A 57,540-nucleotide genomic window follows, 5' to 3' on the forward strand; every position below is an offset into this window, starting at 1 on the left:
CGTCCTGTACGCGGGGGTTTGACGTTTTCGGTTTTTGGGTATATCATAAAAGATAAACCAACTGACGGAGGCTGATTCACCCATGAAAAGACTGCTCGCGGCGCTGATCGCCGCCTCGTTGCTCATCTTGGCGTTCCAGCTGGCCGCGGCGCAGCCCGAGGCCGGGCCGGTACGCGTGGCCTCGCTCAAGGGCCCGACCACGATGGGTCTGGTCAAGCTGATCGAAGACCAGGCAAACGCAAGCAATTACACGTTCACCGTGTCGGGTACCGCCGACGAGGTCGTGCCGCTCCTGGTCCGGGGCGAGCTGGACATCGCGCTCGTGCCCGCGAACCTGGCGAGCGTGCTCTACAACAAGACCCAAGGCGGCGTGCAGGTGGCGGCCATCAACACGCTGGGCGTGCTGTATGTGCTCGAGGTGGGCGACACCGTGCATCAAATCGCCGACCTCAAGGGGCAAACGCTCTATTCCACCGGCAAGGGCACCACGCCCGAGTATGCGCTGAACACCGTGCTGGAACGCGCCGGCCTCGACCCGACGCGCGACCTGACGATCGAATTCAAGTCGGAAGCGACCGAAGTCGCCTCGGCGCTGAGCGCCGGCCAGGTCAAGCTCGCCATGCTGCCCCAGCCCTACGTCACCGCCGTACAGGCTCAAAATCCCGCGCTGCGCATCGCGCTCAGCCTGACCGACGAATGGGCCAAGCTGCTGCCCGACAGCGCGCTGGTCACCGGCGTGGTGCTGATGCGCAAGGACTTCGCGCAAAACAGGCCCGAGTCGGTTGCTAAGTTTATGGCGGATTACCGCGCTTCCACCGCCTTCACCAACGAGCATCCGGCCGAGGCCGCGCGGCTGATCGAGGCGCAGGGCATCGCCAAGGCGGCGGTGGCCGAAAAGGCCATTGCGCTGTCCAACATCGTGTGCATCGAGGGCGAGGCCATGAAGGCGCAGCTTAAGGGCTACCTGGACGCGCTCGGCGCGCAGGACGCCGCGGCGATCGGCGGCGCGCTGCCGGGCGACGACTTTTACCTCGTTCCGTAAGCAATATGCGCAATAGAAGCGGCACGGGCGCCACAGCGCCCTTTGGGCGCCCCTCCACAAAGGGAAATGGGCATCGGCCCTTACGACAGGATAGACTCGGCACGCGTCTGCTGGCCATCCTATTTTGGCTCGGCATATGGCAGGCGCTGAGCGCGGCGGTGAACCAAGAGATCCTGCTGGTCTCCCCGATCGCCGCGCTGCGCGCGCTGGCCCGGCTGATGGGCACGCCCGCGTTCTACGCGGCGGTGGCGCTGTCGTTCGGCGCGATGCTGCTGGGATTTGTGCTGGCGGCACTGCTCGGCGCGCTGCTCGCGGTGGCGGCTTACCGCTTCCCCTTCGTGGATGGGCTGCTGTCGCCGCTGTTGTCGGCGGTCAAGGCCACGCCGGTGGCCTCGTTTATCATCCTCGCGCTGGTGTGGATCGGCACGCGGTATCTGTCCGTCTTCGCCGCGTTCTTGATGGTGCTGCCGCTGATCTACACGAGCGTACTGTCGGGGCTCAGATCCACCGACGCGCAACTGCTTGAGATGGCGCAGGTGTTTGAGATTTCGTTGAATCGCCGTGCGCGCGCGCTGTACCTCCCCGCCGCCTTTCCCTACTTTCTCACCGCCTGTCAGGTGGCGCTCGGGATGTGCTGGAAGGCCGGCATCGCGGCCGAGGTGATCGGCCAGAGCGCAGGCACGATCGGCGATAAGCTGTACCGCGCCAAGCTGTTCCTGGCGACCGACGAGCTGTTCGCCTGGACGATCGCCATCATCGTGCTGAGCGTGCTGTTCGAGAAGCTGGCGCTGACCGGCATGAGGCGACTCCGGTCTGTATACGAAGGGGGCACGGCCCATGAAGCTTGAGCGCGTGTCGGTTGCCTTTGACGGCAGGCCGGTGCTGACCGACTTCTCGCTGTCCCTCGTCCTGGGCTCTGTCAACTGCCTGATGGGGCGCTCGGGCCATGGCAAGACCACGGCGCTTCGGTTGATGCTGGGCTTGCTCAGGCCCGACTCCGGTCTCGTTTCAGGGTTTGAGGGCGTGCGCACCGGCGTGGTGTTTCAGGAGGACCGGTTGGTCGAGCACTTGGGCGCGCGGGAGAACGTACGGCTGGTGACCGGCGGCGCAATACCCGCCCAGGAGATCGACCGCACGCTCGAAGAGCTGGACCTGGCCGAGCCCACAAAGCCGGTCGCCCAACTGAGCGGCGGGCAGCGGCGGCGGGTGGCCATCGCGCGCGCATTGCTGTTCAAGCCTGAGCTTTTGCTGCTCGACGAGCCGTTCAAGGCGCTCGACGCCGCGACGCGGCGAATCGCCGCCGACCTGGTGCGCGAGCGCACGAACGGCGCGACGGTATTGCTGATTACCCATGAGCGCGAGGAGGGGCTGATGCTGAACGCGCAGCACTTTTTCGCCGTTCCGTAAAGTTTTTACAAGACGCCTCACCCGGGGAACCGCGCGGGCGTTTGTTGCGTCTCATCGATGGAGAAATCTACCCGGAGGCGTTGACCATGAAGAGCAAGCTGCTGCCCATTCTGTTGATCCTCTTGGCCGTAGCCTCGCCCGCGTTGGCGAAGCCGGCGAAGCTCGACACCGCGCTGATCGACGACGCCAAGCAGGCGCTCACGCTGATGGCGGACGGCGAGTACAAGCAGGCGCTCAAGGTGCTGGCCTTCGTAAAGAACGAACCCTCGGCGGCGCAACTGAGCGAATTCGCGCAGGCCTCGCTCAGCGACCTGCCGAACGTCGCGGTGCAGACCGAGGTGGCGGTCGCCTACCGGCTCAAGGGGGTCTGGCGCGTGGCGGTACCCATCGAAGCGCCCAGCTTTGACAGCGTGCAGACGCTGGTGCTGCGCTCCAAGAACGGCAAGGCGTTCGACGCCTACAAGGCCATGAGCTGGTACGAAGTGGAAAGCGACCTGGCGTCGGCCGATCCGGTCATCTGGCAGGAAGCCTACGAGCCGAGCGAGATGTTCCTGGCGGCGGACGACTGACCGTAAGGATATTTTCCGACCACAGGCGGCGCGGGCGACCGCAGGTCGCCCCTACGGTGACGATGCGTCATTTGATGTAGGGGCGGCCTGCGGTCGCCCGTACGCTTCATTTTTTTGACACATTGCTTTGCGCAATGACGCTTGATTTTACCACATACAGCCGGTATAATCTTAAAGATGCGACTTAGGAGGACATGGTCGATGCAGGATAAGAAATGGCACGAGGCGGGCGAGGGCAGCGAGCGGCTGCCGCTGCTGCCGCTTCGGGGGCTGCTCGCCTATCCCAATATGATGCTCAAGATCGATGTGGGGCGCGTAAAGTCGCTCACGGCGATCGAACGAGCGCTGAACGCCGATCAGCGCGTGCTGGTGGTGGCGCAGCGCGACGCCAACGTGGACGATCCGCACGCGGAAGACGTGTACGGCGTGGGCACCGTGGTTAAGATCAAGCAGGTGATCCGCCTGCCCGACGACACCGTGCGGCTGCTGGTCGAAGGCGAGAGCCGGGCGTTGCTGCTGGGCGTAGTGGAGCAGGACGACGTGCAGCTGGGCGAGCTCAAGCGGATCGAGCCGCGCTCGCCGGGCAAGACGGTGGAACTGGAGGCGCAGGTGCGCGCGCTCAAAGCGCTGTTCGTCGAGTACGCGGGCGAGCGCGGCGGGCTGTCGGGCGAGCTGATGGCCGCGATCGACGGCGAGGAGGACCCGGGCAGGCTGAGCGATATCGTCGCGGCGCACGCGCTCAGCGGCATTCGCGATAAGCAGCAGATGCTCGAGACCCGCTCGGTGCTCTCGCGCCTGAACGCTCTGACGATCATTTTGGCGCGCGAGCTGGAGCTGACCAAGGTAGAGAAGCGCATCCATGAAAAGGTGCACGATAAGCTCGATCAGCACCACAGGGAATACTACCTGAACGAGCAGCTGCGCGTCATCCGCGAGGAGTTGGGCGAGGACGAGGAATCCGACAGGGATCAGTTTGACAAGCGGCTGGCGGCGTCCAAGATCGACGGCGAGGCTCGCGCGCAGGTTACGCGCGAGCTCAAGCGCTACCGCCAGATGTCGTCGAGCTCGCCCGAAGCACAGGTCAGCCGCAGCTACATCGAGTGGATGCTCGATCTGCCCTGGGGCTCGCGCACGCGCGACCGCTACGACGTGCCGGGCGCGCGCAAGGTGCTGGATAAGGATCACTGGGGCCTCAAGCGCGTCAAGGATCGCATCCTGGAGTTCCTGGCGGTCGGTGCGATCAAGGGCGATTTGAAGGGGCCGATTTTGTGTTTGGTTGGACCGCCGGGCGTGGGCAAGACCTCGATCGCGCGCTCGGTCGCGCGCGCGCTGAAGCGCAAATTCGTCCGGCTGTCGCTCGGCGGTCTGCGCGACGAGGCCGAAATCCGCGGCCACCGGCGCACCTACATCGGCGCGATTCCGGGGCGCATCATCTCCTCTATCCGTACGGCGGGCAGTGTCAACCCGGTGTTCTTGCTCGACGAGATCGATAAGCTGGCTTCCGATTTCCGCGGCGATCCGGCGTCGGCGCTCTTGGAGGCGCTTGACCCCGAGCTGAACGCCTCGTTCTCGGACCACTACCTCGAAGCGCCGTTCGATCTGTCGGAGGTGCTGTTCATCACCACGGCCAACTCGCTCGACACCATCCCCGCGCCGCTGCTCGACCGGATGGAAGTGATCGAGATCGAGGGCTACACCCGCGCCGAGAAGGCTGAGATTGCCCTCCGGCATCTGTGGCCCAAGCAGCTTAAAGCGCACGGCCTCAAAAAGAGCGACGTGCGGCTGAACCGCGCGGCGGTCTATGCGCTGATCGACGGCTATACCCGCGAATCGGGCGTGCGCTCGCTCGATCGCCAGTTGGCGTCGCTGTGCCGCAAGGCGGCCATGCGCATGAGCGAGGGCGGCGAGACGCCCGTTGCGATCAACGAAGGAGCGCTCAAGGAGTTCCTGGGCACGCGCAAGTACGACAGAGAGCCGCCGCTCAAGATGCCCGAGCGCGGCGTGGTCAACGGCCTGGCCTGGACGCCGTTCGGCGGCGAGACGCTGTCGATCGAGGTGGCGGTCATGCCCGGAAGCGGCGCGGTCGACCTGACCGGCCAGCTGGGGGACGTGATGAAGGAGTCGGCGCGCGCCGCCTACGCATACATCCGCTCGCGCGCCGAAGCACTGGGCATCCCGGACGACTTTCACAAGTCGCACGACCTGCACATCCACGTGCCCGAGGGCGCGACGCCCAAGGACGGCCCCAGCGCGGGCGTGGCGATGACCTGCGCGATGGTGTCGGCGATCACCGGCCGCCTCGCGCGCCAAGACGTGGCCATGACCGGTGAGATTACGCTGCTGGGCACGGTGCTGCCGATCGGCGGCGTCAAGGAAAAGCTGCTGGCCGCCCACCGGATGGGCATCTTCACCGTGCTGCTGCCGGGCGGCAACGAAAAAGACCTCGAGGACGTGCCCGGCGACGTGCGCAAGCAATTGAAGGTCGATCTGATCCACAAGGTGGATCAGGCGCTGAATACGGTGCTGACCAATTAACGGATATCAAGGAGGGCGGTCCATGCAGATCAAGCGAGCCTCGTTCGTGTGTTCCCTCGACCGATTGGCCCCCTTCCCCGGCCAGGGCGCGCCCGAAATCGCGATGGCGGGCAGGTCCAACGTGGGCAAGTCCTCGCTGATAAACCGCGTCACCCGCCACGGCAAGCTGGCGCGGGTATCGGGCGAGCCGGGCAAGACGAGGCTGGTCAACATCTACAGCCTGAACGACGACCAGCTGATGCTGGTCGATCTGCCCGGCTACGGCTTCGCGCGCGCGCCGCAATCGGAGAAGCAGCGCTGGGCCGGAATGATTGAGGGCTATCTCGCGGGCAGCAAGCACCTGAAGCACGTGCTGCAACTGGTGGACATCCGCCACGCGCCCACGCAGGAGGACCAGCTGATGGTGGGCTACCTGCGCCACTATGGCCTGCCGTTCACCGTGGTCGCCAACAAGAGCGACAAGCTGTCGCGCGCGGAGCGCAATCGCTCGATCCCGGTCATCTGCCGCACGCTCGCGGTGCAGCCGTGGGAGGTGCTGCCGTTCTCGGCCGAGGACGGCACCGGCGTGGACAAGCTGCTCGAACTGATGGGCACGCTGATCGACGCGCCGACGCAAGCATAGATGAAGCACGTTCTGATCGCCGGGGCGGGCAGCTATATCGGCGCTCAATTCGAGCGCCATCTGGCGGGGTTTCCGGGCGCGTACCGCGTGAGCACGCTCGACGTGAAGGGCGATGCCTGGCGCGAAGCCGATTTCTCCGGCGTCGACGCTGTGGTGCTGGTCGCCGGCATCGCGCACCAAAAAGAAACGGCGGCAAACGCGCCGCTCTACTACAGCGTCAACCGTGATCTGGCCGTTGACGTGGCCCGCAAGGCTCAAGCCGAGGGCGTGAAACAGCTGGTCTTCCTGAGCACGATCGCCGTGTACGGCCTGACGCGCGGCGCGATTGGGCCGGATGCGAAACCTCAGCCGCGCAGCCACTACGGCAAGAGCAAGCTGGCGGCCGAGGCGCTGCTGACCTCGCTTGCGGGCGACGGCTTTCGGGTGGCCGTGCTGCGCCCGCCCATGGTGTACGGGCCGCACTGCCGGGGCAATTATCCGCGGCTGGCCGCTCTGGCTCAGCGGCTGCCCCTCTTCCCCGCGTGCGGCAACCGCCGGAGCGCGCTGTATGTCGGCCACCTGGCCGAGGCCATTCGGCTGATCGTCGATTCGGGCGAGGGCGGGCTGTTCCTGCCCCAGGACGGCGAATACGTCGATACCGGGGAGATGATGCGGCTGGTCGCGCGCGCACACGGGCGGGGCCTCAAGCTGATACCCGGCCTTCGCGCTCTGACGCGGCTGCTGGGCAGGCTTCCGGGCGCGTTCGGCAAGGTGTTCGGCGACCTTACGATCGACCGCGCGCTGTCCGAGCGGCCCGAGGGCTACCGGCGCCTGACGCTTAAACAGGCGATCGAAGAAACCGAACGGGGGGCCATACCGTGAAGGGATTGCGCGCAAGGATCGACTACGCGCTCAAGCACAGCCGCGTCCTGCGGCGGCTGTACGTGCCACTCGGCAGCGCCGCGTTCCGCATGCTCGGGTGGTTTGTCAAGACCGATCCGCGCCTCGTTCTGTTCAGCGGGCACGGGCGCAGGTACAACGACAGCCCGCGCGTGCTGTTTGAGGCAATGCGGCGCGACCCGCGCTATCAAGGCATGCGCTTTGTATGGGCGCTTGAGGCGAGCGACGCAGCGCCGATCGAGGGCGCGGAAATCGTCGTCGCCGACACGCCGAAGTACTTCCTGACCGCGCTCAAGGCCGGCTACTGGGTGAGCTGCGTCAACATCGAGCGCGGGCTGAATTTCAAAAAGCGCACAACGCGCTACCTGAACACCTGGCACGGCACGCCGCTCAAGACGATCGGCAACGCCGCCGGCGGCCGCAGCGACTACGATTTCTCGAACATCGACCTGTTCTTAAGCGCGGGCGACTACGAGCGCGAGATCTATCTGCGCGATTTTGGCGTGCGACCCGAGGCGATTTTGATGTCGGGCCTGCCGCGCAACGACGCGCTCTACCGCGCGGACGAGGCCGCGGTGCGCGCGGCGCGCGCGCGTATCGGCATCCCCGAGGGCAAGAAGGTGATCCTGTACGCGCCCACCTGGCGCGACAGCGCGGACGGCGGCGCGATGTACGCGCTGAAACCGCCGGTCGACATGGCGAAATGGGCTGCGCGGCTGGGCGATGAATACCTGGTGCTGGTGCGCGCGCACGCCTACACCAACGCGCTGATGGGCATCGACTTCGATGATTTTGTCCGCGATATGAGCCGCTACCCCGAGGTCAACGATCTGATGCTGGCGGCGGACGTACTGGTGTCGGACTATTCGGCCATCCTGTTCGATTACTCGATCCTCGAACGAGCGATGATCTGCTTCGGCTACGACTACGAAGCGTACAAGGCCGCGCGCGGGCTGTATCTGGATCTGAACGAGGTGCTGCCCGGCGGGGTGCTGCATGACGAAGACGCGGTGCTTGAGCGCATCGCATCGCTCGACGAAGAAGCCGAGCGCGCCCAGACGCGCGCGTTCAAGCGGCGCTACCTGACCGCGGGCGGAGACGCTGCGCGCCTCTGCCTTGACGCGCTGCTGGAGGGACGCCGATGAAAATCGCCTTCCTGCTGAGCCTGAACCTGACCGTGCCCGGCCCGTCGGTGCACATCCTCACGTCGCTGCTGTCGGCGCTTGCGGACGCCGGCCACGCCGTACACGTCATCGAACCCCAGCCCGCGGGCGCGGGTGTGCTCCCGCCGGCGCTCGAGGGCAAGGCAGACGCGACCGCGCTGCCGGTTAAGGCGCAGGACAAGCGCAATTTCGCGGCGCGCTATCTCGCGCAGGCGCGTTACGCGCTGTCCACGCGCCGGGCGCTGCGCGATGCCGACCTGATCTACGTCCACTCGAGCAATACCCCGGCCATCTTTGCGTATCTTGTACGGCATGTTTGCCCGCGCGCGCGGTTGGTGGTCAACGTCCAGGACATCTTCCCCGAGAACGCCGCGATGATTGGCGCGCTGAACCCGAAGGGCCTGATGTACCGAGCGTTTCGGCGCATGGCGCGCTACGCCTATCGACGCGCCGACGCGGTGACCACGCTGTCGGAGGACATGCGCCGCACGCTGATTGCGGCGGGCGCGCCCGAGGAGCGCACACATGTGCTGCCGCTGTGGAGCTACGGCGACCGGATCGGCTGCGTGGACGGAGCGGACAACCGCTTCCTGGCCGCGCACCCCGAGGAGAGGGGCTTCTTCCGCGTGCTCTACGCCGGCAACGTGGGCGCGATGCAGAACGTGGAGCTGATCCTGGACGCCGCCGAGCGCCTGCTGCCCGAGGCGCGCGTGCGCTTTCTGATCGTGGGCGACGGCGCGCGCAAGGCGGAGCACGAGCGGCGCGCGCGGGAGCGTCGGCTGACCAACGTGCGCTTCTATCCGATGCAGGACAGTTCGCTGGCCGTCGACCTGTACTCGATGGCCGACGTCAACCTGATTACGCTGGCCCCCGGCGTCATCGGCACCGCCTTCCCCAGCAAGACCACCACCTGCTTCGCCGTGGGCAAACCGGTGATCGCGGCGATCGACCTGGGCAGCGACTACGCGAAAATGGTGGCCGGCTGCGACAAGTGCTTCGCGGTCGATCCGGCGGACGGCGCGGCGCTGGCCGAGCGGATCCGGAAAAACCTTGAGGAAAACGTAGGCGGGTGCTCCGAGCGCGCGCGGGCGCTGTACCGGAGCATGCTCTCGCAGGAGGCTGGCATCGCGCGGCATGTCGCATTATTCGAGCAACTCACGGGGAAGGAGAATGACTTATGAAAATCGTGCACCTGTGCCTGGCCAACTTCTTCGTGGACGACTATTCCTACCAGGAGAACATGCTGCCCAAGTACCACAAACTGCTGGGGCACGACGTTAAGGTAATCGCGTCGCTGGTCACCTTCGACGCGCACGGCCAGGTCAGCTACCTGCCCTCGGGCGGACGGTACATCAACGAATATGACATCCCGGTCACCCGGCTCGAATACCGGGGCAATTTGCGCCTGGCGCGCCGCTTCCGGCGATACGTCGGCGCCTATGAGGCGCTCGAACAGGAAGCGCCCGACGTGCTGTTTATCCACGGATGCCAGTTCGTCGACATCCGCCACGTCGTGCGTTATTTGAAGGCGCATCCCGGGGTGCGCGTCTACGTGGACAACCACGCCGATTTTTCCAACAGCGCGCGCAACCTTTTATCGAAGTACGTGCTGCACCGCATCGTGTGGCGGCGCTGCGCGCGCCTGATCGAGCCGTACGCGCGCAAGTTCTACGGCGTGCTGCCCGCGCGGGTGGACTTTTTAAAGCATGTGTACGGCGTCAATCCCGACAAGGTGGAACTGCTGGTCATGGGCGCGGACGACGAGGCGGTGGAGGCGAGCCGGCAAAGCGACGCCCGATCGCGCATCCGGCAGCGGTACGGCATCGGCGCGGACGACTTTTTGATTATGACAGGCGGCAAGATCGACGCGTTCAAGACGCAGACACTGAAGCTGATGGAGGCGGTGCTCGGCATCGCGCGCGCCAACGTCAAGCTGATCGTGTTCGGCTCCGTGATCCCCGAGATGCAGCAAAAGGTGGACGCGCTGACCGACCACATCGCCACGAAATTCATCGGCTGGGTGCCCTCGCAGCTGAGCTACGACCACTTCGCCGCCGCGGACCTCGTGGTCTTCCCTGGCCGGCACTCGGTGTTCTGGGAGCAGGTGTGCGGCCAGGGCATCCCGCTGATGGTTAAAAAATGGGCGGGCACCACCCATGTGGACGTGGGCGGCAATGTGATCTTCCTGACCGAGGACAGCGAGAAAGAGATGCGCGAAAAGATCCTCGAGCTGCTCGACCGGCCCGAGGCGCTTGCGCGCATGCGGCAGGTCGCCGAGCGCGAGGGCATGAAACGCTTCTCCTATCGCGGCATCGCGCTGCGGAGCATCGAGGAACACGACGAGAGCACGGGCGCGCGGCGACCGTAGGCGCCCTTCCCTATCCCCCTTTCTGGAGGAGTGCCCGCAGGCGGGGTGGTGGCCTGTTGGCAGAGCGGTGTTCCGCGCGCAGGAACCACCCCGCCCCTGCGGGGGCGCCCCTCCGGGGAGGGGAATGGAGGAGGTCTCGCAATGGACAAATCGCTCAAAACCCTGACCGTGGTCTGCGAGCGCTACCCCACCGAGCGCGAGCCGGTGTTCACCTTTGTGGACGGCCTGGCCTGCGCGCTTTCGCGGCTGGGCGTTAAGGTCACCGTGGTGTCGCCGCAGAGCCTGACCCGCGTCGCGCTGCGCGGCGGCCACCTGTCGCCCCGGCGCTGGATGCGCCAGACGGCGAACGGCGTATCGTTTCCGGTGTTGCAGCCTTACTACCTGTCATTCGGTTCGTTTCTTTCAGGGCTGGGTCAAAAAAATTACCGGCGCGCGGTGAAGCGCGCGCTCGGAAAATTACCCGTCCCCGACGCCATTTATGCCCACTTCTGGACTTCGGGCGTACCTGCGGCAGAATCGGCTCCGGGCGGCAGGAAGGTCTTTGTCGGCTGCGGCGAGAGCACGGTGCGCGCGGGCCTGGCGGCCGACGTGAAAAAGATCGGCGGCGCGCTCGGCGGCGTAGTCAGCGTGTCGGGCAAGAACAAGGAGGACTGCGTGCGGCTGTACGGGCTGAACCCTAAGGGCATCGAGGTTTTCCCCAACGGCGTGGACGAGACCCTGTTCAAGCGCCGGGACGACCGGGCGGAGCTACGGCGCGCGCTGTCGCTCGGCGACGACGATTTCACGGTGGCCTTCGTGGGCTGGTTCGACGAGCGCAAGGGCGTGAAGCGGGTGGAAGCCGCGCTCAAGGGCCTCCCCGACGTCAAGGTCCTCTACATCGGCCACGGCGACCAGCAGCCCGAGGGCGACAACATCGCATTCTGCGGCCGGGTCCCGCACGAGGACATCCCGCGCTACCTGAACGCCGCCGACGCCTTCGTGCTGCCCACGCGCGCCGAGGGCTGCTGCAACGCCATCGTCGAGGCCATGGCCTGCGGCCTGCCGATCATCTCCTCGACCGGCGCATTCAACGACGACCTGCTGCGCGAGGACCACGCCATCCGCGTGGATCCGAATGACGTGCCCGCGATCCGCGACGCCGTGCTGGCGCTCCAATCAAACCCAGCCCGCACCCGCGCCATGGCCGAAGCCGCGCTGCGCTTCGCCGAAGACCTGACGGTATCAGGCCGCGCGCGGCGGATTATGGCGTTTATCGAGAAAAGGTTGTAGGGGTCCCGGTGGGTTGGTAAAGCAGGGGTTTTTCGGCATACTCATACGCTCGAATCATCCCCGCCCTATACCCCGGAGAATTATCGTGCGCGAGGTTCCGGTGGTAAGCAATGCCGTCTGCGATTTCGGTATATGCAACCCTCGCGGTTTACAATGGGGGATGTGCGGCGAATGCTTCTAAAGGCAGAATGTGTACTGAGGTCGGTGACGCAAGCGCTCGGAAGCCTGTTCCAAACGACAAGCCGACGCCCGCCTCCACGCATGATGTGGCGGCAAGCGACCAGCCACCGTCATCGCTCGATTTGAGCCGCGCTTTGCACCGCGTTGAGTATAACGAGCCTTGACCCCGGTGCGCGCGCAATGGTTTTACAGGGAGCGTCACCTGGTCGAGTGTTTCTTTCAGAAGCTTGGGCCGTATCGGGGTATTGCCGCCCGCTTCTGCAAACTCGCTTCCCGCTTTCTCGCCTTCGTTTAACTCGCCCGCATCATGATCTGGCTCGCCTGTTGCCTTTTCAGCCGCTGTCGAAACTGCGCTGATATCTGCACGAGGAAATTCATGCGGATGCAAATAGGAGACAGCCATCCTAAATCGGATGGCCGCCCCACAAATGTAATCAGTTCATTCAAAAGCAACCATGCCGGCCGCTGCCTGGGGATCGCAACGGCCTCATCGTGTTATTGAAACTCAATCCCAAAGGTATCGCCCTGTTTGCCAATGAAGGCGATTTTTCCGTTCGCGGGTAGAACGGTTGCGTTGTTTCCGCTCACTGTGGTAAAGTTGACGCATGCGTCGCTTTCGTCGTACACCGCGTACGCCGCGTTTTCAGGCAGGCTGACGACCATGGTCTTCCCCCGTACCTCGGGACCGATGGCGTAATATTGCGCGAAGCCGTCCTCCCCAATCACGCAGACGTCGGTTTCGGGGGGTATATCGGGGATGCAGTCTTCCCGGATGAACGCCATGTCGTTCCCGCGCATATACTCTGCGCCGTTTTTCACCAGGCATTCAAGGTCCATCACGTCGCGGAATTTTACCGTGTTGACGGCACGGTTCTCGTCAACAATCTTCACTCCCGCAAAAGCAAACCCATTCGAAAAATCCTCATTCAGCTTCATCACGATCGCCGGGTTGCCCGGTGCCAGATAGTAGCCCTGCGCTGTCGGCATTTCGCTGACGGCGTAGTACTTCTTTCCGGCGCGCGCCTTCCACGCGTCCAGTATCGGGCTTGCAGGGAAGCTTGGCTCAACCTTTTGATAATCCAATGCCGTCACGGCTGCCTGGCCAACCCCCGGCAGGGAGAGAATCCGGCTTTTCAGCAGGTACAGTTCACCATCCGCCTGCTGAGAGAACGTGACAATTTCACTGCCGTCTTCCGAGAGAAAACCCTGGCTGCCCACATACACATAGTTCTTTTCCAGCCCTCCGTTCAGCAGGGAAACCGTCAAGATGCCGTCCTTTGCCTTGATGTTGGCCTCTGTTGCAGCGTTTACATAAAACCCGGAATACGCTTCCAACGTTTCGGGCATCGCAGCCTGTACCGGCGCTGCAAAGGTTCTCTGCGGAGTAATCTCGCGGATGGTCCCTGTCTCCAAAAGGTATTCCTGTAAAATGTTGGCGGCAAACGCATAATCGATGATGGAGGCACCGCCGGAAGAGACGACCGCCATCGCGATATCGAGCGTGGGAATGACCACAAGCGAGGAATGAAACAGCTGCGTATCTCCGCCCTTTGTCAGCACCTGAATCCCGTAATCGCTAAAAGGGAAGCTGTGCACGGTATCCCATCCCAGGCCATAGCAGCCAATGTAGTTGCCGCCCTCGGCTTCAACCCACATGCCCCTTTTATACTCCTCGTTTTGCATCATCAGGGTTGCTTGCTCGGACAGGATTTTCGGCCTGTTCCCCATCAGCACCTGCGCGAACGCGCAAAGATCCTCCGCCGTGGAGTACAAGCCGCCTGTCCCCAGGGCATTGACCGTATCATTTGGCAAGGCGCCCTCAAAGGGCGGAACGTATGTCTTGACCAGGCGCTCCGCCTTATCAAAATCATCCAGCGGTGTTTTGGTGTTAACAAGTCCCAATGGCTTGATGAAGTGTTCGGCGAGGAAATCCGTATAGCTTATGCCGCTGACGCGTTCAACCAGCATTTCCAGCAGGGAGAACCCATCGTTGCAGTATTCGGAGAATTCACCGGGCGCAGCTTTCAGGCGCTGCGTGGCAAGCTTTGCCAAAATGGTATCATGCGCTGTTGTAGAATTGTCATCAAACAGAAAGGCGTTTGCCAGGCTTGAGCCATACAGGCCAGAGGAATGGTTCATCAGCATGCGAGGGGTGATCTCTTTGTAACGCTCATCCACCATTGTAAATTCCGGGATATAGCCGACAAGGGGTTCGTCTATGTCGATCCGCCCTTGATCCCAGAGAACCATCGCGGCGGCCGTCGCATACATCTTGCTGGTGGAACCGATTCCGTACATATCGTTTTCAGTGACCGCGCGGTTTTCCGCCTTGCTGAACACGCCGCTGTTGCCGGACAATACGATGCGGCCCTGGTCGCTCAGCGCGTACTGGACGCTCGTCACAGCGTAATCCTGGACGATTGCTCGGGCGATTTTATCCGCCTTCTCTGCCAGTGAAAGCGCCTTGCCGCCCGCTTGCGCGGGCAGGACGAGCACAAGCACCATGACCAAACAGACGACCTGCGAAACCAGCTTCTTCATACGCTTATTTCCTTCTTTCGAATAGCGAATTGTCCGTCCGAGGCCCAATACCCCTTGTTCAATCTCCCTGCAGCCTTTCGCACGCAAGTGTCCAGTGCTCCACGATTACAGAATCCCACATCTCCACGGCCGGGATGGAATACTCCGCGGCCGGCATCTGGATGGCCATCGGCAGCAGGACGGCGCCCCGGGCCGCGGGAATCAGAGGGGCATCCGTATCCTTCTGCACCACGCAGCGCATCGAGTCCTGGCTGGCAAAGCAGAAATCAATGAAGGCCTCCCGATCCTCCGCGCTGATATCCCTTGAGAAATTGGCCGACTGCCCATACGACGTGTCAACAGGAACCCAGCCATAATTGGGCAGGTAGAACTCCGCCCAGAAGTGCCCCCCGAACTCGCCGCTGAACAGCTGCCAGCCGCCCGTGGTGCGCGCGGGAATCCCCAGGGCGCGGCACATGGCTGTGAAGTACATGGATTGGGCGCCGCAGTCACCCTGCCGGAAGCGGTGAACATAGCCTGATTCCGCTATTTCAGTACGCGGATGGAATGCCGCGTGCGGCATGAAGCAATAGGTCACATTTTCCACAATGTAGTTATAGAGTTTTCTGGCGGCGAAATACGGGTTAGACTCGTCCCCGGCGATTTGCTCCGCCATCCGGACGATCTCATCGGTGATTTCGGTGTTGCCATATGCGCTGGTGTATTGCCGGTAAAGCGCGGACCCTTTGTCATATTCGCCGATATTGTCAGGATCCACATTGAAGTGCTGCTCATGATGGGTAAACACGAAAGAAAGCCGGATGAACAGGTCCTCCGCCAGTTCTGACAGGGGCACTTCGAAATACGCCAGGCCGATATCCTGGTCAATGCTGGGGGGCAGCTTCATCCATTTTTCCGGGATGACCGACTCGATGACAACCCCTGTCTGGGGCCCTGTATTGATGGGGATGGGAAGCCATATCCGCAGCACGCCGGTTTGCGGCAGCGCTTCCCTGGGCACGGAGATGGTGTGGACGCCGCGGTACTTCGCCGGCTTGCTGTATTGCGTAAACCCGTCTACCGGCTGCGCCGCGGCGATGGACAGGACATCTGCAACCAGCTGCTTGTATGCCTTCTGACGCGCCTCATCCTCAAGCATCAGATCCAGATACCGATACGGCAAGTTTGCGGCTGTATCATCGAAGTAGTGCGCCTCCCCGTCATAAAACCATTGATGAACCGTATCGGCCGATGTCCACAGCGTGATCTGCTCTTCCGTGGCCTCTGGGTAGGCTTGGCGGATAAAGCCCTTGGTCTCTGCCAGGGTGTAGGGATAGGTTCCTTTCATGATGGCTAGCTTTTTTGACGATTCGCCGCAGGCTTCGGCCAGTTTCATGTTTCCTTCTTCCAGCAGGAGGGGAATCGCCTGCGCGTAGCGCTCGATTGACAGACTGTATTGCCCCTGTTCTTCAAGGATGGCGGCCTCCCGGGCCAAATTCTCGCCCGCGCCGGCTGCCAGGGCCCCCGGCAGGATCCCTCCCTGAAGGATGGCGAAAGCAAGCAGGAGAATGGCCAGTCGCTTCATCCAAACGGCATGGGGAAAACGCGGCCTGGAGAAGTGGTTCCCATGTGTCATCTTGTCCATCCTTCGAATTTCCCTTCTGTTTTCTCTTGTCTTTTCGCGTTTGATTTTATCAGGTTTTTACATGCAGATCAAGTGTTGTTCGGGGCTGTCAACAGAAAATCGGACAAAAAGCTAAGCGGCGAGCGTCGGGGCGCGGTCAGCCCACAGACGCAGTCCCGGTATTCCGGCACAGATCCGCGTCCGTTTCCCTCGCCTTTTTCTTTTTGCCGTCCAATATCCATGTAGTTCCGCAGGCGCTCACAGAGGAATAATCTGCCGCCAGTTGCAACTTCATCCGGAATCGAGTACAATGGATGTTGTTTTCCACTCAGATACTATCGAAGAAAGATGAGGGTAAGGCATGAAGCGCACGCTGGCAGGTCTTATGCTGTTGGCGCTTTGGCTTGCCTTCGCTTCGTTTGCGCGCGCGCAGGACGCGTCGTTCTCGGACGCGCTGCTCAACGATCGGCTGGCCGTGCCCGCCGACGGGCAGACGCACGCGTTCGTGTTCTCACCCACCGCCAACAACCTGTACGCCTTCCAGTCGTTCGGCGCGGGCGAGGCCGAGGCCGCGCTGTACCTGATCGACGAACCCCAGCCGATCGACCGGGCAACCGGCTTTCGCTTCGAGGCCCGGCTGATCGCCGACGCCACCTACCGGCTGGAGGTCAGCGCCCAAAACGCGCCGGTCGAAGTGGAGGTGATGCGCTCGGCGCTCGGGCGCTCGTTCGACCAGGCGATCGTGCTCACCGAACCGGCCAAGGGCTACGACAAGTCGATCGCGCGCGCCTACGACACCCATTGGTTTCGCTTTACCGCCCCGACCAGCGGGCTGTGCTCGATCCGCTCCAGTTCTCAAATTAACACCGTGGGCTATCTGTTGGACGAGGCCGGAAACCGGCTGGCGGTGTCCGATAACCTGTACAGCCCCTACGGCTTGGACTTTCGCATACAGCACCATCTCACCGCCGGGCGGACCTACTACGTGCGGGTCAGCGGGCGCGGCGAGGAGACCGGGGCCTACCACCTGACGCTGGCGCTGCCCGATGAGGGGCAGGGGCCGCCGAGCGCGCTCCGGCTGAGCGCCCAGACGCTGACGCTCGAGGAGGGCGGCACCGCGCGGCTGAGCTACGCGGTCGAGCCGCAGGGCGCGCTCGGCGACGCGGTGTTCCTGAGCGCCGACCCGCGCGTAGCCTCGGTCTCCCCGGACGGCGAGGTGGTGGCGCTGAACGCCGGCCAGACCCAGATCATCCTGAGCGGGGTGGCGGGTGTGGAGGCGCGCGCCACGCTCACGGTCGAGCAGGTACCGGCGACCGGGCTCGAGCTGCTCTCGCAGTCGCTCGAGCTGCACGCCGGGGAGTTGAGTGAGCTTGCCTGCCGCGTACTGCCCGAGCGCGCCTCAAATCGGCGCGTGCGGCTCGTCAGTTCCGACCCCGCCGTACTGTCGATCGACCGGGAGGGGCGGCTGTGCGCGCTCAAGCCCGGCGAGGCCGTCGTCACCGTCACGACCGAGGACGGCGGCTTCCAAGCCGAGGCTCGCGTCACGGTCAAGCGCGAAAAGAGCCGCTACCGCGCGCTGATCATGGGCGAGCAGCGCTACGCCGACGGGCGGGTGCGCACCGGCTCGATCAACACCGCGCAGGGCCTGGCGGACACCTTCGCCCGCCAGCGCTACGGCGGCAAGCCGCCGGAGGTTACACTCAACCTGGACGTCAGCGCGGACGAGGCCGTGGCTTTGATCCGCGCGGCGTTCGCCGACGCGCAGCCGACCGACGTTAACATCCTCTACATCAACTGCCACGGCGGCCTGACCGGTAGGCAGGCCTGGCTGGAATTCCACGACGGCTCGCGCCTGTCGGCAAAGAAGCTCGAGCGGATGCTCAGGCGCATACCGGGCACGATCGTACTGATGATCGACTGCTGCCAGAGCGGTTCGTTCATCTCAGGCACCGCGCAGGCCTCGTTCAACCGCCGCATGGCGCAGACCTTCTTCCCCGGTTCGGGCGCGCGCTTTTTGAGCAGCAAGTACCGACTGCTGACCTCGACCAGCTCGGTTCAGGACAGCTGGCGGTTCAGCTCCGACGGCACCGACACCGAGGACGCCATGTCCACCGCGTTCGGGCGCAGCCTTGCGGAGGCGGGCGGCTGGGACTTGATCGCCGACAAGCCCACGCGGCTGCGCGCCGACCTTAACCAAGACAAGCGGGTGACGCTGCACGAAGCCTACCTCTACGCCCGCAGCCGCGTAACCCACTTCCTCGCCCGTGCCGGCGTGCGCCAGGACGTGCAGGTGTATCCGGCGGGATCGCCCCTGACCTTGTTCGAAAAATAGCGGGCCGCCCCTGTGATGAGGGCGGCCCGTTGAATACATCCGTGAAGTGCCGTCATGCCGCCGGCGGCACGGTCGGCGTGGGCTCGAATTCCACGGGGGGCACGGTCGGCGTCGGCGTCGGCACGATCGCGCGCGGGGTGGGCGTCGGCAGCTCGGGCGTGGGTTCGGGCAATGCGTCCAGTGCCTCGGCAGCGGGCGCGTTGAGCGTTTCGAAGAAGGCGGCGATTCGGTCGCCGAAGAAGGCGCAGCCCAGCAGGGACCCCACAATGAACAGCACCGTCAGGATCAGCGCCGCCACCATGGCGTTGCGCTTGGACGCCTTGCGCGCCGTCATCATGATGACCGTCATCAGCACGATGTCCACAAGCAGCGTAGCGCCGATCAGCACAATCAGGTTGGTGGGCCACAGGTAGCCGATCACCCCGGCCAGCACGGCGGGCACCATGAGCAACAGCATCGTGCCCATCCAATTGAGCACGGAGACTTCCTGCCGGCGGTTGAGCCCCTCTCTAACGCGTTCTTCGGGCATGGGGAGCGCTCCTTTCTGTGTGCAGCTTACGATTTATATCATTATACCCGCAATCGAGCGAATGCGCAAGGTTGATTTTCCAGCCGCAATTTTACATAAGTTCCGCAAAATCCCGTACGAATACATCCGCGACCTCGCGCAGCTCCGCTTCGTGGGCGCGCTGGGTGTGGTCGGCGATGGCGTATACGGTGAGGCCCGCGGCCTTCGCGCCGCGGGCGGCGTAGAGTGCGTCCTCGAACATGGCGCAGCGCTCGCACGGGAGGTTCAGCCGCTCGGCGATCAGCCGGTAGAAGTCGGGCCCGCCTTTATCCATGCCGAGGTCTTGTGCGGACAGCACGAACTCCATCGGCTCCAGCAGCCCATGTCTTTCTAGCGCAGGCACGGCCAGATCGAGCGGGCTGGCCGTGCCCACGCACACGCGGACGCCCCGGCGCCTCAGCCAGTTCACATAGCCCAGCGCGTCCGGTTTCGGGCCGATCTCGGTTTGATAGTAGACGCCCATGCGTCGGCGGTACTCCGCCATGATTTGCGCCATGTCCATGCCGATGTCGAGGCGCTCGGCGTACAGCCGCGCCGCGACCCGGTTCGACGTCTCCAGGATATCGGCGCGAATCTCCTCGGGCGGCGTCAAGCCGCGCGCCGCCAGGAAATCCACGTTGATCCGCCGCCAGTAGCCCATCGAGTCGAGCAGCGTGCCGTCCATGTCGAAGATCATCGCGTCAAACCGCAATATCATGCCATTTCCCTCCATTGAAGCGCCGGTACACCAGCGTCATGCGCAGCATCATGTCGATCAGCGACGCCGCCCAGCAGCCCATGAGCGCGATGTCGGGCCGACTCAGTGTATGGGTAATCAGGTAGATCGCAGCCATCGCGCACAGCGGGCGGATCAGCGACACGCACAAAAGCATGACCAGCGCCACGTACTTGTTGTCGCCCGCGCCGCGCAGCGCGCCCGAGATGACCACCGAGGTGGTCTGGAACGGCTGGAACAGCGCCACCATCAACATCACCCGGCTGGCCAGCGCGATCACATCCTCGGCGCGCACGGCGCTCGAACTCACGTCGCCGACAAACATCGCCGACAACGGCGTTCGGAACAGGGCGATGGAGCTGGCCAGCGCGAGCGACACCACCAGCGCCATGCGCTGCGCCGCCTTGCCGTACGCCTGCGCGAGATCCGGCCGCTTCCGGCCCAGCATCTGACCCACCAGCGACGTGCCGGCGATACCGATGCCGTCGCCGAAGGTAAAGGACAGGTTCAGGAACTTCATGCAAATCTGATGCGCCGCGAAGGCCAAGGTGCCCAGGTCGGCCACGATGCGCGCGTACCAGAAGAAGCCCACGCGCAGCGCCACCTGCTCGAGCATGGCGCCCCAGCCCATGCGGACGATCGATCCCATCGCCTGACGGTCGATTCGCCAGTCGTCGCGCCATCTCAGGTGCAGGAAGCCGTCGCCCACGCACCCATGCGGCCGGGCCACGGTCACCAATGCCAGCACCAATCCTACGCAGAAGCCGATGCCGGTGGCGTAGGCCGCTCCCTCCACCTCGAGCCGCGGAAAGCCCAGGTTGCCTCCGATCAGCAGGTAGTTGAAGACCACGTTGACCAGGTTGGAGGCGGTGTTGACGTACATGGTCAGCCGGGTGTTGCCCACACCGCGCTGCGCCGCGCATATGCACATGGTCAGCGCGTTGACCGGCAGAAAGTATACCAAAATGCGGTAGTAGGTCTCGGCGTCCCGGACGGTGTCGGCCTGCGCGCCCGCAAGCCGCATCATCCCGCGCGAGGTCATGAGCCCCACCGTCATCATCGCCGCCGAGCAGAGCAGGCACAGCACGACGGCATTGCGCAGCGTGCGGTTGGCTTCGTCGCGCCGTTCCTCGCCCTTGCGCCGTGCCACAATTGCGGTCACGCCGATGTTGAGCGCGAAGAACACCGACATCAGCAGCATGCGCGGCTGGTCGACCAACCCCACCGCCGCCAGCGGCCCCGCGCCCAGCACCTGCCCGACCATGATGGCGTCCATCATGCCGATCAGGCTCATCAGCACCATCTCGGCCACCGATGGCAGGGCGATGCGCGCGACATCGCGGTACGCCTCCCCCGTGGAGGGCGTCTCCCCCAGCGCCCCGGTCCGGGGCAACAACCGCTCAATCGAAAAGATGCTTCGGTTCATGCCTGTTCGTTCTTCTTCCCTCGTAATTGTTTCTTGAGTTCGGTCTCGGCCTTCTTGGCCCGCTCGATCAGCCGCAGAACCGCATCGGGCATCAACTCCACCTTTGTCGAAAACAGCTGCGCGGCCCGCTTGGCGGCGTCCGACTTCAGCTGATAGTCGTTCATGGCGCGCATGCCGCACACGAAGCTCACGCGCAGCTTGCCCCGGCTGGGCCGGGCGTCCAAGATCTTGAACGCCCCCAACTGCCCGCTGGAGCTCGGATGGGTGCCGCCGCAGGCCACGCATTCTACGTCCCCTACCATCACCACCCGGACGCGGTCCGTGACCGTCGGGGCCTTGCGCAGCGGCAAGCGCATAAGCTCGTCTGCGTCCGGAAACCAGCAGCGGATGGGCAGGTCGCGCTGGATCTGTTCGTTCACCTGCCGCTCGATCTCACGGATCTCCGCCTCGTCGAGCCGCATGCGCCCGTCGGGCAGCACCACGTCGATCGTGGAATCCACCGCCCCCACGTGCAGCCCCACCGTGTAGCCGGAGAGCTCCCGATGGATCACGCCCGCCATCATGTGGTCGCCCGCGTGCTGCTGCATGTGGTCGAACCGGCGCGCCCAATCGATCTTCCCCGCAACAAAAGCGTTTACCTCAAGCGGCCGGTCGGTTACGTGCGCCACGTCCCCGGCCTCGTCCACGTAGACGTCCAGCACCCGCGCGCCGCCGAGCGTACCGACATCGTACGGCTGCCCGCCCGAGGTCGGGTAGAACGCCGAGCGGTCGAGCGCGATCGAAAATCGCTCTCCCTCCGCCCGGCACGAAAGCACCCGCGCCTCAAAGTCGGTCAGATAGGCGTCCTCGTAGTATAGTCGCCGCGTCATGCTCGATTCACCCCTTCGTATCATCATAGCGCGTCCGCTCCGCCGGGGCAAGCCTTTGATGGTTAATCAAGCCGCCTCGCGCACGAATTTTTAACCTTTTCTGATATTGACTTTCTTTGATCTATAGGGTATAATGCAATCAGTCGACGGGGAGAATATCTCCGAAACATCAACGAGACAAAAACAAAATGGAGGGATTGACATGGCCAACCTGATGCCCTATCGCTTCAACCGCAACCCGATCGCCCGCAGTGAATTCCCGTTCATGGACGACTTCTTCCGGTCGTTCTTCCTGAACGCCGAGCCGGCGCAGGCCGGTCTCAGGGTGGACGTCAAGGACGAGGGCGATCACTACCTGCTCGAGGCCGACCTGCCCGGCTTCAAGCGCGACGACGTGCACATCGAGGTGGACGGCGGCGTGCTGACCATCACCGCCGAGGCCGATGCAAGCAAGGAAGAGAAACAGGGCACCTACCTGTACAATGAGCGCCGCCAGATGAAGTTTCAGCGCTCGTTCACCCTGAACGGCATCGACGAGGCCGGCATCAGCGCCAAGTGTCAAGACGGCGTGCTGCAGATGGTATTGCCCAAGCAGGCCGAACAGCCGAAGACCGGCCGCAGGATTGAGATCGAATAACCGCCCATAGAAAAAGGCGGATGACGCCGCCATCCCGGCAGCGTCATCCGCCTTTTTATGATTACACGGTCACATCGATAAACCGTCCGAACGACCTTCCTCCGCCCTTGCTCGGAAAACCCTGCGTTTGTCTATCCGCGGACGCCGTAACCGTTCGGGTCAGACCGCCGGAGACATAGGTGCGTCCGCACTCCGGGCACACCGATGTGAAAAGCCTGACGCTCTGGGAAACGACCTTGCTGTCCTGTGTCCGAGCCTTCGCCCGTTCATTCGCGACATGCTCCCGTTCATGGCTCCTGACGACGGACTGGGCATTGGCGGGATCGATATGACCCGGCGCCTTGAATGATACCCCCGGATCGTTGGAGCCGTCCTGATACTTCCGGCCCTTGCAGGTCTGGCACTCCACGGCGCCGATTTGCGCGGGCGGCTCCATATCGTCCGGACGGCCCACGGCGTTTGGCATCGACATCTGACCGTATGCGGCATACCGGTTCATGCCGCCGTATCCAATCCCCAAGACGCTCACAGGCCTTCCCCCCTACCCTATCCGCCGGCGTACCTTGCTTGACGCGGGCCTCCTCGTCGTCTGCGCCTTCAGTATAAGGCAAACCTCCGAAAAAGTCCATACCAATTGAGTATGTTTCCTGCCTGCGCATTGTTGCGTTCGTCCGGCAGGATTTCGGGCTTGTGCGGCGAATTGTTGTAGGATGCAACGACTTTAAGGAGGGATGCGCACATGGACGCGATGTATCACATCGGCTTTGACGACCGGCACGGCGCGAAATACGCGATCTTGCCCGGCGATCCGGGGCGAGTGCCGGCGATCGCCGAGCACTTCGTGGGTCCGCGCTTCTACCATCAAAACCGCGAATACACCACCTGGCTCGGCGAGCTCTGCGGCGAGAAGGTGCTGGTGATGTCCACCGGCATGGGCGGGCCGTCCACCGCGATCGGGGTGGAGGAACTTTACAAGACCGGCGTTCGCACCTTCATCCGCGTGGGTACCTGCGGCGGCATGCAGAGCGAAATCGTGGGCGGCGACATCGTGGTGGCCACCGGCGCGATCCGCATGGACGGCACCAGCAAGGAGTATACGCCGATCGAGTTCCCCGCCGTGCCCGACCTTCAGGTCACCAACGCGCTGGTCGCCTCCGCGCGCGCGCTGAACTACAACTGCCATCACGGCGTGGTGCAGTGCAAGGATTCGTTCTACGGCCAGCACGACCCCGGCCGCATGCCGATTGCGGGCGAGCTTGAGGCCAAGTGGGAGGCTTGGATTCGCGCGGGCTGCCTAGCCTCCGAGATGGAGAGCGCCACGCTGTTCATCCTGGGCAGTTTCCTGCGCGCGCGCACCGGCTGCGTGCTCAGCGTGGTCTGGAACCAGGAGCGCGCGAAGCTGGGCCTGAGCAACCCGGAAGTGCACGATACCACGGGCGCGATCCGCACCGCTGTCGAGGCGGTGCGCACGCTGATTGCAGCCGACCGCGGCGCTTAACTTGACACCCACCCCGCGCTGCGCTATAATCGTCTTCATAAAATCATGTGGGCAACGACGGGCAGAGTAACCGGCGACGCGCGCGCAGAGAGGGACGCCCCGGCTGCAAGCGTCCTCGCGTTTAGGCGGCGAACGACAACCCCGAGCCTCCCTCCTCCGAGGGCGCGGACGCGGCGATAATGCGTATCGAGTGAAGCGCCATTGCGCGCTTAATGAGGGTGGCACCGCGAAACACAGCCTTTCGTCCCTTGGATCGAAGGGCTGTTTCATTTTTTCCAAGGGAGGCTTACGAACTATGTTGACCCAAGCGCCCAAGGGCACGCAGGATGTGCTGCCGGCGAGCAGCTACCGCTGGCAGAAAGTCGAGCAAACCATGCGCGACGTGTGCCTTTTGTACGGCTACCGCGAGGTGCGCACGCCGGTGTTCGAGCATACCGAGCTGTTCCTGCGCGGCGTCGGAGACACCACCGACGTGGTGCAAAAGGAGATGTACACCTTCCTCGACAAGGGCGGCCGCTCGGTCACGCTCAAGCCCGAGGGCACGGCCGGCGTGGTGCGCGCCTTCCTCGAGGGCAAGCTGTTTTCGGAACCCCTGCCCTGCAAGACGTGCTACATATCCTGTCCGGTGTTCCGGTATGAGAAGCCGCAGGCCGGCCGGCTGCGCGAGCACCATCAGCTGGGGGTGGAGGTGTTCGGGGCCAGGGACGCCAGCTGCGACGCCGAGGTAATCAGCCTCGCGATGGAAGTACTGAAGCGCTCGGGCATCGCTGATTTGGCGCTCACGATCAACTCGATCGGCTGCCCGACCTGCCGCGCCGAGTACCACGAGGCGCTCAAGGCCTTCCTTGAGCCGATGCTGCCGGACCTCTGCGAGACCTGCCGGGGCCGGTTCGAGCGCAACCCGATGCGCATTCTGGACTGCAAGGAGCCGGGCTGCCGGCATAAGCTGACCTCTGCTCCCGCGATGCTCGATTACCTGTGCGGCGAGTGCGCCGATCACTTCGAGCAGCTCAAAGGTTACCTTGCGGCGCTGAACCTGCCCTACGCAATCGACAGCCGGATCGTGCGCGGGCTCGACTACTACACCCGGACGGTGTTTGAGATCATCGCCGACACGCCCGCCGGCAAACTGACCGCCTGCGGCGGCGGGCGCTACGACGCGCTGGTCGAGACGCTGGGCGGCCCGTCCACGCCGGGCGTCGGTTTCGGCATGGGCGTGGAACGGCTGCTGATGATCCAGGACCAGCGCGGCGTTGCGCCCCAAGCCGAGCCGCTGTACGACGTGTTCGTATGCACGCTGGGAAGCGAGGCACGCCTTGAGGGTATGCGGCTAGTCCGGGAGCTGCGCGAAGCCGGGCTCAAGGCCGACCTCGACCACGCGGCGCGCTCGCTCAAGGCGCAGTTCAAGTACGCCGACAAGAGCGGGGCCAAGCAGGTGATCGTGCTGGCCGGCGACGAACTGGCACGCGGCGTGGTCAAGCTGCGCGACATGGGCAGCAGCACCGAGACCGAGGTCGCGCGCGGCGATATCATCCAGGTTTTGAAGCACTAATCGCGAAACGGAGGCATCCTCATGTCGATGATCGGGTTCAGGCGCACGCACTATTGCGGCGCGGTTTCCAATGCTCTGGTGGGGCAGATTGTCCAGCTGTCGGGCTGGGTGCAGAAGACGCGCGACCTGGGCGGCGTGGTGTTCGTGTGGCTGCGCGACCGGGAGGGGCTCGTGCAGCTGGTGTTCGACGAGGCCACCTGCGGCGCGGACCTATTCAAGCTGGGCGGCTCGCTGCGCGGCGAGTACGTGCTGTCGATTAAGGGCGAGGTGCGCGCGCGCGCGCTTGACGCCGTGAACGCCAAGATGAAGAACGGCGACGTCGAGGTGTTTGTTAAAGAGGCGATCCTGCTCAACAAGAGCGAGACGCCGCCGATCTACATCGATGACGAGGCCGGCGAAAACGAGCTGGTGCGGCTCAAGTACCGCTACCTCGACCTGCGCAAGCCGTCGCTGCAAAGCGCGCTGCGGCTGCGCGCTCGGGTGACGAGCGCGATCCGCCGCCACATGGAGGAGCAGGGCTTCACCGAGGTGGAGACGCCGATTCTGACCAAGTCGACGCCCGAGGGCGCGCGCGACTTTCTGGTGCCCTCGCGCCAGTACCCCGGCTCGTTCTACGCGCTGCCCCAGTCGCCGCAGATCTACAAGCAGCTTTTGATGCTCTCCGGGTTCGACCGCTACTTTCAAATCGCGCGCTGCTTCCGCGACGAGGATAACCGCGCCGACCGCCAGCCCGAGTTCACCCAATGCGACGTGGAGATGTCGTTCATCGAGCCCGAGGACATCCAGGGCGTGATCGAAGGCGCGTTCGCCGAGGTGTTCCGCGCGGTCAAGGGTGTGGAACTGGCCTTGCCCCTGCCCCGCATGACCTGGCGCGACGCGATGGAGCAATACGGCTCCGACAAGCCGGACACCCGGTTCGCGCTCAAGCTGGTCGACGTGTCGGACGCGGCAATCGGCTCGGGCTTCGGCGTGTTTGAACAGGCGATCGAGGCGGGCGGCACGGTGCGCGGCGTCAACGCCCGCGGCCTCGCCGAGGCGATGACGCGCAAGGAGGTCGACGCGCTGGCCGAGTTCGTCAAGACCTACCGCGCCAAGGGCCTGGCGTGGCTGACCGTGAACGCGGACGGAAGCGTGCGCAGCTCGTTCAACAAGTTTTTGACCGATGATTTCAAGGCAAAGCTGCTCACCGCGATGGATGCGCAGCCGGGCGACGCGCTGTTCTTCGTGGCCGACAAAAAGAGCGTGGTGCTGCAATCGCTGGGCGAGCTGCGCAAGGAAATCGCACGCCGACACGCCCTGATCGATCAGGATCAATACAACCTGTTCTGGGTGACCGAGTTCCCGCTGCTCGAGTACGACGAGGAGGATGGACGCTTTGTCGCGATGCACCATCCGTTCACCTCGGTGATGGACGAGGACCGGGAGCTCATGAAGACCGAGCCGGGCGCGGTGCGCGCCAAGGCCTACGACCTGGTCTTGAACGGCATCGAGATGGGCTCCGGCTCGATCCGCATCCATCGCAGCGACTGGCAGGCCGAGATGTTCAAGCTGATCGGCCTGAGCGCGGAGGAGGCGCAGCTGCGCTTCGGCTTTTTGCTCGAGGCGTTCAAGTACGGCACGCCGCCGCACGGCGGCTTCGCGTTCGGCATCGACCGGCTGGTGATGATGCTGGCGCACAAGGACAACCTGCGCGAGGTAATCGCCTTCCCGAAGGCGCAAAACGCGAATTGCCTGATGATGGCCACGCCCAGCGAGGTGCACGCAGAGCAACTGGACGCGCTGTCGATCGCGGTGAAGCCGGCGCAGGCGTAGATCTTCCCCATTCCCCTCTCCGGAGGGGAATTTTTTGCGCTACGGCAATCGCGTCACGGGCGGCAGCGGCTCGTCCGCCTCTACGCGAATCGACTCGATGATGGGCAGCTTAAGCGGGCGGTTCCAGTTTTCTGTTCCGTTGGTCTCCACTTCGGCGATGCGGTCGAGCGCTTCGAAGCCGCCGATCATCCGGCCGAACGCGGCGTAGCGGCCATCCAGCTTGTGGGCGTCCCGATGCACGACGAAGAACTGGGTGCCGGCCGTATTATAATCGTCGTCGCGCGCCATGCTGATCGCGCCGCGGGCGTGGGTGAGGCCGGTGTCGAAGCCGTTGTCGCGAAACTCGCCGGTGATGTGAAAATCGCTGTCGGTCATGATGTCGTTGTCGGGGCTCCCGGCCTGAATCACGTAGCCGCGCACCACGCGGCACCAGGCCAGGCCGTCGTAGAAGCCGGCGTTGGCGGCCTCGGCGAAGCTGGCCACCGTGATCGGCGCTTTATCCGGGAAGAGTTCAAAGCGCATTTCGCCGTAGCCCAACGTGCGGATGATCGCGCGAGTCATTTTGTATCCCTCCAAAAATCATGCAGGGGCCGATGCGGGCATCGACCCCTGCGCATCATGTCAAATTACCCTACGACCTCGGCCGTCTTCAGGTAGAGCATGTCGGACGGGTTCAGGTAGTAGCCCTGCACCTTGTCCTTCATCAGCATCGTGTTTGTCTTATAGTACAGCGTCAGCGTCGGGTACTCGGCGGAGGCCAGCGCGTCGGCCTCTCGCATGATCTCCATCGCCTTGACCGAGTCGGTTTCCACCTGCGCCTGGGCCACCAGCGCGTCGTAATCGGCGTTCGAATACTTGCCCAGGTTGTTGACGTCGCCGGTCACGAGCAGCGGCAGGAAGGTCATCGGATGCACGTAGTCGCCGCTCCAGCCCATCGCGCACAGGTCGAAGTTGCCCGCCTGCACGTTCGGGTAGTACACCGACCACTCCTCGTTGATGATGTTGATCGGGACGTTGAGGTTGGTCTTAAGCATCTCGGCCATCGCTTCGACGATCTTCTTGACGTTCTCGTTGGTGTAGTAGGACAGCGTGATCTCCGGGAAGAGCGCGCCGTCGGGATAGCCGGCCTCGGCGAGCGCGGCCTTCGCGCCCTCCACATCGGCGCCGGCCGACAGGCCAAACTCCGAACGCCCGTCCACGAAGTCCACCCCGTCGATCGAATAGCCCGGCGAGATGTTGGAATAGGCGGGCAGCGCGTCGACCTGCACCACGTCGTTGATCAGCGCGCTTCTGTCGATGGCCAGGCTGAACGCCTTGCGCACCAGCGGATTGTCAAACGGAGCCTTGGCGCAGTTGAAATTATAGAACACCGTGCCGTAGGAGGCCACCGCCACGACGCCCGCGCCGTCGGCCTTGAGCCGCGCATAGTCGGACGGCGGCACGGTGCGGCTGCCGTCGATCTCGCCGGCCTCGTAGGCCAGGAGCGCGGTCGAGGGATCGGAGATGTAGCGGAAGGTGATCTTCTCGAGCTTCACCGCGTCGGCATCGTAGTAGTTGGGGTTCTTGGTAAGCACGACGCTCTCGCCCAGGTTCATCTCGCTGATCATGAACGCTCCGTTGCACACGTAGGTCTCGGGGCTGGCGGTCCAGCGGTCGCCGTTGCGCTCGACAGTCGCCTGCTGCACCGGGCTGAACGTCCACATGGTCAGGACGTCGATGAAGAACGGCGTGGCGCTCTTGAGCGTCAGCTCCAGCGTGTTATCGTCGAGCGCCACAATGCCCAGCGCCTCGGCGTCGGCCGCCCCGTCGTAGTACTCCTGCGCACCCTTGATGTATTCGGTCAGCAGGCTCACGTACTGCGCGGTCGTCTCCGGCTTCAGGATGCGCTGATAGGCGTAGACGTAGTCCTGCGCGGTCAGCGCGCTGCCGTCCGACCACTTGAGGCCCTGGCGGAGCTTGAAGGTATAGACCGTGCCGTCGTCCGAGATCGTCCAGCTCTCGGCGTTGCCGCCGATCAACGAGCCGGTCGTGGTGTCGTAGGTCACCAGCCCCTCAAAGCAATTGGCGAGGAAGGGCGAGGCGAAGCTGTTGTTGGTGACGCCCGGATCGATGCCGTCGGGCTCGTTCTGCAGCGCGAAGATGATCTGATTGGGTTCGGCGGACGCGGTGGCGCCGAACGCAGCCGCCAGGATCAAAAGCGCCGCGAGCATCGCTCTGAGTTTCCGCTTCATAAGGTGAGTCCTCCTTGATTGTATTTTGAAAGTCCAAAGGGACGATCAATCGAACAGGTGGCAGGCTACTTGGTGGCCGGGGCCGATTTCCTTGAGCTCGGGTTCCTCCTGGCTGCACCGGGGCATTGCGCGGGGGCAGCGCGTGTGGAACCGGCAGCCGGGCGGCGGGTCGATCGGGCTGGGGATATCTCCCTCGATGCTGCTGACCTGCTTCGCCCGCGCGAGTCGGGGGTTCGGGATCGGGATGCTGTTCAGCAGGCCCACGGTGTAGGGGTGCTTCGGTTGCCGGTAGATTTCCTCGGCGTCCGCGAGCTCGACCAGCTTACCCAGGTACATCACGCCCACCCGGTCGGAGACGTAGCGCACCATCGACAGGTCGTGCGCGATGAACAGGTACGACAGGCCCAACTCCTGCTGGAAGTCCTTGAGCAGGTTGACCACCTGCGCCTGAATCGACACGTCGAGCGCCGAGATCGGTTCGTCGCAGACCACCAGCTCCGGCTTCAGGATCAGCGCGCGGGCGATGCCCACCCGCTGGCGCTGCCCGCCCGAGAATTCGTGCGCGTACCGGCCCGCGTGCTCGCGGGACAGGCCGACCTTGTCCAGCATTTCAAAGATCAGCGCGTCGGCCTCGCGGGCGCTGTCGTGCAGCCCGTGGGCGCGCAGCGGCTCCGCGATCAGGTCGCGCACGGTCATGCGCCCGTTGAGCGAGGCGTAGGGGTCCTGGAAGATCATCTGCATCCGCCGGCGCACGGGCAGCAGCGAGCGCTGATCGAGCGTCGAGATGTCCTGTCCGCCCAAAATGATCTTCCCCCCGGTCGGCTCGTAGATGCGCACGATCGTGCGCGCGCAGCTGCTCTTGCCGCAGCCGGACTCGCCCACCAGCCCCAGCGTCTTGCCGCGCGGGATGGCAAACGACACGCCGTCCACCGCGTGCACCACCGAACGGCCGCCGCGCACCGGGAAGTGCTTGGTGAGGCGGTCGACGACGAGCAGGTTATCGCTGCCGCTCATCCGATCCTCCCCCCTTTAAACGGATTTCCCGCGCTCGGCGCGTCATCGTGCAGCAGCCAGCACATGCTGCGCCGGCCCTCGCCCGGGTGGAAGTAGGGCGGGCGCTGCGCCGCGCACAGGTTGCGGGCGTAGCGGCAGCGCGGCGCGAACGGGCAGCCCTCTGGCGGGCGCGTCATGTCGGGCGGCGAGCCGGGGATCGGCGTGAGCCGCGCGGCCTTGTCCTGATGCGCGCCGGGCACGCTGTCGAGCAGGCCCATCGTGTAGGGGTGCATCGGTCGGTCGAACAGCTCGTCGATCGGGGCCTCCTCCAAAATCAGCCCGCCGTACATCACCACCACGCGCGTGCACAGCTCGGCGACCACGCCCAGGTCATGGGTGATGAAGATGATGCTCATGCCGGTCTCCGCCTGCAAGGAGCGCATCAGCTTTAAGATTTGGTCCTGGATGGTCACGTCGAGCGCGGTGGTCGGCTCGTCGGCGATCAGCACCTCGGGGCGGCAGGCCAGCGCCAGCGCGATCATCACCCGCTGCCGCATGCCGCCGGAAAACTCGTGCGGCAGGCTGTTCAGCCGCTGCTCGGGCTCGGGAATGCGCACGGTGCGCAGCAGTTCGAGCACCCGCTCGGTGCGTGCGCGCTTATCGAGACCGGTATGCGCCCAGAGCATCTCCCCCACCTGATCCCCGACCGGGATCAGCGGGTTGAGGCTGGACATCGGGTCCTGAAACACCATCGCGATGCGCTTGCCGCGGATAGAGCGCAGCGCGCGCGTGTTAACCTTCGTCAAATCCGCGCCGCCGAACAGCACCTCGCCTTCGCGGATGCGGCCCGTCTGCGCCAGCAGCCGCAAGATGGACATCGAGGCGACGCTCTTGCCGCTGCCCGACTCCCCGACGATGCCGAGGCTCTCCCCTTTATCCAAGTGGAAGCTGATGCCGCGCACCGCCTGCACCTCGCCGGAACTGGTGAGGAAGGATGTTTTCAGGTTATTGACTGTCAAAATGTGATCCATCGCATTCCCTTCTTCCCCATTCCCTTCCCTGGGCGGGATGCCCGCAGGCGGGGTGGTGGCCTGTTGCTCGCACCGGTGAAGTTGCGGCGGAACAACCGGCAAGCGGGGTCATACGCCTTGGCTTTTGAGGGTTCCGCCACCCGTCCGGCAATCATTTCTTGAGTTTCGGGTCGAGCGCGTCCCGCAGGCCGTCGCCCACGAAGTTGAACGCGAACATCAGCAGGCAGATCGTCAGCGCGGGCATCAGCAACTGATGGGGGCTCGAGCGCAAATTCTCGGTCGCGTCGTTGCACATGGTGCCCAGGCTCGCCATCGGCGGCGCGATGCCGATGCCGATGAAGCTCATAAACGCCTCCATGAAGATGGCGCTGGGGATCAGCATGGTCACGGTTACGAGGATCGGCCCCATCGAGTTGGGCACGAGGTGGGTGAGCAGAATGGTCTTCGTATTGCTGCCGAGCGTCCTCGCCGCCAGCACGAACTCCTGCTGCTTGAGGCCCAGCACCTGAGCGCGCACCACGCGCGCCATGTCCACCCAATACACGCTCGACAGCGCGATGACGATCGAGGTCATGCCGCCCGCCAGCAGCATCTTCACCAGCACGACGTACAGCGTCAGCGGGATCGTCGCGATCACGTCCACAATGCGCATCATGATCTGGTCGGTGCGGCCGCCCGCGTAGCCCGATATGCCGCCGTACAGCACGCCGATCATCATGTTGACCAGCGCCGCGATGAAGGCGACCGCCAGCGATATGCGCGTGCCGTACATGAGCCTCGTCAGGATGTCGCGGCCCAGATGGTCGGTGCCCAGCAGGTACGAGCGGTTCCAGACCGTCCTGTCCGCCCTCATGCGCTCGCCCGACGCGGACAGCATCGCGATGGGCTTCTCGGCGTAATCGAGGAATATCTGCGTGTCCTTGTCGTATTCAAATGCAATCCGCTTGGCGGCCCCATCGTCCTTGATCTTGGTCAGCTGGCGGATCAGGCGGTGATCGCGGTCCAGCTCGATCACCTTCATCGTCTGGGTGATGTGAAAGAAATGCCCGTTCGGCGCGTCCGACACGTTGAGCAGCGGCGAGATGTTGGAAAGCGACAGCTGCTGATCGGAGTAGTTGTAGGGCGTAAAATACGGCCCTATGAGCGAGAACAGCAGCAAAAGCGCCACGATGATGATGCCGACGAGCGCCGTAGGCTTTCTGCGGAAGCGAAACCATACGTCGCCTGCAAACGATCGGTTTTTCGACCATATCTTCTCGCGCTCGTCGTTTCCGGCGGCCAGCCTGCCCCAATCGGACATGGTTCGCTCCCCTTTCGTTGTGACATTATTCATGGCGGATGCGCGGGTCGATCAGCACGTAGAACAGGTCGACGAGGAACACCATGCTGATCAGGAACGCCGCGTAGAACACCGTCATGCTCATGATCGTGGTGTAGTCGCGCTGGGTCACGCCGTCCACGAAGTACTTGCCGATGCCGGGAATCGCGAAGATCTTCTCGATGACGAAGCTGCCCGTTAACAGGTTGGCGATCGTCGGCCCCAGCACGGTGACCACCGGGATCAGCGCGTTGCGCAGCGCGTGCTTGACGACCACGCGCACCTCGCTGATGCCCTTCGAGCGCGCGGTGCGGATGTAATCCTGCCCCATGACCTCGAGCAGGCTCGAGCGCATCAGCCGCGCCAAGAAGCTGATCGAGTATCCGCCCAGCGAGATCATCGGCAGGATGTAGCCCTGCCATTTGTCCACGCCGTAGGTGGGTAGCCAGCCCAGCTTGAATGAAAAAAAGTACAGCAAGGCGGTGGCGATCACAAAACTCGGGATCGTCACGCCCAACGTCGCAATCGCCATCAGCGCCATGTCCTGCCAGCGCCCGTTTCTGAGCGCCGCCACGATGCCCATCGGAATCGCGCAGAGCAGCACAAACACAAGCGTCAGCAGGCCCAGTCGCATCGAGTACGGAGAGCCGCTGCGGATAAAGTCGTTGACGGTCTTGCCGGTGTACTTGAAGCTCGGCCCCAAGTCGAACCGGAGCAGCCCGTTTATATAATCGAAGAATTGTTTGTAGAGCGGATCGTCCAAGTGGTACTTCTGCTCGAGCGCCTTGAGCACCGCCGGCGGCACCTGCTTGTCCCGCGTGAACGGCCCGCCCGGCACCGCGTGCATCATGGCGAATGTGAGTAACACGATCATGAACAGCGTGAGGACCATCATGCCCACCCGCTTGAGAATATAACGACGCATCCCCACGCCTCCCCATTCTACCGTACTACCCTGCTTGGGTGATACTTTACCATACTAACGCATGTGGATCATGTGCTCTAAAGCTGATTATTTGTTAAGAGTTACTTCCTTCCCCGCCGGCGACAGATCGACGAACCAGGTCAATTCCCCGCGCCAGCCCAGGTTCACCGTGCCCAGCGCGCCGTTTCTTTGCTTGGCGATGATTACCTCGGCCATGTTCTTGACCTCGGTCTCCTTGTCGTAGTAGTCCTCCCGGTGCAGGAACATCACCACGTCGGCGTCCTGCTCGATCGCGCCCGAGTCGCGGATGTCCGACAGAATCGGGCGGTGGTTGGCGCGGCCCGAGGGCGCGCGCGAGAGCTGCGAGAGCGCGATCACCGGCACGCCCAACTCCTGCGCCAGGCCCTTGAGCTGGCGCGATATGCCCGAGACCTCCTCCTGGCGGCTGCCGAACTTGCCGGTGCCGGTCATCAGCTGCAGGTAGTCGATCATAATCAGGTCGAGCCCCTGCTCCATTTGGAGCCGGCGCGCCTTCGAGCGGATCTCGGGCACCGTGATGCCGCTGGTGGCGTCGATGTGGATGTTCGCCTGACCGATCACGCCCATCGCCTCGCAGAGTCTGAGCCACTCGTCCTCCTGCAAGACCCCCCGGCGCACGTTCTGCATGTTGACGCGCGCCTCGGTGCACAGCATGCGCATCGCCAGTTGCTCGGCCGGCATTTCGAGCGAGAAGATCGCCGACTTCATGTTCGCGCGGATCGAGGCGTTCTCCACGATGTTCATGCCAAAACTCGTCTTTCCCATCGAAGGGCGCGCGGCGATCAGGATCAACTCGCCCGCGTGCAAGCCGGTCGTGAGGTCGTCGAGCTCCCGGTAGCCGGTGGGCACGCCCTCGATGCGGCCCTTGTTCTTCACCAGCCGGTCGATCATCTCGTAGGTGTCGATCAGGATCGGCTGGATGGGCTTGAGCATCTCGCCGCCCTTGCGCATCGTGATGTCGTAGATCAGCTTCTCGCTGGCCGCTAAGATGTGCTCGGTCTCCTCCTCGGAGGCGTAGCTCATCTGCGCGATCTCGCCCGAGGCCGCGATCAGCTTGCGCAGCGTGGACTTCTCATCGACGATCCGGATGTAGGCCGAGGCGTTGGCCGCCGACGGCACGAACCGCGAAAGTTCGATCAGCGCGCTCAGCCCGCCCACGCCCGCGAGCTTCCCCCGCCGGGTCAGCTCCTCGTCGAGCGTAATCAAATCCACCGGGCGCGCCTGATTGGCCAGGTACGTCATGGCGTCGAACACCTCGCGGTGCGCGGGGTGGTAAAAGTCGTCCGGCTTCAAGGTCTCGTGCGCCAGCAGCACCGCCTCGCTCGAGATCAGCATCGCGCCCAGCACCGACTTCTCCGCGTCGGTATGGTGCGGCGGCACGCGCTCGCCCGGCATCCTCTGTTCCATAAGAATAATTGTACTCCTTATTTGCCGGATACGACCACGTTGAGCAGCATGCGCGTGCTCACGCCCGCGGCCAGCTTGACCGTGAACAGCGCCTGCCCCGCCGTGCGCACCGGCTCGTCGAGCTCGATCTTGCGCTTGTCGATGTCGATGCCGTGCTGGGCCTTGAGCGCCTCGCCGATCTCCTGCGCGGTGATCGAGCCGTACAGCCGCCCGCCCTCACCGCCGCGCGCGTTCACCACGACCACCTTGCCCTTGAGCTCGTGCGCCTTGGCCTCGGCTTCCCGCTTCTTCACGTCGTCGCGGTGCTTCTGCGCCGACTTCGACTTTTCAATGGAGTTGAGCGCCTCGCTGGTCGCCTCGCGCGCGAGCTTGCGCGGCAACAAGTAGTTGCGCGCGAAACCGTCGCTGACCTCCATGATCTGGTCCTTCTTGCCCGTGCCCTTGATGTCCTGAAGCAGAATTATCTTCATGCGTCCCCATCTCCTTTGCCGTTGCGACCGGCATGCCGCTTGATGTATTGCGTGACGAGCCCCTTGGACCCGACGAGCGCCGAAAAGATGCCCGCGATGCGCAGGAAGTACGCGCCCACCAGCGTAAGCAGCACGAGCGTAAACGTGCGGTAGCGCTTGGGCACGCGCACCTCGTGCAGCCGCCGATCCGCCGCGCCGATCCCCTGCACGAGGAACAGCAGCCCGCTCAGGTCGAAAAATGCCCGGGCGGCCGCGTCGGCCCCGCGGAGCCCCAACCTGTGCGCGATTGCGCAGGCCAGCGCGCAAGCCGGCGGGCCGACGATCAGCCCCGGCGTCAGCCGCCAGCCGCGCGGGTGACGGTAGTCGACGCTGGGCACGAGCGCGCGCCTGTGCGCGACGCGCGCCGCCAGCAGGTAGCTGACCGCGCCGGTCAGCGCGCCGCTCGTCAGCAGCATCGAGACGAAGCTCATCTGCAAGAGCGCCGTCAGCGTACGCGCGAACCCGTCCAGCACCTGTACGCGCTCAACCGCCGTCAGCGCGCGCGTAAAGTCTATCCCGGCGGCGTTCGGGCCGAACAGGCCCGTCTGCCCCCATATGCCCAGCACCGTGCCCAGCAGTTCCCCGGGCAGCGCCTCCACCGAGGCGCGCAGCGCGTGCACCAGCGCGTCGATCAGGCTGCCGCGCACCGCCATCCACGCGCTCAGCAGCAGCATGAACAGCGCGCCCAGCGTCATCAGCGCCGACCACTTCACGCCCTGCTCGAACCGCGGCCGACGCCCGATCAGGAAGAATACGCCCCACGCCGGCAACAGCATGGCCGTAAACACCACCAGCATCAGCATGCCGCCGCCGATCGCCCTCGCCACCGCCAGCTGGCTGAATGAAGCCGCCAGCGCCGCCGCCACGCCCGACCATGCGCCAAGCGTCGCCACGATCACCGAAGGCAGCATGATGATCGATGCCGCCCCGAGCGTGAACGGCAACAGCGCGCCCGACAACAACCCGAGCGCGATGCCGGCGACCAGGTGCCGCTCTTGAACCTTGCGCACGTATGCCTCCCAAAGCTTGATGGTTCAGTATAGCACATACGCGCGGTTCAGTGCAATATCTTCCGAGATTACGCCAGCCTCACCTCCACCGTCCCGTCCGTCCCTTCGATGCCGATATTCAGCGTGCAGTTCGCCAGGTCAATCCCCTTGGGCGTCTCGCACAGCACGACCAACCGACTCGCGCCGCCCGGCAGCAACGAAGTCCCGAAGCCTGCGCCCTCGTCGCGCTCGGCCTGGACCGTGCAGGGGTAGCTCGCGCCATCCCGCGTGCGCACGAACGCCTGGAGCGCCGCAGACAACTGAATAGCTTGGTTCGACGCGTTGACGACCTCGCCGTCCGCGGCGAGCAGCTGATTGGAGCGGTCGTCGGGCCAGAGCCGATCCAACGAATCGGCATCGCGCGAGGGCGCAACGCTGCGCGAAAGCCACACGCGGTCCAAACGGACCGAAAGCCCGCCGCCCGCCGCATGGGCAATTCCGGCCGGAACCGCCGCCGCGTCGGGCGCCGCAACTTCTCCGCCGTTCAGCAACTCGACCAGCGCCTTATCGGGCATGCCGGTGGGCAGCCGGCCGTAGTACTGCTGCGCGCGCTTGGTGGCCTTGCGGGTGGCCGCGTTGAAGACTTTGGTCTTTTTGTCCGTAAAGAACGCGCGATCCTTGAGCAGTTGCTGGTACTTTCCAACCTGCTCACCCTTCGCGGTATCGACGCATTGCGTGGCCGGCTCCAGTTCGGGCAATCCCTCTGCGTAGGCGCGCTCGTCGAGCGTCACCGCTGAAGACTTCGGTCGGTCCTTGTTCCAGAACGCCTCGTTCAGGTCCCATAGCGCATATTCGACCGGCCACTGGGGCAGGAAATCCCGCACCGCCGCCGCCGACAGCGCCTCGGTGCGCTGTTTGGCGTTCTTGTACCTCTCCGCCTCGCGAATCGAAGTGCGGAAGGTGCGCTGCTCGCCGTAGATGCGCACCTCGCCGCCTCCTTCTGCGAAGCGCTTGAGCAGTTCCATTCCCTGTCTGCCCAGCGGCAACGCGAATTGCTCGCAGGGAAAATTGCCGACCTTGGTCTTTTCGGCCTTGCCGACGAAGTCATATCGCATGCCGCCAGTGGCGATCGACAGCGCGTCGGCCCCGATGGGGCTGTTTCTCAGCAGGCTCACGTACAGCACCGGCTCCATCAGCGACAGCTCGCGGTTGCCGCGCACGCCCGGGTACAGCACGCACACGCCGCCTTCCATGTGGCCGCTTGCCGCGTTGTGCTCGACCATGCCCAGCAGTTGATCCGCAATCAGCCCGCGCGCCGACCACGCGCCGGATGCTTCGTCCAATTCATAGCTCTGATACCGCTCGAACGCCGCCTGCATGTCGAGCCGTGCCGCCAACGGCAGCGCCTCGGCGGCACGCGCGACGGGCATGATCGTAAGCAACAGCATCAAAATCAGCGCGAATCTCCTCATTTCAAACCCTTCCTTTCAGAAACCGTCGCCACGCACGAGGCAAGCCCCTCCCCATTGCGCTCCTTGGAGGGGAATGGGGAGGAACGCACCCTACGACCCACGACCACCGCTGCGCACGCACCCAAACACCAAAGCCCCACTCGCCACGCGTCCGCCCTTATCCCCCAATCGCGCACGTCGGCCGCGCGGTAGGGGCGCGCGTTCCAGGCGGCGACCTGCTCGCCGTAGAACGCGAAGTCCGACCAGCGCGCGGGCAGCAGCCGCACCGGTACGCTGCGCATCAGCACCAGCAACGCGCCGAGCGCCAGCATCCACGCAAGCGCACCCAAGATCGTCTTCCACGGTTCACCCCGCCTGCGCAACGCGCCGAACGCCGCCGCAGCCAGCAGGATCCAGGGCGCTCCGCACAGCAACCATATCAAGTTGGTCGCCTCCGTGCCGCTCAACTCAAACGGATCGATCTGCGCGCCGAGTGCCGACGCCAGCGCTTCCAGCGCCTCCCGGTCATCCGCGACCAGGCGGTCGAGTGAATCCTTTTTACCCGCGGGAGTCAGCAGCAGCGGTCGCTCCACTTCAACGACGCCCACGACTTGTACCGCCTCGCCGCCAAGGCTCACCCATTCACCCTCCGGATTCACGCTGCCGAACAGCGCAAACGCGGTGGCCACATCCAGCGCGCACGCGCCGCGTTCGCCGTCCTTCGGCAATCGCCCGGAGACCAACGGCAGGAATGCGATCCGCTCCGGCGCGCCCGCGAAGCGCAGCACGGCGGCATCGGCCTGCCGGCTGGTCAGTCGGTCGTTCCCAATCGCCTGCGACGCGCTCTGCGCGTAGGCAGTCCACCCAAGCTCCGGACGCAGCGCCTCTACAGCCGACAGCTCCGGCGCAGTCAGCGGCCCAATCGAACAGGCCGCGCTGCCCTTCCACATTCTGCCCATGTCGAGGCCTTCCATCGCGGCCAGCGCCGCGCACAAGATCAGCGCCAGCGCGCACGGCACCGCCATCAACCGTTTCATGACGCGCTCCTCACGCGATCACCCGCGCTGAGCGGCTTGTTGCTCGATACGATTACTTGGTCGCGGTCCATGAGCGTACCCGATATGGCCGCGTATTCAAGGTCGCTCTCGATCAGCGTGACCGGCACGAATTCCGCGTACTCCATCGCGCCCAGCACCGTTTCGCCGGTGCGAATCCGATATACGCCCGTCTGGCCGTTGCTCGAGGCGATCGCCCCCAGCGGTACGCGCACGGCGTAGCTGTCGGTCTTAAGCTCGGTGGTGATCGAAATGGCCTGGCCGATGCCGCCCGCGCCGTCGGGCAGCGCGAAGCTGGCCTCATGCCCCTCCGCCGTGGGCGAAAGCCCGATCAGGCCGGCCCCTTCGGTGGCGCGCGTGTCGCCCGAACGCCTGAATGTGGCGGCCATGCCGACGGCCAGATGCTTTGCCTGATCCGCCGTGACGACCGCGCGCGCCATCAGCCCCGACGCGGCGGGCGACAGCCGAAGCGCCGCGCCCTGCGCGCTGTCGCCAGGCTTCACCAGCAGTTCGCTGACAGTGCCGTCCACCGGCGCGACCAGCGTCGCTCCGCCGCCCGACAGCTGCGTCAGCCGGTCCACCGCCCGCTGCGCGGCGTCGATCTCGAGCTTATTGAGTTGCTGTGAAAGCAGCGCTTTTTCCTTGCCGCCCTTATCCTCGGCGGGCTGTTCCAGCGCGTTCAGCCGCGCTTTCAAATTGAACTTTTCCAATTCCGCCCGCTTTTCGTTGAGCTGTCGCTGCAATACCTCCGCGTCGTAGCTCAGCAGCGCGTCGCCCGCCTTCACGGCCTGGCCTGCCCGTACATGCACCCGCGCCACCGGCAAATTCGGCTCGGCCATCACCGGCCTCAGCTCCCGCGCCTCGATCGTGCCGCCGACCGTCACCCTGTGCGTCAGCGGGCCGGCCGCGGGCCGGGCGCTCTTCACGACCGGCAGCAGGATTGAATCGGCGGCGCGGCTCATCAGCGTCAGCAGCAGCATCGTCAGCAGGAAATACCCCAGCACGCGCGGCCATGAGATATGCTCTTTCATAAAACCCATCACTCCTTCAGCCCCATCGTGCCGATCCCCTGCTCCAAGTGCCGCTGTCCGCACAGGAACACCAGCAGCGCGGGCGCGAGCGTCAGCGCCGACGCGGCGAGCGCCTTTGCCATCGACGCGCCCGTAATCTGCGGCAGGTACAGCGTGAGCGGCCACAGCCGCTGCGAGCGCAGCAGCGTCATCGGCTGCTCGATCATACCCCATGCCTCCAGGAACCCCAGCACCATCGCGGCGAGCAGCCCCGGAATCCCGAGCGGCAGGCCCACCTTCCGGAAAACCGTCCACTCGCCCGCGCCGTCGATGCGCGCCGCTTCCAGCATCGCCTCCGGCACCGCCTCGAAAAACTTGGCCATGATGAACACCGGGAAGGTGGAGAACGCCAGCGGTAAAATGATCGCCCATCGCGTATCGATCAATTTCAGCGCGTTCAGCGACAGGTATTGCGCCACCAGCGTCACCTGGAACGGCATCAGCATGAGCGCGACGTAGACCACGAACAGCGTCTTCTTCATGGGGAACCGGTAGCGCGCGAACGCCCAGGCCGCGCCGCCCCCCACGAGCACCTGGCCCACGAGCGACAGCAGCGCATAACCGGCCGAGTTCCAGAACATCGCGAAGAATTCCGGCGAATCGAGCATCAACTCCACATGTCCCTTGAGCGTGGGATACTGGGGGATCAGCGGCCATCGAGCGAATCCGTCCGCCCCTGCAAACACCGGCCCGAGCGCACGGAGCGCCTCGTTCTGCCCCATCAGCGAGCCGCCCAGCAGCATGACCAGCGGCAGCAGCATCGGCAGCGCGACCACGACGCACAGGGTATACCACATCGTCTTTTTCATGTGCGCGCCTCTCCCCAGCCCCGCTCAAGCAGCAGGATCAGCGCCATGATCGCAAGCGCCACAAGCGTGGCCGCCGTGCACAGCTTGTCGATGTCCAAGTGCAAGAACCAGTTGTTGAACAAGTGCTGCAACAGATACATCTTCTCGTGCGGGTAGTTGCCCGCCACCAGGTACGCCTCGCGGAACACCTTGAACGCGTTCAGCACCGACAGCACAGCCGTCACGAACAGCGCCGGGTACAGGTTGGGCAGTGTCACCGCCTGGAATTGCTGTAGGCGGTTCGCGCCGTCGATTTGCGCCGCCTCGTACTGCACCTCGGGGATGCTCATCAGCGCGGAGAGCAGCAGCACCATGTCGTAACCGACGTTCTTCCAGATGTAGCTGCCCACGAGCACCCAGAACGACGCGCCCGAATCCATGAACGGCACCGCCTCGATGCCGAGGTTCAAAAGCCCCGCGTTCACCAGCCCATGGACGTCGAACAGCGCGCGCCAGATCAGCGCGAGCGAGGCCACCGGCACGGAAAGCGGCACCAGCAGGCTGGTCTTGTAAAGCGCCGGGGCGCGCCTTGCCATCAGCGCGGCCCCCAGCGACAGCATGAGCAGCAAAGGCACGGCGGTGAAGAGGAACCGGGCGGTATTGCGCGACGCCAGCTGAAACGAGGCGTTATCCATCAACATCCGATAGTTTTCGATCCCCCGCCACCCGCCCGCCACCGTCAGGAACGAGCGGCGCACCGTATCCGCCATGGGAAATACCAGCAGCGCACATACGCCGATCAAGCTTGGCAGCAAAAACATAAGCCCCGTGCGCGCCTCCCGCGCGCGGCTATTCCGACAGGTACGCATTGGCCTTGGCGCACACGTTCGCGGCGGCCTGGCGGGCGTCGATACTGCCCTCGAAGAACGGCTTGCTCTCGTCGACGATCATTTGATAAAGCGTGAAATCGGGCGTCACAGGCGTCTTGAGCGCGTCGATGATCGAGCGCAGCTTATCGCGCGCGTCCTGATCGGGCCACTCGCTGCTCCAGGAACCGGTGGTTGAAAGACCGAAGCGCGCCTCCTGCCGCGTCTGCGCCGCGTCCAGCGCCTTCACATGCACCGGGAACCCCTCAAACAGATCGGCATCCTGCAATGCCTCGCCGAGCGCGGTGGCGATGAACCGCTGCGCCAATTCGCTGTTTGCGCCGTATGTCGCGCCCATCAGCAGCATGGGCACAAAGCAGCCTTCCGCCTGGCCCGGCAGCGCCGCGAAACCGCCCGATTTCAGGCCCGCCAGCGCGCCGTTCGGAAAGGAAACGTCGTCCGGCCCCCTCAGCAGGAAGGGCAGTTGCTTCTGCGCGCCCTCGCTCATGAAGAGGGTACCGCCGTTCTCCTCGATACTCATCCACCCGGAGTTGGCCGCATAGGGATTCCAGGTCGGCATTTCGACGCCCCTGTCCTTTGCCGTCGCCCGCATGTCAAAGCCGGTCTTCGCAACGAAAGTGTCATAGTCCCATTTGCCGCGGATCGATTTCAGCGCCATCAGGAACGCCTCGATCTTCGCCTCGTCCAGCCGCCCGTTTTCATTGAACCACGCGGGCGCACTGCTCAGGTAGAACGTGCCGATCAGCGTATCGGACAAGATATCGACGGCGAAGCAGGGCAGCGCGTCGGGATTTGCCGTAGACCAGTTCGCCAAATCCTCGAGGGTGTCGATCCCTTCGACCTCGCCCCAGATCGACGGCAGCAAAAACCGCGTGGGCACGGCGGGGATCGCGCCGTCCCTGCGGTAGGCGCCCGCCAGGTTCTCGGTCAGCAAGCCCTGATCGATCATCGGCTGCACCACGGAAGACAGGTCTTTCAGCACGCCCTTGTCGATGTAGCTCTTGACCGGCAACCCGTCGAGCACCAGCACGTCCGGCCCCTGTCCCGCCAGGATCTCGGTGTTCAGCGTACGGATCGCGTCGTCGCGCGTGATCGCGCTGCCCTCGGCGAGGCCAACCGTGATGTTCACCAGCACATCCGGGTTTTCCTTTTGGAATTTGGCCGCGCACTCGCGCAGCGTGTCGGTGTCCTGCAGCGCAAACACGCTCAGCGCCGCGTTCGGCTCGGTGCTCACGTTCTCGTCGAAGCGGTAGGCGATCAGCGACACCGCGTTCGATTGGGTGTCCTCATAGACGATGACCGGGTCGTTGTCCGCGTCAAACAGCAGCTGCCTCGGGTAGGAACTGGGCTTGCCGAGCGAGGACAGACGTCCGTCCACGATCTGCACCATCAGCGTGCCGCCCGCGTTCACGCGGTAGATGCCATCCCGGCACGCGTAGTGCAGCGCACCCTGCGCGTCGTAGGCAAGCAGACCGTAGTCGGCTGCGGTCGGCAATTCCAGGCGGCGCAGCTCAACACCCTTCCCAAGGTCGTAGACCGTGATGATCTTGTCGCTGTGGTTGCTCACCGCCACCTCGTTTTGATAAACCGCCATCGCGTCGCCTTGGGCAATTTCATACCTTTGCTGCGTCGCGCCGTCCGGCGAGAACCGGAACACCGCTTCGGTACTCAGCGCCAGCAATTCGCCCGAGGGCAGCAAGGTCATATCGTATCGGTCGGTATCCCAAGGCAAATCCCGACCCAGTATAAATTGCGTGGAAGCACCCTTATAAATGCGCTCGATGATCGGGTGGTACCGCTCATCCTTCATCGCCCAACCAGAGTTCAGAAGCAGACTCCCGTCGGTCCCGACGCCGATCCAGTTCACACCGCCCATGGCGGGCGTTTTCTGCTCGTCATGCCCGCTCTCTTCCACCATCCAGTCGAGCATGTCCCCACTCGTATACAGCTGATCGCCGACGCCGTTCACGGCATAGGTCTTTCCGTTCAACTGTGTAAAGCTCGCATATCCCTCCGCCGGATGGTTCAACGGCACCTCCACATATCGCCCCATCGCGCCCTGCGCCATTGCCGCGCCCGGCAGCATCAAAAGTAGCGCCATCAGCGCGCACAACATCCCCCGCACCTTCATGATGAATCCCCCTCCCGGTTTTGTCTGCGCCCATCATATCAACTCAATCTCTAACCGTCCTCTAAAAGCCAAATCTCGGAAAAATAGAGCAAAATTAGAGATTCATGTGCTATGATAGGGACATGAAGATTTTGATTGTAGAGGACGATGCCGCGCTCTCTGCCGGCTTGATCTACCATTTGGAGCGCGACGGCCACGACGTGGACGCGGCGCACGACGGGCTCATCGCTTGGGACATGATCCAGGCCGGCGCGCATGAGCTGATCCTGCTCGACCGGATGCTGCCCGGCCTGGACGGCGCGGCGGTGCTCCGGCGCATGCGCGGGGCGGGCCACGCCACGCCCGTGCTGATGATTACCGCGCTGGGTTCGCTGTCCGACCGGGTGGACGGGCTGGACGCGGGCGCGGACGATTACCTCGTAAAACCTTTCGAGACCGACGAACTGCTGGCGCGCGTGCGCGCGCTCTCCCGGCGTCCGGCGCAGCTCGTCGAGGCCGGGCGCATCCGGTGCGGCGCGCTGACGCTCGACGAATCGCAGGGCCTGCTGACCCTGGGCACTGCGTCCTGCCAACTGAGCAAGCGCGAGGCGCGGCTGCTCGCGCAGCTCATGAAGCACGCGGGCCAGGTGCTGCCGCGCGACCTGCTGCTCTCGCGCGTGTGGGCCGACGCGCCGGTCGAGGACGGCAACCTCGACAACTACATCTACTTTCTTAGAAAAAGACTCCGGTCTGTCGGCAGTACGGCGAGGATCGAAACAATGCGCGGGCTGGGCTACCGGCTGGAGGTCACATGATCCGGACACTTCACAGGCGTCTGGCGGCGCTGCTGATCTCAGCTATTTCGCTTGCGCTGCTCGGAGCGTCCGGCGCGGCGCTCATCGCATCCGAGCGCCAGCTGTCTCTGCGCGAGGAATCGGCGTTTTTAAACCAACTTACCGCGCTTACGCAGGACGTGCGCATGGAGCGAAGCCTGGCCAACACGCGGCTCGCCAAGGCCGAAGCCGTCGACCGGCTGATCCTGCGCGTGTACGACAACGGCCAACCGATCGCGTTTCGCGGCGGCTGGCAACCGGACACGCCCCGGGACGATCTGTTCGCCCGCGCGCTGGGCGCGGCGGCGCAAGCGGGCGTTTCGCCCGACAGCGCGACCGATGCGCGCTGGACGGGCGCGCTGCGCGGCGATCGGGGCGAGCGGTACCTGGCCGCCGTGCAGTCGATCGGCGGCTACCGCAGCCACCGCGCCGTGGCCCTGCTGATGGACATGCAAAAGCAGGACGCCGAACGCATCGCTCAGCGCTGGTTGTTTGCGGCCATCACATTGGGCGCAATGGCCGGGATGGCGGCGTTCGGCTGGCGATTCACGGCGCGCGCGGTCAAGCCCATCGGGGCGGCGCACGACCGGCAAAACGCCTTTCTCGCCGCCGCGTCGCACGAATTCCGCACGCCGCTGCAGGTCATGCAATCGAGCCTCGACGCGCTCAAGTCAAGCCCGACCGACCCGGTTCGGTTCACGGATGCCATGCAGAGGGAACTGCGCCACATGCGCCGCCTCTCCGAGGACTTGATGCTGCTCACCGGCGCCACGGACGCGCGCCCATCAACCGCCCGCTTCGGGCCCGTGGAGCTTCGTGAACTGGCCGAGGACGCCGTGCGCGACCACCTGGACGCCGCGGCGGAAAAGCAGATCGCGCTGACGTTCATCGAGCCCTCCACCCCGCCGCCGTTGATCGAAGGCGACGCGCCGCTGCTGTGCCGCGCCATCTACGTGCTGGTCGACAACGCCCTCTGTTACACCCAATCCGGCGGTCACGTTGAGGTCTCGATCCAAGTTGAGCGCAAATTCCTGTGTCTCCATGTGAAGGATGACGGCCCCGGCATCACGCCCGAACACCGCCCCTTCATCTTCGACCGCTTCTACCGCGTCGACCCCAGCCGCACCAGTCGCATCCACTCCGGCCTGGGTCTAAGCATCGCCCAGCAAATCGCCGTCCAGCACAACGGTCGGCTGTCCCATCATACCCCCTCCACCCCCGTAGGGATCGTTCACGGGGCATCGCGAAGCGTTGCCCACATCGACCCGCGCCCCGCCACCCCCGGCAGCCTGTTCACCCTCCGCCTGCCCCGCCTCCCGCGCCAATAGCGAATGTCCCTCAAACAGCGAATGTTTACAAATCTTTGTGTTGCAATCTCGCCTCGGGCGCGCTATACTATATAAGTGTCTCAATTCGTGCGCCCGTAGCTCAGCGGATAGAGTGTCCGACTCCGACTCGGAAGACCGTGGGTTCGAACCCCGCCGGGCGCGCCATCAAAAAACCCCCGTAGATGCTGAGAATCCAGCAAATACGGGGGTTTTTCATGTCTTTATATGCCCTTGAGCGCCCTTGGAATGAGTTAATTGCTATCCGTATTTTCTATCTAGTCGCTACTTTCCACAGAGGCTCGTCCGGCCCACCCATTCGTGCATGCATTTCCCTTTCGCAGTTGAAACCCCCGCGGTTGCTGGACTTCTTGGCCCCAACCGGTGTTTTTCCTCGAAAAGCGGTCAAGTCGGGCGCCAATCTCCACCACTCCCGCCTCCATCAGGCGGCGCCAGGACGAGACATCCACTCGCCTGATGAACGCATGAATGGCTTCGATTGGTATTACACAGCGCGGGAATCGCCTTATGTGTATGGTGTTTGCCAAACATCCGCAGGCCGGGGATCTTCCATTCCTGCTGCGTGAGCACCACGCGGCCGTTGGCGTTTTCCGGCTGGCCGACCCAGTTGACGGCCATCGCACCGCCCTTTCGAACATGGACCTTCGATAATGTATTATATACGATTTTGAATGCGGATTGTCAACGCAAATGATACAATAAGTATGATAGATGTAAAGATCAGAACAATAGATACAAGGATCGGCAGGCGAAGATGGTCGTTGTCACCAAGAGAGCGCTTTGTCAAGGCGACTGCGCCTTTACGGAGCTGGACCCGGCCCGGCGGCTGATGCACGGCGTCCGGAGGTCGGAGGCATCTATTCCAAGCAAGGCGAGGAATGGGCATGAACGGGCGGGAGCGCGCGCTGAACACGCCGGCCTTCAAGGACATCGATCGCATCCCCATCGACCTGCGGATGCTCCCCGCGGCCTAGGTAAGCACTGATTAAAGCACGCGTGCGATGGCGAGGGGAATTTTCGCCGGATTGGGCTTGCAAAATCCGAAGGCGTAGCAGCGCTACGTCGAGGATTCTGCGGGCCCGAGCTGGCGAAAATGCAACCGCCACCGCGCGTGGGATTTGATCAGCGGTTACCTAGGTAAGCACTGATTAAAGCACGCGTGCGGTGGCGAGGGGAATTTTCGCCGGATTGGGCTTGCAAAATCCGAAGGCGTAGCAGCGCTACGTCAATCGGACATCGCGTCGGTTTCGGGGCCGCATGTCCACGTCCTTACGCCTACATTCTTCCGTGCGCGGCGGTGCCCGATGTATGATCGCCCGGCCGCTTCCGGGACAAAACTGCGAATAGGCGGTTCCAACCGCTTATTATCTTAAAAGGAGGTAACTTTCCGAATGAAGAAGTTCCTGACGATCCTCTTGGCGCTCTCCCTTTGCCTCGCGTTCTCCGGCGGCGCGCTCGCCGCGGGCAAAACCATCGCGGGCGTCGTATTCCAGGAAGACCAGTTCATGAAGACGCTGGCCGACGGCTACGCCGCGGCCGCGAAGGACCTCGGCTATGAGATCCTTCAGGCCAATACCAACAACGACCAGTCCAAGGAGAGCGAGATCATCAACACCTACGTCTCCCAGGGCATTGCGGGCCTCGCCATTTCCCCGCTGAACAGCGACACCTCCCCTGCCGTGCTGAAGGACGCCAGCGACGCCGGGCTGGTCGTGGCGGTGTGCAACACCCACGTCGACAGCTTCCCGTTCGCGGTCGCCAACTATTCGGCCGACAACTTCACCTTCTGCAACCAGACCGGCCAGGCCGCCGTCGAGTTCATCAAGGCGAATTATCCGACCGACCAGAAGATCCGCGTCGCGCTGGTGCAGTTCAAGACCCAGATCCCCGAGCAGTCCGCAGACCGCGTCAACGGCTTCCTGAAGGCGCTGGAAGACGCCGGCATCCCGCACGAGGTCGTGGCCGATCAGGACGCCTGGCTGCAGGACATGGCCGTGGCGAAGGCCGGCGACATGCTCTCCGCCAACCCGAACATCGACATCATCTACGCGGCCAATGACGGCGGTACCGTCGGTTCGACCATGGCCGTTGAGAACGCGGGCCTCGCGGGCAAGGTGTTCGTATTTGGCACCGACGGCTCCGAGCAGATCGTGGGCCTGCTGAAGGATTCGAACAACATCCTCCAGGCCGTCACCGCCCAGGACCCCTACGAGATCGGCTACAAGGCCGTGACCGCGCTCGTGAGCCGCATCGAAGGCAGGACTTTTGACGGCGAGGGCAAGGACAACATCATCCCCGGCATCCCCCTGAACCGCAACGATGCGGCGGGTCTGGACGCCTTCTTGGCCACGATGAAGTAATGCGGTTCCCGTACATTCCCATGTAATCCGGTCCTCCTCGCGATTCGCTCAAAGGGAACGAGCCATCATCGTTCCCTTTGAGCCTGCGTTGACGGAGAGAATCAAGCCAAATTCGCCTGGACAAGGGTGGTTGTATGAGTACACTGCGGGCAGAACGCATCGTCAAGGATTATCCGGGAACGCGCGCCCTGGACGACGTCAGCATTTCCTTCGACGGGGGAAAGGTGCATGCCTTTATCGGGAAGAACGGCTCGGGAAAGTCGACGCTGGTCAAGGTGTTTTCCGGCGCGATTCAGCCCAGCGGCGGCAAATTCTTCTTGGATGACCGGGAGATGTGCTTCAATTCCCCGATCGATGCTCGGGAGCAGGGCATCGCGACGGTCTACCAGGAGCTGAGCCTGGTTCCCTACCTGAGCGTAGCGGAAAACATCTACCTGGGCCGCCTGCCCAAGCGGGGCCGCGTGATCGATTGGAAGCAGACGTTTTCCCGGGCGGATGAGCTGCTCAAGCGCATGGACGTGGACATCGACCCGCGCGAGAAGGTCTACAAGCTGAGCATGTGGCAGTGCCAGATCGTGGAGATCGTCAAGGCCATGAGCTTTTCGCCCAAGGTGCTGATGCTGGACGAGCCGACATCGGCGCTGGCGCAGCACGAGACGCAGAGCCTGTTCAAGGTCGTCAGGACGCTGCGCGACCAGGGCGTGATTATCATCTACATTTCTCACAGGCTGCAGGAGATCTGGGAGATCGCCGATACCGTGACGGTGCTCCGGGACGGTCGGTTGGTGGGCGTCGAACAGGTCGCGAACATAGACCACAAGTCCCTCATCGGCATGATGTTCGGCGACGTCGAGATTCGCAAGCGCCCCGCCGATCTCCCCGTGCAGGACAAGACGGTGCTGGAGGTAAGGGGCCTGACCCGCGCGAACCGGTTTGAGGGCGTCTCGTTTGCGCTGCGCCGCGGCGAGGTGCTGGGCATCGCGGGCATGCTGGGCGCGGGCCGGACGGAGCTGTTGCGCAGCATCTTCGGCGCGGACCCGTTCGACTCGGGCGAGATCATCGTCAAGGGCAAGCGGATCGGCCCGCGCATCAGCCCAATCACCATGAAGCGGTGCGGCCTGGGCCTGACGCCCGAGGAGCGCAAGACGCAGGGGATCATCCTGATCCACTCCATCCGAGACAACCTGTGTTACGCCAGCCTCGACCAGCTGTCCGACAGCCACGTCGTCAACCAGGTCCGGCGCGACCAGTTTGCCGAGCGGCAGGTGGCTGACCTGGATATCAAGGTGCCGACGATCATGGCGGCGGCGGGCTCGCTGTCCGGCGGAAACCAGCAGAAGGTCGTCATCGGCAACTGGCTCAACACAGCCCCCGACATCATGATGTACGACGAGCCCTCCCGCGGCATTGACGTCGGAGCCAAGCAGCAAATCTTTCAGATCATGTGGGAGCAGTCGCGCAAGGGCGTGTCCAGCATCTTCGTTTCCTCGGAGCTCGAGGAACTGCTGGAGGTCTGCCACCGGATCCTGATTATGTACATGGGCAAAATCGTCGGCGAGGTCACCCCGGACAACCTGAGGATTGAAGATCTGTACGCTTACTGTATGGGAGGAACGATTCGATGAGTATCGCCGGCAAAAAAATCAGCATGGAGCTGTTCTCGAAAAAGAAAACCCACGTATTCTTCCTCGATCACATGATCGAGCTGCTGCTTCTGCTGCTGATCGTCGTGCTGGGCCTGTTTTCGCCGGCGTTCCTGACCGTCAACAACATCCTGAACATCCTCCGGAACGTGGCGATGAAGGGCGTCATCGCCTACGGCATGTGCCTCGTGATCCTGGCCGGCGAGATCGACCTGTCGGTCGGCTCCCAGGTGGCGCTGTGCGCGGTCATCACCGCCTACATCTCCAAGGTGCTCTCTGACATGGGCGTCATGCCCATCGAGTACGGCGCGGCGCTGGGCCTGCTGGTCGCAATCCTCGTGGCCGTGGGGATAGGGGCGTTTCACGCGTGGGCGCGGCAGAAGTTCAACATGCCCACCTTCATCATCACGCTGGCCAACCTGAACGTCATGTACGGCCTGGCCGCGATCATCTGCGGCGGCTTCCCGATCGTCAACAGCTTTCCGGGCTGGTACGTGTTCACCGGCGTAGGCAAGGTATTTGGCATCCCGTTCCCGGCACTGGTGTTCATCGCGGTATTCATGCTGTTCTGGTTCATCACCGAGAAGACCGATCTGGGCCGCAAAATCTACGCCGTGGGCGGCAACGCCGAGGCGGCCCGCCTGAACGGCATCAACGTGTTCCGTACGCGCGCCTTCGTCATGTGCGCCGTGCAGGTGATGTGCGTGCTGGGCGGCATGATGAACTCCGCCCAGGTCCGATCGGCGACGTTCGGCTTCGGGCGCAGCTGGGAGACTCAAATCATCTCCTCGGTCGTCATCGGCGGCACCAGCATGCTGGGCGGCATCGGCACCATCTGGGGCACGCTGGTCGGCGTGATGTTCACCGGCGTCATCTCCAACGGCATGACGCTGCTCAACATCAATGAGTACATGCAGTACGTCATCAACGGAGGGCTCATGTTCTTCGCGGTGATGTTTAACACCTACATGACCAGAAAACGCGCCTAGGTAAGCGCTGATTAAAGCACACGTGCGATGACGAGGGGCATTTTTGCCGGATTGGGCTTGCAAAATCCGAAGGCGTAGCAGCGCTACGTCGAGGATTCTGCGGGCCCGAGCTGGCGAAAATGCAACCGCCACCGCACGTGGGATTTGATCAGCGGTTACCTAGGACGGCGCGGGGGCGCGCCTGCATCCGCCCCTTGATAAATCCCCTGGTCCGCCGCGCGCGGCCTGATACCGCCATCTTCGCCGAAGCGCAGCACGGCTTCGGCCATGGGCGGGTGCGGACTGGGTATGATTGGAGCGCCGGCACGGCGCCGCGGATCTGGTGTGGGTCAGCGAAGGGCCGCCCCATGCGAGGGGAGCTGTCCCCGCGGGGCGCTTGGATATGGCGGTCACTTTATAATCGGCGATGTCCCAACCGAGCATATCTCCTTCGCGAGCGCCCCCATGCGGCGAATGATGCCATTGATTCCCGATCACTTCATAACCTTGTTGGCTCCCTTTGAGCCCGCAACGCTTGCGGCTATTTGCCGGTGTAGACGAACCCGGCTTCAAAGTTCTTTTGCAGCGTGAAAAACATCAGCATGGCCGGAAAGGATGCGACGAGGCACACCAGCAGCAGCGCCGGCAGATGCTTTGTGCCCATCAAGGACAGCGATGCCATGATCGGGCGCATATTGGTGGATTTGGTAAACGTCAAGCCGAACATCAGATCATTCCAGCACCAGGTGAACTGCGTCAAAAACACCACCGACAGCGGCGCGACCGCCATGGGGATCATGATGCGGGTCAGTATGCCCCAGTTGCTGGCGCCGTTGATCTTGGCGGCCTCGCATATCTCACCGGAAACGCCCACAAAGAAATTGCGCAGGACAAACATGGCGAACGGAATGCAAATCGCCGTATAGAACAGGATCATGCCCAATCGCGTATTGTACAGGCCCAGCTTGGAATACCCGCTGAAGATCGGGATCAGGTAGACCTGAAACGGGAAAATGGTCCCGCTGTAGATGAACAGGAACCAGAACATGCGGCGCTTGATTTCCAGATGGGCGAGCGCGTAGGCGGCCAGCACCGCAATGAATATCGCGCAGAACGCGCCGAAGGCGGCGTACAACAGGCTGCTTGCCATGCCGTCAAATATCCCCGAATTCCTGGACAGGTGCCGGATATTGTCCCACAACAGGTTGGCCTTGGGGAAATCCCAGAAATCGCCCAGATTGTATTCGGCCTGCCCCTTGAAGCTGTTAAATACCGTGAATACCAGCGGAAACGCCCAGGTGACCGCCATGAGCGTCAGCACCGTATGGATCGCAATTTTTGCACTGCCCTTGGCTTTCTTCACACCAATGCCTCCTCACAGGGCGTTTCCCGGCTTGAACGTGTTGCGCACGTTGAAGTAGGATACAACCAGAATGATGACGGTCAGCACAATCGCGACCGCCGCGCCCAGCCCGAGCTTGTTGCGGATAAAGGATTCCTGATACATGGTCAGCGCCAGCGTCTCGCTGGAACGGTAGGGACCACCCTTGGTCATGACCCAGATGGAATCAAACAGCTTGAAGCTGTTGACCAGCGACATCAACAGGATGACCACCGACGTGGGCTTTAAAAGCGGGAGAATCACCCGCGTATACAGCTTGACCGCGCCCGCTCCCTCGATGGTGGCGGCTTCGACGGGCGATGCGTCGATGCTGTTGATGCCCACGATGAATAGGAGGAGGTTGAGCCCGATGCCCTGCCATATGCTGCATCCGATCATAATAAAGGTGTTGACGCGCGGAATCGCGAGCCAATCGCTGACCAAATCGCGAAACCCCATGAGACCCAGAAGCTGCGGGAAGCCATATATGGAAATCATCGAGCGGATGATGAGGCCCGCGATGGTCGCCGACAGGACATTGGGGAAATAGAAGATGTTCTTGAAAAGCGTCAGATGCGCGCTCTTGGTGCACAGGATTGCCAATAACAGCGGAATGACAAAGGAAATAACCAGCGAGCAGACCACCCATATGAGCGTATTCGTCAGCGAGGTCATGAAATTGGCGTCCCAGAATAGATAGAGGTAGTTGTCAAAGCCGACGAACCTCAAAGCCGAAAACCCGCCCGATTCGTAGAAACTCAGCCATCCCGTGTAGAAGATGGACGAGACGAAGAAGAACCCAATAAACAGCACGGCCGGAAGCAGATACAGGTAATTTGTCCATTTGCCGCGCCCGCGCCGGAGCATCGCGCTTTTCATAGACGGGGTCACATCCTTCCTCCCGGGTGCGCATCCCGCCGGGCAAGCCCGGCGGGATGCAACACGTGCATTATTTGCCGAACACTGCGTCGGCTTTGGCCTGGATGGCCGAGAGCACTTCGTCGATGGGCGCGCCGGAATAGATGAACTTGGCCAGCTCGTCCAGCGCCACATCGCGCAATTCGGCCGGGGTGCTCTCATAATAACGCAGCACCAGCCGGATGTGCTCCGGATCATTGCCGAAGGAGACCATCTTGGCAATCGTCGGATCGGCAATCTGGGCGGAAGAAGAGGCCGGCATGCCCAAATCGTTGGCCATGATCTGCTGCGATCCGGCCATCACGAAGGCGCGCAGGGCCTTCTTGGCGGCTTCAATGTCGGCGGTGGCCTTCGGGATGGCCAGCGGGGAGACCTCGAAGAACACGACGTTCTTTTCCCCGGTCGCGGACGGAACGACCATGGCGTCAAAGTCGGCGCCGGAAACCATGCCGTATTCTCTGACCAGCGTGGGCAGGTAGAGGGAGGGCTCCAGCACCATCGCGACCTCATCGCGCGCGAAGGTCTTGGCGGTGTCGCCGCTCTGCACGGGCGGGGCAAAGTAGCCCTCGTCGAACATATCACGCCAGGACTGCATCACGGCCACAATGCGCCCGTCGGTATAGGGGATGGAACCGTCGCACACGCCGGTGTAGAGGTCGATGTCGTAGACCGCCAGCATCTGCTGGAACCAGATGAAGCCCGCCCAGGAGTCGCTTCAGCGCAATGGGGGTGATGCCGGCGGCCTTCAACTTCTCGCAGTCCGCCAGGAACTCGTCAAAGGTGGCGGGCACGGCCTCGATGCCAGCCTTCGCGAAGGCGCGCTTGTTGTAGACGACGGTGTTGTTGAGAACCGTGTAGGGCGCGGCGTAGGTCTTGCCCTCGTAGGAAAGCGAGGCCGCCACGTCGGCCGATACGCCCGAGGGCACGTAGTGGTTCGCCCACTCGTCGGTCAGATCCACCAGGAGATCGTTCTTGGCCAGCGTGTTGAGCTGATCGCCGTTCCACCAGGTGAACATGCCCGGCGCGGAGGCATCCTTGATGGATTGTTGCAGCGCCGTCTGATAGGCCGCCACATCCGGATAGGAGACGATCTCCACCTGAATGCCCGAATCAGCCTCGAGGGCGGCCGACAAGGCCCCGAGGATGGAGGCGTCGGTGTTGGCCAGCTTATCGTTCCAGAACTCGATCTTGCCCTCGGCAAAGACGGGCGCGACGGCCGCGAGCAGCAGGATGGACACCAGGAGCAGCGCAACCAGTTTCTTCATGAGGTTCCCTCCCGATTCTTTATTTCTGATCTTGACGGGGAGCGCTCCACCCGTCAAAACAAAGGCAACGGTTGTTCCGAGGCGCTCTGCTCACGCCAAATACACCCCGATGAGTCCCTCGTTCAGCGCCTTGCACAGCGCCATCTCGTCGCCCGGCGTCCCCTGCACGCCGCTCAGCAAGGTATACGTGAACTCGTGGAAGCCGCCCAGATCCGCCTTGAAATTGGTCTCCCAGAAGTTATTCATGACCCACGAATACGCCGCCGACGCGTTGAGCGCCGCGTTCTTCCCGTCGCACAGCGTTACCAGCCCGGCCTCGCGCGGGCCGAAGGCGACGAGCGGAGCGTCCTTGGTCGAGACGATAACATCCCCTTCGCCGCCACGGCGCACAATCCCGTTTTGCAGCAGATAAAAACTCTGGCACGTGCCGGGCAACTGGTCGATCCCCGGGCGCATCACGCAGCCCGTCTTGTCGATGTACGTCTCGTTCGCTCCGCCCGCGGTGAACGGCAACGCCACGTACACATTCTCAGGATCCCACACGCTCTTCTTGTGCAGGCATACGCGCCTCGATGGCAGGATGGGTCTTGTACACCTTGAGGTACACGGCGTAGAACTCCGTTCCCTCCATCTCGTAGGAGAGCTTCGCAGTCACGCACACGTCGCCCGATTCGACGATCTTAATGTCCCGGAGCTTCGCAAAGCAGCGGCGGGTGCCGATTCCGCTGCGGTTTCTGCCCATGCGCCGACGCGCTTCAATCTGCGCCGAGGCGCCGCCTGCGGGCGTCGCCTCGTAGACGCCGGTGAACGCCCCCTCCGAGCCTTCGATGACGAGTTCTTTGACCGCGCGCCGGTCGAATATGGAGCGAACGCCCTTGTCGGGCGAAAACTCCACTCGGAAATCCGGCGTCTCGATCGCAAACGGCGTCTCGATCGGCTCGTACTTTGTCCTGATGTCGCGCACGCCATCTGATCCGGCGTGCACATGGTTTCGTACCGTATGGGCGTTCTCCCTGTTCTGGCGTAGATGGACCGTCCGCTCCTCGCCCGGAGCCATGTCGAGGACGGCCTCGATCTCAAATGCCCGCGCGATCCGCCTGCCCTGACAAGGGATCTGCTCGCCCGTCTTCTCGTCGTACAGCTCGAGCCGCGCGTACTCATCGAACTGAATCCCCTCGGGATACTCCCAGTATTCCACATAGAGCTTCACCGCGCCCTTGTATGGGAACGGGTGCGGGTTGATGATCCTGTACCGCGGCGGCCTGCCCGCCATGATCGCCGATTCGCCCTTCTTGGCGAGGATCATGTCGAGGTTTTCCGATATCGCGGTGTTCGCGTTGATCGCGTAGGCGTCCTTTTTCTTCTCGAGACTCACGACGAGCGAATCCCACGGCTCCGAAATCGACGAGGAATAGCCCCATGTGTGCTCCGCGTAGAGCATCATGTCCTCCGCCGCGCGCTCGCTCAGGCCCGCGTCGCCCAGTTCCCCCGAGGGATCGAGCTTTTCGCAGATCGAATGCTTGCGCTGCGCCTCGCGGAACAGCTTTACGGTGCCGGGCGTGGAGCCCACGCCGTCGGCCCACCAGTCGGCAAAGTCTCCCTCGTAGGTGGGGATGGGCGCGGCGCTTGCGCGCACGGCCTTGAAGAAATCATCCAGCGTCGCCATGAGCGCCGTCACGCGCCCCTCGAACATAGCGTTCAACTCGTTCAAGCGGCGGGCGACCTCGGCGCTGGGCGGCGCGTTGTCCGTGATCGTACCCGAGACGAGCACGGGCACAAAATCGTAGGGATACCCCTCGGATTCGAGATTGTCGAGATAGCGCGTCACGCGCAGACGCATCGCGGCAAGCTCCTCGGCATGGGTCTGATCGGCGTTTGTGGTATAGATCTTTCCCTCCGCCATGTCCCGCCGCACGTCGTCGAAGATCATGTAGGAGGCATTCGCGTTCGGCGCAAGGCACAGTTCGTTTCCGAAGTGGTAGTGTTCGCCCACCCACGTGAGCACGGCGCCGCCCTTCGGCCCCTTCCAATAAAACGGCCGATGCTTTTGATGGAGCGGGAACATGCCGTGGTGGGGATGCAGCGCGCAGAAGAGGTTCTCGACTCCGGATTCGGAGAGCGCGTCGGGATACCCCCAGGCATAGCCGTTGACGTCCGCCGACATGCCGCTCTTGATCTTCGCGCCGATTCTCTCGCCATACCTCGCCGCCTTGGCCGTGCGGCTCCCGAGTACGGATTCGTCCACGAGCTCCGTCATGTTCAGATAATTGCCCGAAAGCCCGATCTCGCCGCTCCTGACATAGCCCTCAAAGCGCCTTCTCTCATGCTCCGTTGCGAACCGGTAGAAGTTCTCGATCTGCCATTGGTTCTCGCACTGCCATTTGAAGCCCTCGCAGCCCCTGAGGGCGCCGGCGTGCAGCCTGTCCAGTATGTCGA

The 57,540-nt window shown here is 63.5% G+C and carries 49 protein-coding genes, 1 tRNA gene and 1 pseudogene (1 of these 51 only partly in view); 23 read left to right on the forward strand and 28 right to left on the reverse strand.

The annotated features are described in order from the left end of the window. The first annotated feature begins 82 nt into the window (after window positions 1–82). From ACH6CV_RS00005 to ACH6CV_RS00060, 12 genes and pseudogenes are all read left to right on the forward strand, one after another. Window positions 83–1,042, forward strand: a complete 960-nt coding sequence (locus ACH6CV_RS00005) for an ABC transporter substrate-binding protein (protein WP_456356094.1) — start codon at window positions 83–85, stop codon at window positions 1,040–1,042. Window positions 1,043–1,200: 158 nt separating this feature from the next. Next, complete coding sequence (locus ACH6CV_RS00010; RefSeq protein WP_456356095.1) at window positions 1,201–1,890, forward strand: ABC transporter permease; 690 nt, start codon at window positions 1,201–1,203, stop codon at window positions 1,888–1,890. After that, window positions 1,880–2,449, forward strand: a complete 570-nt coding sequence (locus ACH6CV_RS00015) for an ATP-binding cassette domain-containing protein (protein ID WP_456356096.1) — start codon at window positions 1,880–1,882, stop codon at window positions 2,447–2,449. The genes ACH6CV_RS00010 and ACH6CV_RS00015 overlap by 11 nt, the downstream gene beginning before the upstream one ends. A gap of 86 nt (window positions 2,450–2,535) precedes the next feature. Beyond that, a complete protein-coding gene (locus ACH6CV_RS00020) occupies window positions 2,536–3,018 on the forward strand; it encodes a hypothetical protein (protein ID WP_456356097.1) in 483 nt (160 codons plus the stop codon). A gap of 201 nt (window positions 3,019–3,219) precedes the next feature. Beyond that, window positions 3,220–5,553, forward strand: coding sequence for an endopeptidase La (gene lon / locus ACH6CV_RS00025; protein WP_456356098.1), 2,334 nt, complete (start codon window positions 3,220–3,222; stop codon window positions 5,551–5,553). A 22-nt stretch (window positions 5,554–5,575) separates the two neighbouring features. Continuing rightward, on the forward strand, window positions 5,576–6,175 hold the full coding sequence (yihA, locus tag ACH6CV_RS00030) for a ribosome biogenesis GTP-binding protein YihA/YsxC (RefSeq protein ID WP_456356099.1): 600 nt from the start codon (window positions 5,576–5,578) through the stop codon (window positions 6,173–6,175). Then, the gene (locus ACH6CV_RS00035; RefSeq protein ID WP_456356100.1) at window positions 6,176–7,036 is read left to right on the forward strand and encodes an NAD-dependent epimerase/dehydratase family protein; all 861 of its coding nucleotides are present in this window, start codon (window positions 6,176–6,178) and stop codon (window positions 7,034–7,036) included. Continuing rightward, complete coding sequence (locus tag ACH6CV_RS00040; protein WP_456356101.1) at window positions 7,033–8,199, forward strand: CDP-glycerol glycerophosphotransferase family protein; 1,167 nt, start codon at window positions 7,033–7,035, stop codon at window positions 8,197–8,199. The genes ACH6CV_RS00035 and ACH6CV_RS00040 overlap by 4 nt, the downstream gene beginning before the upstream one ends. Beyond that, a complete protein-coding gene (locus ACH6CV_RS00045) occupies window positions 8,196–9,398 on the forward strand; it encodes a glycosyltransferase family 4 protein (RefSeq protein WP_456356102.1) in 1,203 nt (400 codons plus the stop codon). The genes ACH6CV_RS00040 and ACH6CV_RS00045 overlap by 4 nt, the downstream gene beginning before the upstream one ends. Then, a complete protein-coding gene (locus tag ACH6CV_RS00050) occupies window positions 9,395–10,585 on the forward strand; it encodes a glycosyl transferase family 1 (RefSeq protein WP_456356103.1) in 1,191 nt (396 codons plus the stop codon). Before ACH6CV_RS00045 ends, ACH6CV_RS00050 begins: the two co-directional genes overlap by 4 nt. Window positions 10,586–10,726: 141 nt before the next feature. Beyond that, window positions 10,727–11,854 (forward strand): glycosyltransferase family 4 protein, encoded by a 1,128-nt coding sequence (locus ACH6CV_RS00055; protein ID WP_456356104.1) that lies wholly within the window; start codon window positions 10,727–10,729, stop codon window positions 11,852–11,854. A gap of 367 nt (window positions 11,855–12,221) precedes the next feature. Next, a pseudogene (locus ACH6CV_RS00060) lies at window positions 12,222–12,329 on the forward strand (IS5 family transposase); the annotation flags it as partial. A 200-nt stretch (window positions 12,330–12,529) separates the two neighbouring features. Here ACH6CV_RS00060 and ACH6CV_RS00065 read toward each other — a convergent pair. Beyond that, window positions 12,530–14,575, reverse strand: a complete 2,046-nt coding sequence (locus ACH6CV_RS00065) for a serine hydrolase domain-containing protein (RefSeq protein WP_456356105.1) — start codon at window positions 14,573–14,575, stop codon at window positions 12,530–12,532. A gap of 58 nt (window positions 14,576–14,633) precedes the next feature. Then, on the reverse strand, window positions 14,634–16,199 hold the full coding sequence (locus ACH6CV_RS00070; RefSeq protein ID WP_456356106.1) for a transglutaminase-like domain-containing protein: 1,566 nt from the start codon (window positions 16,197–16,199) through the stop codon (window positions 14,634–14,636). Window positions 16,200–16,539: 340 nt separating this feature from the next. On the opposite strand from ACH6CV_RS00070, the gene ACH6CV_RS00075 reads away from it, so the two are divergent. After that, on the forward strand, window positions 16,540–18,510 hold the full coding sequence (locus ACH6CV_RS00075) for an Ig-like domain-containing protein (RefSeq protein WP_456356107.1): 1,971 nt from the start codon (window positions 16,540–16,542) through the stop codon (window positions 18,508–18,510). Between the two features lie 52 nt (window positions 18,511–18,562). On the opposite strand, the gene ACH6CV_RS00080 is transcribed toward ACH6CV_RS00075, so the two are convergent. From ACH6CV_RS00080 to ACH6CV_RS00095, 4 genes are all read right to left on the reverse strand, one after another. Then, window positions 18,563–19,039, reverse strand: a complete 477-nt coding sequence (locus ACH6CV_RS00080) for a hypothetical protein (protein ID WP_456356108.1) — start codon at window positions 19,037–19,039, stop codon at window positions 18,563–18,565. A gap of 91 nt (window positions 19,040–19,130) precedes the next feature. Then, window positions 19,131–19,775 (reverse strand): HAD family hydrolase, encoded by a 645-nt coding sequence (locus ACH6CV_RS00085; protein ID WP_456356109.1) that lies wholly within the window; start codon window positions 19,773–19,775, stop codon window positions 19,131–19,133. Next, window positions 19,759–21,219: an MATE family efflux transporter gene (locus tag ACH6CV_RS00090; RefSeq protein ID WP_456356110.1), complete on the reverse strand. Its 1,461-nt coding sequence runs from the start codon at window positions 21,217–21,219 to the stop codon at window positions 19,759–19,761. The genes ACH6CV_RS00085 and ACH6CV_RS00090 overlap by 17 nt, the downstream gene beginning before the upstream one ends. Further along, on the reverse strand, window positions 21,216–22,088 hold the full coding sequence (locus ACH6CV_RS00095; protein ID WP_456356111.1) for an alanyl-tRNA editing protein: 873 nt from the start codon (window positions 22,086–22,088) through the stop codon (window positions 21,216–21,218). The genes ACH6CV_RS00090 and ACH6CV_RS00095 overlap by 4 nt, the downstream gene beginning before the upstream one ends. A 202-nt stretch (window positions 22,089–22,290) precedes the next feature. Here ACH6CV_RS00095 and ACH6CV_RS00100 point away from each other — a divergent pair, with 202 nt between their 5' ends. Further along, complete coding sequence (locus ACH6CV_RS00100) at window positions 22,291–22,725, forward strand: Hsp20/alpha crystallin family protein (RefSeq protein ID WP_456356112.1); 435 nt, start codon at window positions 22,291–22,293, stop codon at window positions 22,723–22,725. A 61-nt stretch (window positions 22,726–22,786) separates the two neighbouring features. Here the strand turns inward: ACH6CV_RS00100 and ACH6CV_RS00105 are convergent, their stop codons facing one another. Continuing rightward, window positions 22,787–23,254 (reverse strand): hypothetical protein, encoded by a 468-nt coding sequence (locus tag ACH6CV_RS00105; RefSeq protein WP_456356113.1) that lies wholly within the window; start codon window positions 23,252–23,254, stop codon window positions 22,787–22,789. A 210-nt stretch (window positions 23,255–23,464) separates the two neighbouring features. Here ACH6CV_RS00105 and udp point away from each other — a divergent pair, with 210 nt between their 5' ends. The 3 genes from udp (at window position 23,465) to aspS (ending at window position 27,587) form a co-directional block, all read left to right on the forward strand. Continuing rightward, window positions 23,465–24,223, forward strand: coding sequence for a uridine phosphorylase (gene udp, locus ACH6CV_RS00110; protein ID WP_456356114.1), 759 nt, complete (start codon window positions 23,465–23,467; stop codon window positions 24,221–24,223). Window positions 24,224–24,518: 295 nt separating this feature from the next. Next, the gene (gene hisS, locus ACH6CV_RS00115) at window positions 24,519–25,775 is read left to right on the forward strand and encodes a histidine--tRNA ligase (RefSeq protein ID WP_456356115.1); all 1,257 of its coding nucleotides are present in this window, start codon (window positions 24,519–24,521) and stop codon (window positions 25,773–25,775) included. Window positions 25,776–25,796: 21 nt separating this feature from the next. Beyond that, window positions 25,797–27,587, forward strand: coding sequence for an aspartate--tRNA ligase (gene aspS, locus ACH6CV_RS00120; RefSeq protein WP_456356116.1), 1,791 nt, complete (start codon window positions 25,797–25,799; stop codon window positions 27,585–27,587). A 39-nt stretch (window positions 27,588–27,626) separates the two neighbouring features. Here the strand turns inward: aspS and ACH6CV_RS00125 are convergent, their stop codons facing one another. The 15 genes from ACH6CV_RS00125 to ACH6CV_RS00195 all read right to left on the reverse strand — a co-directional run bounded on the left by ACH6CV_RS00125 (window position 27,627) and on the right by ACH6CV_RS00195 (window position 44,411). Continuing rightward, window positions 27,627–28,148, reverse strand: coding sequence for a peptidylprolyl isomerase (locus ACH6CV_RS00125; RefSeq protein ID WP_456356117.1), 522 nt, complete (start codon window positions 28,146–28,148; stop codon window positions 27,627–27,629). Window positions 28,149–28,213: 65 nt separating this feature from the next. Beyond that, window positions 28,214–29,818, reverse strand: a complete 1,605-nt coding sequence (locus ACH6CV_RS00130) for a peptide ABC transporter substrate-binding protein (RefSeq protein WP_456356118.1) — start codon at window positions 29,816–29,818, stop codon at window positions 28,214–28,216. Between the two features lie 45 nt (window positions 29,819–29,863). After that, on the reverse strand, window positions 29,864–30,832 hold the full coding sequence (locus tag ACH6CV_RS00135; RefSeq protein ID WP_456356119.1) for an ABC transporter ATP-binding protein: 969 nt from the start codon (window positions 30,830–30,832) through the stop codon (window positions 29,864–29,866). Next, entirely contained in the window at window positions 30,829–31,842 is a 1,014-nt protein-coding gene (locus tag ACH6CV_RS00140) for an ABC transporter ATP-binding protein (protein WP_456356120.1), read from the reverse strand. Before ACH6CV_RS00140 ends, ACH6CV_RS00135 begins: the two co-directional genes overlap by 4 nt. Window positions 31,843–31,993: 151 nt before the next feature. Further along, entirely contained in the window at window positions 31,994–33,142 is a 1,149-nt protein-coding gene (locus ACH6CV_RS00145) for an ABC transporter permease (RefSeq protein WP_456356121.1), read from the reverse strand. A gap of 25 nt (window positions 33,143–33,167) precedes the next feature. Next, complete coding sequence (locus ACH6CV_RS00150) at window positions 33,168–34,085, reverse strand: ABC transporter permease (RefSeq protein WP_456356122.1); 918 nt, start codon at window positions 34,083–34,085, stop codon at window positions 33,168–33,170. A gap of 87 nt (window positions 34,086–34,172) precedes the next feature. Continuing rightward, a complete protein-coding gene (dnaB, locus tag ACH6CV_RS00155) occupies window positions 34,173–35,531 on the reverse strand; it encodes a replicative DNA helicase (RefSeq protein ID WP_456356123.1) in 1,359 nt (452 codons plus the stop codon). A 17-nt stretch (window positions 35,532–35,548) separates the two neighbouring features. Further along, window positions 35,549–36,001, reverse strand: coding sequence for a 50S ribosomal protein L9 (rplI, locus tag ACH6CV_RS00160; RefSeq protein WP_456356124.1), 453 nt, complete (start codon window positions 35,999–36,001; stop codon window positions 35,549–35,551). After that, the gene (locus ACH6CV_RS00165; protein ID WP_456356125.1) at window positions 35,998–37,050 is read right to left on the reverse strand and encodes a hypothetical protein; all 1,053 of its coding nucleotides are present in this window, start codon (window positions 37,048–37,050) and stop codon (window positions 35,998–36,000) included. The genes rplI and ACH6CV_RS00165 overlap by 4 nt, the downstream gene beginning before the upstream one ends. Before the next feature lie 68 nt (window positions 37,051–37,118). Then, a complete protein-coding gene (locus ACH6CV_RS00170; RefSeq protein ID WP_456356126.1) occupies window positions 37,119–38,501 on the reverse strand; it encodes a peptidoglycan-binding protein in 1,383 nt (460 codons plus the stop codon). Further along, window positions 38,498–39,517, reverse strand: a complete 1,020-nt coding sequence (locus ACH6CV_RS00175; protein ID WP_456356127.1) for a hypothetical protein — start codon at window positions 39,515–39,517, stop codon at window positions 38,498–38,500. The genes ACH6CV_RS00170 and ACH6CV_RS00175 overlap by 4 nt, the downstream gene beginning before the upstream one ends. Further along, a complete protein-coding gene (locus tag ACH6CV_RS00180; protein WP_456356128.1) occupies window positions 39,514–40,566 on the reverse strand; it encodes an efflux RND transporter periplasmic adaptor subunit in 1,053 nt (350 codons plus the stop codon). Before ACH6CV_RS00180 ends, ACH6CV_RS00175 begins: the two co-directional genes overlap by 4 nt. An 8-nt stretch (window positions 40,567–40,574) precedes the next feature. Continuing rightward, on the reverse strand, window positions 40,575–41,414 hold the full coding sequence (locus tag ACH6CV_RS00185; RefSeq protein ID WP_456356129.1) for a carbohydrate ABC transporter permease: 840 nt from the start codon (window positions 41,412–41,414) through the stop codon (window positions 40,575–40,577). Continuing rightward, window positions 41,411–42,214: a carbohydrate ABC transporter permease gene (locus ACH6CV_RS00190; protein ID WP_456356130.1), complete on the reverse strand. Its 804-nt coding sequence runs from the start codon at window positions 42,212–42,214 to the stop codon at window positions 41,411–41,413. Before ACH6CV_RS00190 ends, ACH6CV_RS00185 begins: the two co-directional genes overlap by 4 nt. 28 nt (window positions 42,215–42,242) lie before the next feature. Continuing rightward, on the reverse strand, window positions 42,243–44,411 hold the full coding sequence (locus tag ACH6CV_RS00195) for an extracellular solute-binding protein (protein WP_456356131.1): 2,169 nt from the start codon (window positions 44,409–44,411) through the stop codon (window positions 42,243–42,245). 122 nt (window positions 44,412–44,533) lie between these two features. On the opposite strand from ACH6CV_RS00195, the gene ACH6CV_RS00200 reads away from it, so the two are divergent. From ACH6CV_RS00200 to ACH6CV_RS00225, 6 genes are all read left to right on the forward strand, one after another. After that, window positions 44,534–45,205, forward strand: a complete 672-nt coding sequence (locus tag ACH6CV_RS00200; protein WP_456356132.1) for a response regulator transcription factor — start codon at window positions 44,534–44,536, stop codon at window positions 45,203–45,205. Beyond that, window positions 45,202–46,551 (forward strand): sensor histidine kinase, encoded by a 1,350-nt coding sequence (locus tag ACH6CV_RS00205; RefSeq protein WP_456356133.1) that lies wholly within the window; start codon window positions 45,202–45,204, stop codon window positions 46,549–46,551. The genes ACH6CV_RS00200 and ACH6CV_RS00205 overlap by 4 nt, the downstream gene beginning before the upstream one ends. An 89-nt stretch (window positions 46,552–46,640) precedes the next feature. Continuing rightward, window positions 46,641–46,716: transfer RNA gene (locus ACH6CV_RS00210), tRNA-Arg, on the forward strand. Window positions 46,717–47,960: 1,244 nt separating this feature from the next. Then, a complete protein-coding gene (locus ACH6CV_RS00215; RefSeq protein WP_456356134.1) occupies window positions 47,961–48,929 on the forward strand; it encodes a substrate-binding domain-containing protein in 969 nt (322 codons plus the stop codon). A 134-nt stretch (window positions 48,930–49,063) separates the two neighbouring features. Further along, window positions 49,064–50,554: a sugar ABC transporter ATP-binding protein gene (locus ACH6CV_RS00220; protein WP_456356135.1), complete on the forward strand. Its 1,491-nt coding sequence runs from the start codon at window positions 49,064–49,066 to the stop codon at window positions 50,552–50,554. Next, complete coding sequence (locus ACH6CV_RS00225) at window positions 50,551–51,561, forward strand: ABC transporter permease (RefSeq protein WP_456356136.1); 1,011 nt, start codon at window positions 50,551–50,553, stop codon at window positions 51,559–51,561. The genes ACH6CV_RS00220 and ACH6CV_RS00225 overlap by 4 nt, the downstream gene beginning before the upstream one ends. Window positions 51,562–52,081: 520 nt before the next feature. On the opposite strand, the gene ACH6CV_RS00230 is transcribed toward ACH6CV_RS00225, so the two are convergent. From ACH6CV_RS00230 to ACH6CV_RS00255, 6 genes are all read right to left on the reverse strand, one after another. After that, the gene (locus ACH6CV_RS00230; protein WP_456356137.1) at window positions 52,082–52,903 is read right to left on the reverse strand and encodes a carbohydrate ABC transporter permease; all 822 of its coding nucleotides are present in this window, start codon (window positions 52,901–52,903) and stop codon (window positions 52,082–52,084) included. A 12-nt stretch (window positions 52,904–52,915) separates the two neighbouring features. Next, window positions 52,916–53,800 (reverse strand): carbohydrate ABC transporter permease, encoded by an 885-nt coding sequence (locus ACH6CV_RS00235; RefSeq protein ID WP_456356138.1) that lies wholly within the window; start codon window positions 53,798–53,800, stop codon window positions 52,916–52,918. A 70-nt stretch (window positions 53,801–53,870) separates the two neighbouring features. Continuing rightward, window positions 53,871–54,518: a hypothetical protein gene (locus tag ACH6CV_RS00240; protein ID WP_456356139.1), complete on the reverse strand. Its 648-nt coding sequence runs from the start codon at window positions 54,516–54,518 to the stop codon at window positions 53,871–53,873. Beyond that, window positions 54,418–55,104 (reverse strand): ABC transporter substrate-binding protein, encoded by a 687-nt coding sequence (locus tag ACH6CV_RS00245; protein WP_456356140.1) that lies wholly within the window; start codon window positions 55,102–55,104, stop codon window positions 54,418–54,420. The genes ACH6CV_RS00240 and ACH6CV_RS00245 overlap by 101 nt, the downstream gene beginning before the upstream one ends. Before the next feature lie 90 nt (window positions 55,105–55,194). Continuing rightward, window positions 55,195–55,629 (reverse strand): hypothetical protein, encoded by a 435-nt coding sequence (locus ACH6CV_RS00250; RefSeq protein WP_456356141.1) that lies wholly within the window; start codon window positions 55,627–55,629, stop codon window positions 55,195–55,197. A gap of 4 nt (window positions 55,630–55,633) precedes the next feature. Next, window positions 55,634–57,540: the 3' portion of a glycoside hydrolase family 38 N-terminal domain-containing protein gene (locus tag ACH6CV_RS00255; protein WP_456356142.1), read on the reverse strand. 109 nt of this gene lie beyond the right edge of the window; the window shows 1,907 of its 2,016 coding nt (coding positions 110–2,016); its start codon lies off the right edge, out of view; its stop codon occupies window positions 55,634–55,636.

The sequence above is a fragment of the Anaerozeibacter quisquiliarum genome (assembly GCF_051162045.1).
In the GTDB taxonomy this organism is placed as follows: Bacteria; Bacillota; Clostridia; order Christensenellales; family Aristaeellaceae; genus Anaerozeibacter; species Anaerozeibacter quisquiliarum.

Bases quoted from the DNA above. Each gene is read 5' to 3' on its own strand.
- ACH6CV_RS00005 (WP_456356094.1), top strand. From the start codon at position 83: ATGAAAAGACTGCTCGCGGCGCTGATCGCCGCCTCGTTGCTCATCTTG.
- ACH6CV_RS00015 (WP_456356096.1), top strand. From the start codon at position 1,880: ATGAAGCTTGAGCGCGTGTCGGTTGCCTTTGACGGCAGGCCGGTGCTG.
- ACH6CV_RS00020 (WP_456356097.1), top strand. From the start codon at position 2,536: ATGAAGAGCAAGCTGCTGCCCATTCTGTTGATCCTCTTGGCCGTAGCC.
- lon (WP_456356098.1), top strand. From the start codon at position 3,220: ATGCAGGATAAGAAATGGCACGAGGCGGGCGAGGGCAGCGAGCGGCTG.
- yihA (WP_456356099.1), top strand. From the start codon at position 5,576: ATGCAGATCAAGCGAGCCTCGTTCGTGTGTTCCCTCGACCGATTGGCC.
- ACH6CV_RS00035 (WP_456356100.1), top strand. From the start codon at position 6,176: ATGAAGCACGTTCTGATCGCCGGGGCGGGCAGCTATATCGGCGCTCAA.
- ACH6CV_RS00045 (WP_456356102.1), top strand. From the start codon at position 8,196: ATGAAAATCGCCTTCCTGCTGAGCCTGAACCTGACCGTGCCCGGCCCG.
- ACH6CV_RS00050 (WP_456356103.1), top strand. From the start codon at position 9,395: ATGAAAATCGTGCACCTGTGCCTGGCCAACTTCTTCGTGGACGACTAT.
- ACH6CV_RS00055 (WP_456356104.1), top strand. From the start codon at position 10,727: ATGGACAAATCGCTCAAAACCCTGACCGTGGTCTGCGAGCGCTACCCC.
- ACH6CV_RS00065 (WP_456356105.1), bottom strand. From the start codon at position 14,575: ATGAAGAAGCTGGTTTCGCAGGTCGTCTGTTTGGTCATGGTGCTTGTG.
- ACH6CV_RS00070 (WP_456356106.1), bottom strand. From the start codon at position 16,199: ATGGACAAGATGACACATGGGAACCACTTCTCCAGGCCGCGTTTTCCC.
- ACH6CV_RS00075 (WP_456356107.1), top strand. From the start codon at position 16,540: ATGAAGCGCACGCTGGCAGGTCTTATGCTGTTGGCGCTTTGGCTTGCC.
- ACH6CV_RS00080 (WP_456356108.1), bottom strand. From the start codon at position 19,039: ATGCCCGAAGAACGCGTTAGAGAGGGGCTCAACCGCCGGCAGGAAGTC.
- ACH6CV_RS00085 (WP_456356109.1), bottom strand. From the start codon at position 19,775: ATGATATTGCGGTTTGACGCGATGATCTTCGACATGGACGGCACGCTG.
- ACH6CV_RS00090 (WP_456356110.1), bottom strand. From the start codon at position 21,219: ATGAACCGAAGCATCTTTTCGATTGAGCGGTTGTTGCCCCGGACCGGG.
- ACH6CV_RS00095 (WP_456356111.1), bottom strand. From the start codon at position 22,088: ATGACGCGGCGACTATACTACGAGGACGCCTATCTGACCGACTTTGAG.
- ACH6CV_RS00100 (WP_456356112.1), top strand. From the start codon at position 22,291: ATGGCCAACCTGATGCCCTATCGCTTCAACCGCAACCCGATCGCCCGC.
- udp (WP_456356114.1), top strand. From the start codon at position 23,465: ATGGACGCGATGTATCACATCGGCTTTGACGACCGGCACGGCGCGAAA.
- hisS (WP_456356115.1), top strand. From the start codon at position 24,519: ATGTTGACCCAAGCGCCCAAGGGCACGCAGGATGTGCTGCCGGCGAGC.
- aspS (WP_456356116.1), top strand. From the start codon at position 25,797: ATGTCGATGATCGGGTTCAGGCGCACGCACTATTGCGGCGCGGTTTCC.
- ACH6CV_RS00125 (WP_456356117.1), bottom strand. From the start codon at position 28,148: ATGACTCGCGCGATCATCCGCACGTTGGGCTACGGCGAAATGCGCTTT.
- ACH6CV_RS00130 (WP_456356118.1), bottom strand. From the start codon at position 29,818: ATGAAGCGGAAACTCAGAGCGATGCTCGCGGCGCTTTTGATCCTGGCG.
- ACH6CV_RS00135 (WP_456356119.1), bottom strand. From the start codon at position 30,832: ATGAGCGGCAGCGATAACCTGCTCGTCGTCGACCGCCTCACCAAGCAC.
- ACH6CV_RS00140 (WP_456356120.1), bottom strand. From the start codon at position 31,842: ATGGATCACATTTTGACAGTCAATAACCTGAAAACATCCTTCCTCACC.
- ACH6CV_RS00145 (WP_456356121.1), bottom strand. From the start codon at position 33,142: ATGTCCGATTGGGGCAGGCTGGCCGCCGGAAACGACGAGCGCGAGAAG.
- ACH6CV_RS00150 (WP_456356122.1), bottom strand. From the start codon at position 34,085: ATGCGTCGTTATATTCTCAAGCGGGTGGGCATGATGGTCCTCACGCTG.
- dnaB (WP_456356123.1), bottom strand. From the start codon at position 35,531: ATGGAACAGAGGATGCCGGGCGAGCGCGTGCCGCCGCACCATACCGAC.
- rplI (WP_456356124.1), bottom strand. From the start codon at position 36,001: ATGAAGATAATTCTGCTTCAGGACATCAAGGGCACGGGCAAGAAGGAC.
- ACH6CV_RS00170 (WP_456356126.1), bottom strand. From the start codon at position 38,501: ATGAGGAGATTCGCGCTGATTTTGATGCTGTTGCTTACGATCATGCCC.
- ACH6CV_RS00175 (WP_456356127.1), bottom strand. From the start codon at position 39,517: ATGAAACGGTTGATGGCGGTGCCGTGCGCGCTGGCGCTGATCTTGTGC.
- ACH6CV_RS00180 (WP_456356128.1), bottom strand. From the start codon at position 40,566: ATGAAAGAGCATATCTCATGGCCGCGCGTGCTGGGGTATTTCCTGCTG.
- ACH6CV_RS00185 (WP_456356129.1), bottom strand. From the start codon at position 41,414: ATGAAAAAGACGATGTGGTATACCCTGTGCGTCGTGGTCGCGCTGCCG.
- ACH6CV_RS00190 (WP_456356130.1), bottom strand. From the start codon at position 42,214: ATGTTTTTGCTGCCAAGCTTGATCGGCGTATGTGCGCTGCTGGTATTT.
- ACH6CV_RS00195 (WP_456356131.1), bottom strand. From the start codon at position 44,411: ATGAAGGTGCGGGGGATGTTGTGCGCGCTGATGGCGCTACTTTTGATG.
- ACH6CV_RS00200 (WP_456356132.1), top strand. From the start codon at position 44,534: ATGAAGATTTTGATTGTAGAGGACGATGCCGCGCTCTCTGCCGGCTTG.
- ACH6CV_RS00205 (WP_456356133.1), top strand. From the start codon at position 45,202: ATGATCCGGACACTTCACAGGCGTCTGGCGGCGCTGCTGATCTCAGCT.
- ACH6CV_RS00215 (WP_456356134.1), top strand. From the start codon at position 47,961: ATGAAGAAGTTCCTGACGATCCTCTTGGCGCTCTCCCTTTGCCTCGCG.
- ACH6CV_RS00220 (WP_456356135.1), top strand. From the start codon at position 49,064: ATGAGTACACTGCGGGCAGAACGCATCGTCAAGGATTATCCGGGAACG.
- ACH6CV_RS00225 (WP_456356136.1), top strand. From the start codon at position 50,551: ATGAGTATCGCCGGCAAAAAAATCAGCATGGAGCTGTTCTCGAAAAAG.
- ACH6CV_RS00235 (WP_456356138.1), bottom strand. From the start codon at position 53,800: ATGAAAAGCGCGATGCTCCGGCGCGGGCGCGGCAAATGGACAAATTAC.
- ACH6CV_RS00240 (WP_456356139.1), bottom strand. From the start codon at position 54,518: ATGCTGGCGGTCTACGACATCGACCTCTACACCGGCGTGTGCGACGGT.
- ACH6CV_RS00245 (WP_456356140.1), bottom strand. From the start codon at position 55,104: ATGAAGAAACTGGTTGCGCTGCTCCTGGTGTCCATCCTGCTGCTCGCG.